The 57,671-nt window shown below is 64.1% G+C and carries 53 protein-coding genes (1 of these 53 running past the window's edge); 35 read left to right on the top strand and 18 right to left on the bottom strand.

Annotated elements, in window-relative coordinates; all coding sequences use genetic code 11:
- The 9 genes from AB6809_RS29015 to AB6809_RS28975 form a co-directional block, all read right to left on the bottom strand.
- Window positions 1-494, bottom strand: partial view of a carbohydrate kinase family protein gene (locus AB6809_RS29015; protein WP_006051855.1) — the 5' portion only. Its footprint begins 445 nt before the window's first position; 494 of the gene's 939 nt are visible here — the first part of the coding sequence; its start codon is at window positions 492-494; the stop codon falls past the left edge of the window.
- Between the two features lie 97 nt (window positions 495-591).
- The gene (gene tpx / locus AB6809_RS29010; RefSeq protein WP_006051856.1) at window positions 592-1,092 is read right to left on the bottom strand and encodes a thiol peroxidase; all 501 of its coding nucleotides are present in this window, start codon (window positions 1,090-1,092) and stop codon (window positions 592-594) included.
- A gap of 73 nt (window positions 1,093-1,165) precedes the next feature.
- Window positions 1,166-2,479: a DUF3426 domain-containing protein gene (locus AB6809_RS29005; protein WP_029971493.1), complete on the bottom strand. Its 1,314-nt coding sequence runs from the start codon at window positions 2,477-2,479 to the stop codon at window positions 1,166-1,168.
- Between the two features lie 48 nt (window positions 2,480-2,527).
- A complete protein-coding gene (prmA, locus tag AB6809_RS29000) occupies window positions 2,528-3,430 on the bottom strand; it encodes a 50S ribosomal protein L11 methyltransferase (protein ID WP_029971492.1) in 903 nt (300 codons plus the stop codon).
- Window positions 3,431-3,433: 3 nt separating this feature from the next.
- On the bottom strand, window positions 3,434-4,801 hold the full coding sequence (gene accC / locus AB6809_RS28995) for an acetyl-CoA carboxylase biotin carboxylase subunit (RefSeq protein ID WP_006051859.1): 1,368 nt from the start codon (window positions 4,799-4,801) through the stop codon (window positions 3,434-3,436).
- A 164-nt stretch (window positions 4,802-4,965) separates the two neighbouring features.
- A complete protein-coding gene (gene accB / locus AB6809_RS28990) occupies window positions 4,966-5,445 on the bottom strand; it encodes an acetyl-CoA carboxylase biotin carboxyl carrier protein (protein WP_006051860.1) in 480 nt (159 codons plus the stop codon).
- A 71-nt stretch (window positions 5,446-5,516) separates the two neighbouring features.
- Window positions 5,517-5,972: a type II 3-dehydroquinate dehydratase gene (gene aroQ / locus AB6809_RS28985; RefSeq protein ID WP_027802281.1), complete on the bottom strand. Its 456-nt coding sequence runs from the start codon at window positions 5,970-5,972 to the stop codon at window positions 5,517-5,519.
- Window positions 5,973-6,166: 194 nt separating this feature from the next.
- Window positions 6,167-6,736, bottom strand: coding sequence for a TlpA family protein disulfide reductase (locus AB6809_RS28980; protein WP_371027739.1), 570 nt, complete (start codon window positions 6,734-6,736; stop codon window positions 6,167-6,169).
- Window positions 6,737-6,745: 9 nt separating this feature from the next.
- Window positions 6,746-7,399 (bottom strand): hypothetical protein, encoded by a 654-nt coding sequence (locus tag AB6809_RS28975; protein ID WP_006051863.1) that lies wholly within the window; start codon window positions 7,397-7,399, stop codon window positions 6,746-6,748.
- A 282-nt stretch (window positions 7,400-7,681) separates the two neighbouring features.
- Between AB6809_RS28975 and mpl the strand changes: the two genes are divergently transcribed.
- From mpl to pyrF, 17 genes are all read left to right on the top strand, one after another.
- Entirely contained in the window at window positions 7,682-9,076 is a 1,395-nt protein-coding gene (gene mpl / locus AB6809_RS28970) for a UDP-N-acetylmuramate:L-alanyl-gamma-D-glutamyl-meso-diaminopimelate ligase (protein WP_006051864.1), read from the top strand.
- Window positions 9,073-9,675 carry a YqiA/YcfP family alpha/beta fold hydrolase gene (locus AB6809_RS28965; RefSeq protein WP_006051865.1) on the top strand — a complete coding sequence of 201 codons (603 nt, stop codon included), beginning with the start codon at window positions 9,073-9,075 and terminating at the stop codon, window positions 9,673-9,675. The genes mpl and AB6809_RS28965 overlap by 4 nt, the downstream gene beginning before the upstream one ends.
- Window positions 9,676-9,914: 239 nt before the next feature.
- On the top strand, window positions 9,915-12,035 hold the full coding sequence (locus AB6809_RS28960; protein ID WP_029971488.1) for a ribonuclease catalytic domain-containing protein: 2,121 nt from the start codon (window positions 9,915-9,917) through the stop codon (window positions 12,033-12,035).
- Window positions 12,032-12,895, top strand: a complete 864-nt coding sequence (gene aroE, locus AB6809_RS28955) for a shikimate dehydrogenase (protein ID WP_029971486.1) — start codon at window positions 12,032-12,034, stop codon at window positions 12,893-12,895. Before AB6809_RS28960 ends, aroE begins: the two co-directional genes overlap by 4 nt.
- Window positions 12,896-12,941: 46 nt before the next feature.
- Entirely contained in the window at window positions 12,942-13,664 is a 723-nt protein-coding gene (gene mtgA / locus AB6809_RS28950; protein ID WP_371027722.1) for a monofunctional biosynthetic peptidoglycan transglycosylase, read from the top strand.
- 1,132 nt (window positions 13,665-14,796) lie between these two features.
- A complete protein-coding gene (locus AB6809_RS28945; protein ID WP_006051869.1) occupies window positions 14,797-15,804 on the top strand; it encodes an IclR family transcriptional regulator in 1,008 nt (335 codons plus the stop codon).
- Window positions 15,801-16,916: a 2-dehydro-3-deoxygalactonokinase gene (locus AB6809_RS28940; protein WP_029971485.1), complete on the top strand. Its 1,116-nt coding sequence runs from the start codon at window positions 15,801-15,803 to the stop codon at window positions 16,914-16,916. Before AB6809_RS28945 ends, AB6809_RS28940 begins: the two co-directional genes overlap by 4 nt.
- 36 nt (window positions 16,917-16,952) lie before the next feature.
- A complete protein-coding gene (locus AB6809_RS28935) occupies window positions 16,953-17,633 on the top strand; it encodes a 2-dehydro-3-deoxy-6-phosphogalactonate aldolase (protein ID WP_006051871.1) in 681 nt (226 codons plus the stop codon).
- The gene (locus AB6809_RS28930) at window positions 17,630-18,406 is read left to right on the top strand and encodes an SDR family oxidoreductase (protein ID WP_006051872.1); all 777 of its coding nucleotides are present in this window, start codon (window positions 17,630-17,632) and stop codon (window positions 18,404-18,406) included. Before AB6809_RS28935 ends, AB6809_RS28930 begins: the two co-directional genes overlap by 4 nt.
- Before the next feature lie 165 nt (window positions 18,407-18,571).
- Entirely contained in the window at window positions 18,572-19,570 is a 999-nt protein-coding gene (locus AB6809_RS28925) for an arabinose ABC transporter substrate-binding protein (RefSeq protein ID WP_006051873.1), read from the top strand.
- 170 nt (window positions 19,571-19,740) lie between these two features.
- The gene (gene araG, locus AB6809_RS28920; protein WP_006051874.1) at window positions 19,741-21,273 is read left to right on the top strand and encodes an L-arabinose ABC transporter ATP-binding protein AraG; all 1,533 of its coding nucleotides are present in this window, start codon (window positions 19,741-19,743) and stop codon (window positions 21,271-21,273) included.
- A gap of 52 nt (window positions 21,274-21,325) precedes the next feature.
- The gene (gene araH, locus AB6809_RS28915; protein ID WP_006051875.1) at window positions 21,326-22,342 is read left to right on the top strand and encodes an L-arabinose ABC transporter permease AraH; all 1,017 of its coding nucleotides are present in this window, start codon (window positions 21,326-21,328) and stop codon (window positions 22,340-22,342) included.
- A 27-nt stretch (window positions 22,343-22,369) separates the two neighbouring features.
- Entirely contained in the window at window positions 22,370-23,170 is an 801-nt protein-coding gene (locus tag AB6809_RS28910; protein ID WP_029971482.1) for an SDR family NAD(P)-dependent oxidoreductase, read from the top strand.
- The gene (locus tag AB6809_RS28905) at window positions 23,167-24,084 is read left to right on the top strand and encodes an SMP-30/gluconolactonase/LRE family protein (protein WP_371027721.1); all 918 of its coding nucleotides are present in this window, start codon (window positions 23,167-23,169) and stop codon (window positions 24,082-24,084) included. The genes AB6809_RS28910 and AB6809_RS28905 overlap by 4 nt, the downstream gene beginning before the upstream one ends.
- A 73-nt stretch (window positions 24,085-24,157) precedes the next feature.
- Window positions 24,158-24,310, top strand: coding sequence for a hypothetical protein (locus tag AB6809_RS28900; RefSeq protein ID WP_307258299.1), 153 nt, complete (start codon window positions 24,158-24,160; stop codon window positions 24,308-24,310).
- A gap of 32 nt (window positions 24,311-24,342) precedes the next feature.
- Complete coding sequence (locus tag AB6809_RS28895; protein WP_371027720.1) at window positions 24,343-25,422, top strand: aldose 1-epimerase; 1,080 nt, start codon at window positions 24,343-24,345, stop codon at window positions 25,420-25,422.
- Window positions 25,423-25,506: 84 nt separating this feature from the next.
- Window positions 25,507-26,322, top strand: a complete 816-nt coding sequence (gene pyrF, locus AB6809_RS28890; protein WP_029971480.1) for an orotidine-5'-phosphate decarboxylase — start codon at window positions 25,507-25,509, stop codon at window positions 26,320-26,322.
- Between the two features lie 190 nt (window positions 26,323-26,512).
- Here the strand turns inward: pyrF and AB6809_RS28885 are convergent, their stop codons facing one another.
- The 4 genes from AB6809_RS28885 to thiL are packed head-to-tail and all read right to left on the bottom strand — an operon-like array spanning window position 26,513 to window position 29,146.
- Window positions 26,513-27,043, bottom strand: coding sequence for a cupin domain-containing protein (locus AB6809_RS28885; RefSeq protein WP_029971479.1), 531 nt, complete (start codon window positions 27,041-27,043; stop codon window positions 26,513-26,515).
- Window positions 27,044-27,071: 28 nt separating this feature from the next.
- Window positions 27,072-27,572 (bottom strand): CinA family protein, encoded by a 501-nt coding sequence (locus AB6809_RS28880; protein ID WP_006051881.1) that lies wholly within the window; start codon window positions 27,570-27,572, stop codon window positions 27,072-27,074.
- Between the two features lie 28 nt (window positions 27,573-27,600).
- A complete protein-coding gene (locus AB6809_RS28875; protein ID WP_006051882.1) occupies window positions 27,601-28,158 on the bottom strand; it encodes a phosphatidylglycerophosphatase A in 558 nt (185 codons plus the stop codon).
- Entirely contained in the window at window positions 28,148-29,146 is a 999-nt protein-coding gene (thiL, locus tag AB6809_RS28870) for a thiamine-phosphate kinase (RefSeq protein ID WP_371027738.1), read from the bottom strand. Before thiL ends, AB6809_RS28875 begins: the two co-directional genes overlap by 11 nt.
- Window positions 29,147-29,242: 96 nt before the next feature.
- Here thiL and AB6809_RS28865 point away from each other — a divergent pair, with 96 nt between their 5' ends.
- From AB6809_RS28865 to AB6809_RS28855, 3 genes are all read left to right on the top strand, one after another.
- Window positions 29,243-31,582 (top strand): NADP-dependent malic enzyme, encoded by a 2,340-nt coding sequence (locus AB6809_RS28865; protein ID WP_371027719.1) that lies wholly within the window; start codon window positions 29,243-29,245, stop codon window positions 31,580-31,582.
- Between the two features lie 420 nt (window positions 31,583-32,002).
- Window positions 32,003-32,419, top strand: a complete 417-nt coding sequence (locus AB6809_RS28860) for a ribonuclease (protein WP_006051886.1) — start codon at window positions 32,003-32,005, stop codon at window positions 32,417-32,419.
- A 7-nt stretch (window positions 32,420-32,426) separates the two neighbouring features.
- Window positions 32,427-32,996 (top strand): barstar family protein, encoded by a 570-nt coding sequence (locus tag AB6809_RS28855; RefSeq protein WP_029971475.1) that lies wholly within the window; start codon window positions 32,427-32,429, stop codon window positions 32,994-32,996.
- 184 nt (window positions 32,997-33,180) lie between these two features.
- Here AB6809_RS28855 and AB6809_RS28850 read toward each other — a convergent pair whose 3' ends face one another.
- The 3 genes from AB6809_RS28850 to speE all read right to left on the bottom strand — a co-directional run bounded on the left by AB6809_RS28850 (window position 33,181) and on the right by speE (window position 35,351).
- Window positions 33,181-33,921, bottom strand: coding sequence for a 16S rRNA (uracil(1498)-N(3))-methyltransferase (locus AB6809_RS28850; protein ID WP_006051888.1), 741 nt, complete (start codon window positions 33,919-33,921; stop codon window positions 33,181-33,183).
- Between the two features lie 19 nt (window positions 33,922-33,940).
- Window positions 33,941-34,354 carry a glyoxalase/bleomycin resistance/extradiol dioxygenase family protein gene (locus tag AB6809_RS28845; protein ID WP_006051889.1) on the bottom strand — a complete coding sequence of 138 codons (414 nt, stop codon included), beginning with the start codon at window positions 34,352-34,354 and terminating at the stop codon, window positions 33,941-33,943.
- 115 nt (window positions 34,355-34,469) lie between these two features.
- On the bottom strand, window positions 34,470-35,351 hold the full coding sequence (speE, locus tag AB6809_RS28840; protein ID WP_307258291.1) for a polyamine aminopropyltransferase: 882 nt from the start codon (window positions 35,349-35,351) through the stop codon (window positions 34,470-34,472).
- Window positions 35,352-35,652: 301 nt separating this feature from the next.
- On the opposite strand from speE, the gene tkt reads away from it, so the two are divergent.
- Window positions 35,653-37,674: a transketolase gene (gene tkt / locus AB6809_RS28835; RefSeq protein WP_006051891.1), complete on the top strand. Its 2,022-nt coding sequence runs from the start codon at window positions 35,653-35,655 to the stop codon at window positions 37,672-37,674.
- Window positions 37,675-37,782: 108 nt separating this feature from the next.
- The gene (gene gap, locus AB6809_RS28830) at window positions 37,783-38,793 is read left to right on the top strand and encodes a type I glyceraldehyde-3-phosphate dehydrogenase (RefSeq protein ID WP_006051892.1); all 1,011 of its coding nucleotides are present in this window, start codon (window positions 37,783-37,785) and stop codon (window positions 38,791-38,793) included.
- Between the two features lie 116 nt (window positions 38,794-38,909).
- On the opposite strand, the gene AB6809_RS28825 is transcribed toward gap, so the two are convergent.
- On the bottom strand, window positions 38,910-39,605 hold the full coding sequence (locus AB6809_RS28825) for a FadR/GntR family transcriptional regulator (RefSeq protein WP_029971470.1): 696 nt from the start codon (window positions 39,603-39,605) through the stop codon (window positions 38,910-38,912).
- Window positions 39,606-39,833: 228 nt separating this feature from the next.
- On the opposite strand from AB6809_RS28825, the gene AB6809_RS28820 reads away from it, so the two are divergent.
- From AB6809_RS28820 to AB6809_RS28810, 3 genes are all read left to right on the top strand, one after another.
- Window positions 39,834-41,165, top strand: a complete 1,332-nt coding sequence (locus AB6809_RS28820) for a C4-dicarboxylate transporter DctA (protein WP_029971469.1) — start codon at window positions 39,834-39,836, stop codon at window positions 41,163-41,165.
- Between the two features lie 262 nt (window positions 41,166-41,427).
- Window positions 41,428-42,438, top strand: a complete 1,011-nt coding sequence (gene alc, locus AB6809_RS28815) for an allantoicase (protein ID WP_006051895.1) — start codon at window positions 41,428-41,430, stop codon at window positions 42,436-42,438.
- Window positions 42,439-42,452: 14 nt separating this feature from the next.
- Window positions 42,453-42,989: an ureidoglycolate lyase gene (locus AB6809_RS28810; RefSeq protein WP_029971468.1), complete on the top strand. Its 537-nt coding sequence runs from the start codon at window positions 42,453-42,455 to the stop codon at window positions 42,987-42,989.
- Between the two features lie 148 nt (window positions 42,990-43,137).
- Here the strand turns inward: AB6809_RS28810 and fur are convergent, their stop codons facing one another.
- The gene (fur, locus tag AB6809_RS28805; RefSeq protein WP_006051897.1) at window positions 43,138-43,566 is read right to left on the bottom strand and encodes a ferric iron uptake transcriptional regulator; all 429 of its coding nucleotides are present in this window, start codon (window positions 43,564-43,566) and stop codon (window positions 43,138-43,140) included.
- 158 nt (window positions 43,567-43,724) lie between these two features.
- Between fur and AB6809_RS28800 the strand changes: the two genes are divergently transcribed.
- The 10 genes from AB6809_RS28800 to AB6809_RS28755 form a co-directional block, all read left to right on the top strand.
- Window positions 43,725-44,555: an outer membrane protein assembly factor BamE gene (locus tag AB6809_RS28800; protein ID WP_006051898.1), complete on the top strand. Its 831-nt coding sequence runs from the start codon at window positions 43,725-43,727 to the stop codon at window positions 44,553-44,555.
- 199 nt (window positions 44,556-44,754) lie between these two features.
- Entirely contained in the window at window positions 44,755-45,552 is a 798-nt protein-coding gene (dapB, locus tag AB6809_RS28795; protein WP_029971467.1) for a 4-hydroxy-tetrahydrodipicolinate reductase, read from the top strand.
- Window positions 45,553-45,585: 33 nt separating this feature from the next.
- Window positions 45,586-46,305: a MotA/TolQ/ExbB proton channel family protein gene (locus AB6809_RS28790; protein WP_006051901.1), complete on the top strand. Its 720-nt coding sequence runs from the start codon at window positions 45,586-45,588 to the stop codon at window positions 46,303-46,305.
- Between the two features lie 20 nt (window positions 46,306-46,325).
- Window positions 46,326-46,799, top strand: a complete 474-nt coding sequence (locus AB6809_RS28785) for a biopolymer transporter ExbD (protein WP_053858734.1) — start codon at window positions 46,326-46,328, stop codon at window positions 46,797-46,799.
- Window positions 46,800-46,953: 154 nt separating this feature from the next.
- Window positions 46,954-49,545, top strand: a complete 2,592-nt coding sequence (gene leuS, locus AB6809_RS28780; protein WP_371027718.1) for a leucine--tRNA ligase — start codon at window positions 46,954-46,956, stop codon at window positions 49,543-49,545.
- A 91-nt stretch (window positions 49,546-49,636) separates the two neighbouring features.
- Window positions 49,637-50,191 (top strand): LPS assembly lipoprotein LptE, encoded by a 555-nt coding sequence (lptE, locus tag AB6809_RS28775; protein WP_029971464.1) that lies wholly within the window; start codon window positions 49,637-49,639, stop codon window positions 50,189-50,191.
- A gap of 39 nt (window positions 50,192-50,230) precedes the next feature.
- Window positions 50,231-51,352 carry a DNA polymerase III subunit delta gene (gene holA / locus AB6809_RS28770; RefSeq protein WP_029971463.1) on the top strand — a complete coding sequence of 374 codons (1,122 nt, stop codon included), beginning with the start codon at window positions 50,231-50,233 and terminating at the stop codon, window positions 51,350-51,352.
- Window positions 51,353-51,620: 268 nt separating this feature from the next.
- Window positions 51,621-52,892, top strand: a complete 1,272-nt coding sequence (locus AB6809_RS28765; protein WP_029971462.1) for a glutamate-5-semialdehyde dehydrogenase — start codon at window positions 51,621-51,623, stop codon at window positions 52,890-52,892.
- Window positions 52,893-53,044: 152 nt separating this feature from the next.
- Window positions 53,045-53,461 (top strand): CopD family protein, encoded by a 417-nt coding sequence (locus AB6809_RS28760; RefSeq protein ID WP_006051907.1) that lies wholly within the window; start codon window positions 53,045-53,047, stop codon window positions 53,459-53,461.
- Window positions 53,462-54,606: 1,145 nt separating this feature from the next.
- Window positions 54,607-57,671: ESPR-type extended signal peptide-containing protein (locus tag AB6809_RS28755; protein ID WP_371027717.1), on the top strand; the 3,065-nt coding region annotated here is incomplete at its 3' end.

Here is a 57,671-nt window from a genome sequence, read left to right as displayed (position 1 = left end):
AAGATAAACGGCACGCCCGCTGCGGCAAGATGCTCGGCGTGCTGGATCATGCCGTCGTAGCCGTCCGGCGCGACGATGCCGAGCGTGATGTCCTTCGCTTCGTCCGCGCGGTTCAGATGCGACTGCATCATCGCGCCCGGATGGAACGCGGTGATCTGGTTGTTCTCGAGGTCGGTGGTGATCATCGCCTGCGCCGAATAGGTGCCCGGCACGACCAGCACGTTTTCCGTCGACAGCCCGAGCTGCCTGAAGCGGTCCATGTAAAGCTGCGCGTCGACCTCGCCGAGCGTGCCCATGATGCGCGCGTCGCCGCCGAGCAGATTCAGCGAATAGGCGATGTTGCCCGCGCAGCCGCCGAACTCGCGGCGCATCGTCGGCACCAGAAAACTCACGTTCAGGATGTGGACCTGCTCCGGCAGGATGTGCTCCCGGAACCGGCCTTCGAAAGTCATGATGTTGTCGTAGGCGAGCGAGCCGCAAATCAGCGTAGCCAAGGCGAGCGTTCCTGTAAAAAAAGAATGAAGAAATCGGGGTGACGATGTGAAAGCGCCGCGCGTGGAGCGCGGCGCCGGAGTCTGCTACGCCGAGGTTTTACTTCAGCGCGGCGAGTGCTGCGTCGTAGTTCGGTTCGTTCTTGATCTCGCTGACCAGTTCCGAGTGAACGACCTTGTCGTTCTCGTCGATCACGACGACGGCGCGCGCGGTGAGGCCCGTCAACGGACCGCTGGTGACGTCGACGCCGTACGCCTGCGCGAAGTCATGGCCGCGGAACGTCGAGGCCGTCACGACGTTCTCGATGCCTTCGGTCGTGCAAAAGCGCGACGCCGCAAACGGCAGATCGCCCGACACGACGATCACGGCCGTGTTGCTGAGCTTCGCGGCGGCTTCGTTGAACTTGCGGGTGGACGTCGCGCAGGTCGGCGTGTCGAGGCTCGGGACGATGTTCAGCACCTTGCGCTTGCCCGCGAAATCGGCGAGCGACAACGGTTTCAAATCCTTGCCGACCAGCGAGAAGGCAGGCGCGGTCTGGCCGGCCGACGGAAAGCTGCCGGCTACTTCGATCGGGTTACCACCCAGCGTGACTTGACTCATGTTGTTGTGCTCCGAAAGTTCGTCTGTGACGACGGTGAGCGCGCCCGAATCGAGCCGGACGCGCGGGGATGCGTTACGGATAGAAAATCTGTACGCGGAAATTCGACGCGACCGCGTTGCCCGTATCGAGGCGCACGATCATGGTTTGCGTCATGTGCGGCGGCAGGCCGGCTGCGATCGGCGTGCCCGGCGCCACGTAGTCTTGCGGAAACAGCACGCGGCGCAGCGCGATGTTGTTCTGGTCGTCGAGCAGCGTGAGTTCGATCGCCGGGTAGGCGAGCGCGACGTTAAAGCGGTTGCGCAGCGGCATGCGCAACTCGAGCTTATGCGGCCCGTCGACTTGCCGCAGATCGGACGGCTCGACCTGCAGACCGTCGATGTCGTGCGGCGCCGTGACCTGGCAACCGAGTTGCGCGCATACCTTCGTGTACAGCGCCTGGCTGCGCGGCATATAGACGAGCACCGTTTCGCGTTGCCACCACGCGAGCTGCGCCAGCAACGCGATGACGAGCAGTCCCGCCGCCACCGATCCGCCGATGATCCACGCGAGGCGGCGCGGCTCGGCAGGGCGCGTTTCGCGCACCACGGGGAACGGATCGGCGTCGTCGTTGACCGGCTGCACGGAGAACGGCTCGCCGTCCGGCGTGGCTGCCGCGCGTGCCGGGCCGCGCAGATCGAGATCGTCGTCGAAATGCGGGTGCGGATGCGTTGTGCCGAGGCCGGCCGCGCCTACGCCGGTCGTGCCGAAATGCGGTTCGTTGTCGGGGAATCCGTGGAAACTTGCCGACTCGTTCAGCACCGGTTCGTCGGGCTCGGAGCCGGGAGCGCGCTCTGTCTTGTGCCAGACGCGCGGTGCTTCGCCGGCGGGCGGCTGCGTTGCTGGTTCGTTTGCCGGTTCGCTTGCCGGTTCCGTGTCATACGCGAACGGTTCGAGCGGTGCGTCCGCGAGCAGCGGTTCGTGATCGGCTGCAGCTGTCGGCGCGCTGCCTGCGGGCAAGCGCGGTTCCTTCGGCGCAGCACCCACTGCATCCGCTGCCGCCGATGGACCTGCGCCCACGTAGCGCGGCTGCGCCGAGACGTTCTCTGCGTTGTGCCTGAGGCGTTCCTCGAAGAGCGGCGTGGGTCTCGGCGCCCACGGGTCCCACGCTGAGGGGCTGAAGTCGGCGCTGCTCGGGCGCGCGCCCGAAAGCGCCTCCATGGCCGCGGCTGCGGAGACCTGTCTTGCAGTGGAGAAGTCGCCGGCTTCGCTGATGTCGTAGAGGCTGCCGGATGCATCGAATACTTCGTGGCACTGCCCACAGCGCACGAGCCCGCGACGCAGCGCGAGCTGCGCCGGTTGCAGGCGGAAAACGGTTTCGCAGAAGGGGCAGCGCGTTGCCAGAAGCATAGTGAGCCGGTTAGCCAGGAGGCCGTTGGTTGGACAATGCGCCTTATTCTAATGGCTTTCGCGACGCGTTCCCGTTAAGCATACCCAGCCTTCGTGTTCGCGCCATACGCCGATGTCGATCCACCGTGCGTACACCTGCGCGACTTCGTCGGCCTGGCGCGCCAGGATGCCGGACAATGCGATCCGTCCACCGGGTTTGACCTTCGACGACAGCATCGACGCCATCAGCTTGAGCGGATTGGACAGGATATTGGCGACCACAATCTCGAATTCACCGGTCGGACATTCGTCGGGTAAGCCGTAGGTAACTTCAGCGCGGTTGCGCTCGCTGTTGTGACGCGCCGACTCGACCGCTTGCGGATCGATGTCGATGCCGTACACCGGATTCGCGCCGCACTTTTTGGCGAGAATCGCGAGGATGCCGGAGCCGCATCCGTAGTCGAGCACGGACTGTCCGGGCTGCACCGATTGCTCCAGCCATTCCATGCACAAACGCGTGGTCGGATGGCTGCCCGTGCCGAACGCAAGGCCCGGATCGAGTTCGAGTATCAGCGCGTTCGGGTCCGGCGCGTCGTGCCACGACGGCACGACCCAGATCCGCTCGCCAATCGGAATCGGATCGAATTGCGACTGCGTGAGCCGAACCCAGTCCTGTTCCTCGACTTCACGCACTGTGAAAGCCGGCGCTTCCGCAAGACCGATTTCATTCGATGCCGCCGCGAGCAGCACCGCGGGATCATGCTCTTGCGCAAGCAGCGCGATCACGCGCGAATGCTGCCATGCGGTGCGATCGGGCGTGAGACCGGGCTCGCCGAAGAGCGGCTGCTCATCGGGCGTGTCGGCGTCCGCATCTTCCACGGACACCGACAGCGCGCCCAACTCGAGCAGCGCGTCGGACAATTCCTCCGCGTGCTCGCGTGCCAGTTCGGCGACCAGTTCCCGGTAACTCATGACTTACGCTTCTTCCGGCGCGGCCTGCTGCTTCGCGGCCAACCGGTTCTCGAGGTAGTGAATGCTCGTGCCGCCTTCGACGAACTTCGCGTCGAGCATCAACTCGCGATGCAACGGGATGTTCGTCTGAATGCCTTCCACGACCATTTCCGACAGCGCAATGCGCATCCGCTTGATCGCCTGCTCGCGCGTCGCGCCGTAAGCGATCAGCTTGCCGATCATCGAATCATAGTTCGGCGGCACGAAATAGCCATTGTAAGCATGCGAATCGACGCGGATGCCGGGACCGCCCGGCATGTGCCACGACGTCAAACGTCCCGGCGACGGAATGAACTTGAACGGGTCTTCGGCGTTGATCCGGCATTCGATCGCATGGCCCTTGAAGACGATGTCGCGCTGACGGAACGCGAGCTTCTCGCCGGCCGCGATGCGGATCTGTTCCTGCACGATGTCGACGCCCGTGATCAGTTCCGTCACCGGGTGTTCGACCTGCACGCGCGTGTTCATTTCGATGAAGTAGAACTCGCCGTTTTCGTACAGGAACTCGAACGTACCCGCGCCAAGATAGCCCATCTTCTTGCAGGCGTCGGCGCAACGATCGCCGATCCGGTCGATCAGACGGCGCGCGATGCCCGGCGCCGGCGCTTCCTCGATCACCTTCTGGTGACGACGCTGCATCGAGCAGTCACGCTCGCCGAGCCAGACCGCGTTCTTGAACGAATCGGACAGCACCTGAATTTCGATGTGCCGCGGGTTCTCCAGGAATTTCTCCATGTAGACCTGCGGGTTGCCGAACGCGCGGCCGGCTTCTTCGCGCGTCATGTTGACCGCGTTGACGAGCGCCGCTTCCGTGTGCACCACGCGCATGCCGCGGCCGCCGCCGCCGCCCGCCGCCTTGATGATGACCGGATAGCCGACCTGGCGCGCAATTTTCACGATCTCTTTCGGATCTTCGGGCAACGCGCCTTCCGAACCCGGCACGCAGGGCACGCCGGTTTTGATCATCGTCTGCTTGGCGGTCACCTTGTCGCCCATCATCCGGATCGTTTCCGGGCGCGGGCCGATGAAGGTGAAGCCGGACTGCTCGACACGCTCGGCGAAGTCGGCGTTCTCCGACAGGAAGCCGTAGCCGGGGTGGATCGCTTCGGCGTCCGTGACTTCCGCCGCGCTGATCAGCGCCGGCATGTTCAGGTAGCTGAGATTCGAGGGCGCCGGGCCGATGCAGACCGCCTCGTCCGCGAGCTTCACGTACTTGGCTTCCTTGTCGGCTTCCGAATAGACGACGACCGTCTTGACGCCGAGTTCGCGGCAGGCGCGCTGGATACGAAGCGCGATCTCGCCGCGATTGGCAATGAGGATTTTTTCAAACATAGCGGGTTTTCGACTCATCAGTGGGCGCCGGGTTGTTCACAACACCGGCTGCCTCAGAAGATCGGATGCGCGCCGTGCCCAACGGGCGCCAGTAACGCAAGGGGCACAGCGAGCGCAACGGCATGCGCGCGGCAAGGCGCGGGTGCGCCGCCGCGGTGCGCCACTTAGCCGACCACGAACAGCGGCTGGCCGTATTCCACCGCCTGACCGTTTTCGACGAGGATTTCCTTCACGACGCCGGACTTGTCCGACTCGATTTCGTTGAGCAGCTTCATCGCTTCGATGATGCAGATCGTCTGGCCTTCCTTGACCGTATCGCCGACCTGGACGAACGGCTCGGCGCCCGGCGACGGCGCACGATAGAACGTGCCGACCATCGGCGACGTCACGACGTGGCCCTGCGGAGCGGCTGCAGCCGGCGTCGCCGGAGCGCCTGCCGCGGCGCCTGCGGCCGGAGCTTCGCCGCCGTTGGCCGGCGCACCCTGCGCGAACTGCTGCGGCGCGTACGAAGGGGACTGTTGCACGTAAACCGGCGGCGCATTCTTGACGATGCGCACCTTGCCTTCGCCCTCGGTCACTTCGAGTTCGGAGATGCCGGACTCCGAGACCAGGTCGATCAGAGTTTTCAGTTTACGTAGATCCATCAGGAAGCCCCTTTCAATGCGTGGAAGTGCCGGCGCGTGGGCGGCCGGCGCAAATTAGACGTGTTGTTGATTCAGCTGCGCGACGAACCGGCCGCCAGCCGGTCGAGCGCGAATTCGAGCGCGTACAGATAGCCCTTCCAGCCGAGACCGCAGATCACCCCTTCGGCCTGGTCGGAAAAATAAGAGTGGTGCCTGAACGGCTCGCGGCGATGCACGTTCGACAGGTGAATCTCGACGAACGGAATACCGACGCCCGCCAGCGCGTCGCGAATCGCCACGCTGGTGTGCGTGTACGCGGCGGGATTGATCAGAATGAAATCGGTCTTTTCGGTGCGCGCGGACTGGATGCGATCCACGAGCGCGCCTTCGTGGTTGCTCTGGAACGACGCCAGTTCAACCCCGGCGTCCGCTGCGCGATCGGCGAGCGCCTGATCGATCTGCGGGAGCGTCACGCGGCCATAAACCTCGGGTTCCCGTGTGCCGAGAAGATTGAGGTTGGGGCCGTGCAGTACCAGCAGTCGCGTCATGGTCGCTTCTTTTTCCGTGGAATTGGGCGCACTTTAGCGCTGATTAGAGAAACTTGTCTAGTTTCCTGCACGGACGGCGCGTTGTGAGCGCTCTTTTGACGGCTGCGCGGCGGTTCAACTTCTCCCAATTCCGCGCGATTTCCGCGTAACTTCGCGCCTTTCCGCCGCAAACGGATGTCAAAAGATTAGGAAATTTACAGCGAGTCGAGCGTCTGTTTCAGCGCTTTTGGATCGATCTGGCCTAATTTTGTCGCGCGAATGTTGCCGTTGGCATCGATGACTACGGTGAATGGCAGCCCGCCCGCCGTATTGCCGAAGGCCCGCGCGAGGTCGGCGCCGCCAAAGCCCGTCACGTAGACTGGATAGGCGACTTGCACCTTTTGCAGGAATGTCTGGACGTTTTTCTCCGAATCCACGCCAAGTCCGACGAACTGGATGCCTTTGCCCGCGTAGTCGCGCTGAAGTTGCGACAGCGCCGGCATTTCCTCGACGCAGGGGCCGCACCATGACGCCCAGAAGTTGACGACAATTGGCCGGCCCTTCAGCGCAGTTAGCGATTCCGGCTTGCCGTCGGCTGTCTTGACCGGCATCGCCCAAAGCTGCGCCACGGCGCTTTCTTTTGACGCGGGCTGCGCTGTCTGCGCCACATCGCTCACGCCATCGCCCTCGTGGTGGCGGCCGTTCAGCCAGTGATTGGCCGCGACGCCGCTCGCGGCCGCGATCACGGCGACGAAAACGCCGAAGAGAATCCGTCTGGTGTTCATCATGCGTGTCTAGTTGGTGGAAGGTGCGACGCCGCCGCCGTCGAGCAGCAATTGAACCGCCTGCAGATTCGCGCGCGCCGTGCGTCCGCGCGCGTCGGCCTTGACCGCGCCGCGCAGGTCGTCTGATTGGTAAAGGGCGACGTGAACCCCGACGGGTTCGGCGTCGCGTCCTTCGCTCGCCGACCGCCACAGGAAGCTCAGCGTCTCGACGTAGCCGCGCCCGGCGAAATGGCGCGTCTCCGAAACGTCGTACTGAATGTTCGCGTTCAGAAAGTAGATGGCGACTTCCTTCGGGTCGTCGCAGAACAACTGAAGGTGAATGTCGGAATGCTCGCCGGCCGTGCCGCCGAGCACGGCGCCCGTCAGGTACGGATTGAACGGCGCGAGCCGCTCCATCCATTCGACCGCGATACGCCGCAGGCGCCGCAACAGCGCCGGCTGACTGTCGCCCTGGAAGAGCGACTGGTATTCGCGGATTTCTTCCTCGATCTGGTCGTTATCCGGCAGCCATTCGCCGGCGACGCGGCTTTCCCCGACCACCTGCCGGGCCGCTTTGCGCTTGGCCGTTGCGTAGTCGAGACCGTCTTCCGCGATCAGGCGCGCGGCCGCGACCGCGATTTCCTCGCGCACGCGCTGCGGATCAAAATGTGATTTGCGAACCATTCGTCCATCATACTAGAGATTGATGACAGCCCTTTCCGGCGGCCCGGACCGCTGTGGGCGCGTGCCAGGGGCGTGCCGGGGCGGGCGAGCGCGCTTAGGTCTTCGGGAGGCGTCGGTTACAATAGCGACCTTTGTGAGCAGCCGTTTCGGCTGCTCCCCATCTCACATCCCTCGCAGCAAAGCGCCGGCCGCCCGGCGTTTTTCTGGCCCCCTCGGGGTCGGGCGCCAAGCGCCGGGTGAGGGGCCTTCCAGGAAAAAACGCCCGCGCGGCACGACAGGCTTATGCACATCCACATCCTCGGTATCTGCGGCACGTTCATGGGCGGTCTCGCGGTCCTCGCGCGCGGCGCGGGCCACACGGTGACGGGCTGCGACGCCGGCGTCTATCCGCCCATGAGCACGCAGCTCGAGGCGCAAGGCATCCGGCTGATCGAGGGCTACGACGCGGAGCAGTTGAACGGCCTGAACGCCGACCTGTTCGTGATCGGCAACGTGGTCACGCGCGGCAATCCGTTGATGGAAGCGATTCTCGACCGCGGTCTGCCCTATGTGTCGGGCCCGCAATGGCTCGGCGAACACGTGCTGAACGGCAAATGGGTGCTCGCCGTGGCCGGCACGCACGGCAAGACGACGACCACGTCCATGCTGACCTGGCTGCTGGAAGACGCCGGTCTTAACCCCGGCTTTCTGATCGGCGGCGTGCCGCTCAATTTCGGCGTGTCCGCGCGGCTCACGGATTCGAGCTTCTTCGTGATCGAGGCGGACGAATACGACACCGCCTTCTTCGACAAGCGCTCGAAGTTCGTCCACTACCGGCCGAAAACGGCCGTGCTGAACAACCTCGAGTTCGATCACGCCGACATCTTCCCGGATCTCGCCGCCATCGAGACGCAGTTCCACCATCTGATCCGCACCGTGCCGCGCATTGGCCGCGTCGTGACGAACGGTCGCGAAGACGCGCTGGAGCGCGTGCTGACGCGCGGCTGCTGGAGCGAAGTGGAGCGCTTCGGCGTGCAGGGCGGCTGGGAAACGCTGCCCGCGGAAGATGGCGTGCCCGTCGACGAACGCTTTGCCGTGTATCACAACGCCGAGCGTGTGGGCGTGGTCGAGTGGCAGGTGCAGGGCGAACATAACCGGATGAACGCGCTCGCCGCGATCGCCGCCGCGCGCCATGTCGGCGTGCCGCCGGCGCAGGCGGCGAAGTCGCTGGCGAGCTTTCGCAACGTGAAGCGGCGCATGGAAGTGCGCGGCAGCGTGGACGGCGTAACCGTCTACGACGACTTCGCTCATCATCCGACCGCAATCGAAACGACCGTGGCGGGCCTGCGCGCACGCGTGGGCCGCGACAACACGCGCATTCTCGCGGTGCTCGAGCCGCGCTCGAACACGATGAAGCTCGGCGTGATGAAAGCGCAATTGCCCGCCAGTCTCGCCGACGCCGATCTCGTGTTCGGCTACGGCGCGCCGAGCGGCCGCGACGCGCTCGGCTGGAACCTGGGCGAAGCACTCGCGCCGCTCGGCGCCAACGCGCAAGCCTTCGACAATCTCGACGCGCTCGTTAAAGCGGTAGTGCATGCGGCGCGCCCCGGCGACCAAATCCTGGTGATGAGCAACGGCGGCTTCGGCGGCGTGCATCAGAAACTGCTCGACGCCCTTTCCGCGCGAGGCGCCACGTGATTCTTTATCTGCACGGCTTCCGCTCCTCGCCGAATTCGTTCAAGGCGCGCCTCCTGGCGGCGCGCCTTGTCGAACTGGGCCGCAGCGACGAATGGTGCTGCCCGATGCTGCCGGTTTCACCCTCCGAGACGATTGCGCTCGCGGAGTCGCTGGTGGCCGCCGCCGGCACGCAGCGCGTGACCGTGATCGGCAGTTCGCTCGGCGGCTACTTCGCCACGTATCTGGCCGAGAAGCACGGCTGGCCGGCCGTGCTGCTGAACCCGGCGGTCGTGCCGCAACGCGACCTGAGCGCCTATCTCGGCGAGCAGCCGTTGTGGCATGGCGGCGGCAGCATCGTCGTCGAGCCACATCATCTTGACGAATTGCGGGCGCTGAGTGTGACGTCTATCACGCGCCCCGAACGTTATTATTTGCTGGCCGCGACCGGCGACGAAGTGCTCGACTACCGCGAAATGCTCGCGCACTATCCGGGCGCGCGCACGACGCTGATCGAGGGCAGCGACCACGCGATCAGCGAGTTCGCCGATTATGTCGACGACGTACTGGCCTTTTGCGACGCCGAAGACGTCGAGCCGCCTGCGCCGCGCGAAGCAGCTTGAGCAATAGCCGGACTTAACCAGAGTTAGCCAGACATAGCGAACGCCTGGCCGGGTCGAAGCCGAACGTAGCCGGCGCGATCCAGAAAGCGGACCGCGCGGCAGCGGAAGCGCTGCCCGCCATCAGATTCATGCCGCACAGATTCATGCCGCATGCGCGCGTCGCGCGCGGCGGACCCACCATCACGAACACGTTGCCGTGCCGCGCACGCCGGCGGATGCAAGTCAGACGAGAGTATTGAGTGAACGTTTTCTTCGAGGAATCGGGCAGTTTCAAGGCCGGCAGCGTGCTGTCGCGCCAGGGCGATGCGTTTCAGGTCGAGTTGCCGGGCGGCCGCCGCGCCAAGGTGCGCGCCAAGGATGTGCTGATCGAGTTCGACAAGCCAGGCGCGGCCGAGTTGATGCAGGAAGCGGACGCCGTCGCGCAGGACATCGATCTCGACTTCCTGTGGGAATGCGCGCCCGACGACGAGTTTCCGTTCGCCACGCTCGGCGCGGAATATTTCGGCGAGCGTTTCGGTCCGACCGAACGCGCGGCGCTGGTGCTGCGCATGCATGGCGCGCCGGTGTATTTCCGTCGCAAGGGCCGCGGCATGTATCAGCGCGCGCCGCAGGAGCAGCTCAAGATGGCGCTCGCCGGTCTCGAACGCAAGCGCCAGCAGGCGCTCGTGCAGCAGGGCTACGAGGAAGAGCTGAAGGCCGGCCGTTTGCCCGAGGCGTTCACCGGCAAGACGGCGCTCGCGTTGCTGACCAAGCCCGACAAGAACACCATCGAGTACAAGGCGCTCGAAGCCGCCGCGGCCGCGCGCGGCATCTCGCAGGCGCGGCTGATGCTGGAATGCGGCGCGATTCCGTCGGCGCGTGCGTTGCACGAGGCCAGATTCCTCGCCGAGTTTTTCCCGCACGGCACCGGTTTTCCGCCGGTCACGCTCGGCAGCTTGCCGGACGATTTGCCGGAAGCCAACGTGCAGGCATTCTCGATCGACGACATCACGACCACTGAAATCGACGACGCGTTCTCCGTCGAGCATCTCGCGGACGGCCGCGTGCGGATCGGCGTGCACATCGCCGCGCCGGCGCTCGGCATTCAGCGCGGCGACGAGGTCGATGCGATTGCTCGCACGCGTCTGTCGACGGTTTATATGCCGGGCGACAAGATCACGATGCTGCCCGACAGCGTCGTCGATGCGTTCACGCTCGCCGAGGGCGGTTTGCGTCCGGCGCTGTCGCTCTATGTGATCGTCAATCGCGAGACGCAGGAAATCGTCGCGAGCGAAACGCGCGCCGAGCGCGTGTTCGTGAAGAACAATCTGCGTCACAACACGCTCGACGAACTCGTCACCGAAGAAGCGCTCGCCGCCGGAACGGGCGAGTATCCGCACAAGGAAGACATCGCGGTGTTGTGGCCGTTCGCGCAGGCGCTGTTCGAAAAGCGTCAGGCCGCGCGCGCGGGCTACGGTCTGCGCCGCGAGGTGCAGCGCAATACCGACTTCAACTTCTACGTCGAAGGCGAACACATCACGATTACGCCGCGCCGGCGCGGTTCGCCGCTCGACACGATCGTCGCCGAACTGGCGATTCTCGCGAACTCGTCGTGGGGTGCGTTCCTGCACGATCACGGCGTGCCGGGCATTTATCGCACGCAGCGCGCGTTCGGCGCGCCGACCGGGCCGAAGCGCACGCGCATGCAGACCAACGCCGCGCCGCACGAAGGGCTCGGCGTCACGCAGTACGCATGGAGCACGTCGCCGCTGCGTCGTTACGTCGACCTGGTGAATCAGTGGCAGTTGCTCGCTTGTGTGCAGCATGGCGTGACCGCGAAGCTGGCCGCGCCGTTCAAGCCGAAAGACGCCGATCTGTTCGCCGTCGTGCAAGGTTTCGACGATACGTATACCGCGTACGCCGATCATCAGCGTCGCATGGAATATTTCTGGTGCCTGCGCTGGTTGAAGCAGGAGAACAGGAAGCAGGTGGTGGCGTCGGTGGTGAAGGGCGATCTCGTGCGGCTCGAAGAGATTCCGTTGCTGCTGCATGTGCCGGGGCTCGGCGTGCACGCACGCGGCACGCGCCTGCAGATGGAAGTGATGTCGATCGACGAATTGACTGTCGAGGCGTCCGTGCGTCTTCTGCATGTGCTCGACGCGCCTACTGTGACGAGCGGCAGCGAAGCGGAAGAGGCGGACGAAGCGGACGAAGGCGAAGAAGAGGAAATCGTCGAAGCATCGGATGAAAGCGCCGAGAGCGAAGCCGAGGCGCAAGCCGAAGCGGATGCCGAAGGCGATTCCAACGCGAACGATGCTTCGGGCAGCGAAGGTTCGTCGAATGCCGACGCCGGGCAGCACATCACGGAACCCGGACGATGAGCGCGGCAGAAACGAAAGACCGTTACGCGGTGATCGGCAATCCGGTCGGCCATAGCAAATCGCCGTTCATTCACGGCCGCTTTGCCGCGCAGACGGGCGAGGCGCTCGAATACGGCGCGTTGCTCGCGCCAGTGGACGCGTTCGTGCCGCACGTGCGCGCCTTTATCGACGCGGGCGGCCGCGGTCTCAACGTGACAGTGCCGTTCAAGCTCGACGCACACGCTTTCGCCGACAGCCTGTCGCCGCGCGCGGCCGCTGCCGGCGCGGTGAATACGTTGCGCGTCGATTCGAGCGGCATCTACGGCGACAACACCGATGGCTTCGGGCTCGTGCGCGACATCGAAGTGAATCTCGGCGTGCCGCTGAAGGGCGCGCGCGTTCTGCTGCTTGGCGCCGGCGGCGCCGCGCGCGGCGTGGTGCTGCCGATGCTCGAGCGCGCGCCGCATACGCTCACCATCGTCAACCGGACGGCCGAGAAGGCTGAGGCGCTGGTCGCGCAGTTCGCGCAAGCCGCGAGCGACGCCGCTTGCCGTCTGAGCGGCGGCAACGCGCGCGCGATCGAGGCGGGTGCTTACGACGTGATCGTCAACGCGACGGCGGGGAGTCTCGAAGCGTCGGTGCCGGAGTGCGACGAGCGCGCGTTCGGCAGCGGCACGCTGGCCTACGACATGATGTACGGCGCGCATCCGACCGTCTTCATGGAGCACGCGGCGAAGCTCGGCGCGCGTGGCGCCGATGGTCTCGGCATGCTGGTCGAGCAGGCAGCCGAATCGTTTTACGTCTGGCGCGGCGTGCGGCCCGACGGCGCGCCTGTGCTCGCCGAACTGCGCGCGTTGTTGACGGCGCCGTCGCACGCCTGACGCGCGCGTCCGTCACACCTGCATTCACACGAGGCCCCTCACTACGATGACAGCAACGCGGCGCGCGAGCCGGGCGAGTCCGGCGCGATGGATCGTTTATCTTGTCGCCGTGCTGGTGTTCGCGTGGCTCGCGACGCAGCTGTTTTACTTCGCGCAGATCGCGGTGTGGAACTATGTGAATCCGCGCTCGACGGCTTATATGCGCTCGGATGCGTGGCGCTTGTCGCAAGAGAGGCCCGATCTTTCGATGCAGCATACGTGGGTGCCGTATGAGCAGATTTCGCGCAATCTGAAGCGGGCGATCATTGCCTCCGAAGACGCGAATTTCGTCACCAACAACGGCTACGAAACGGACGCGATTTTGCAGGCGTGGGAGCGTAACAAGTCGAAGGGCAAGATTGTGCGCGGCGGCTCTACGATCACGCAGCAATTGGCGCGCAACCTGTTTTTATCGCGTGAGAAGAGTTATATCCGCAAGGGGCAGGAGTTGATTGTCACGTGGATGCTGGAGACCTTGATGGACAAGGAGCGCATCTTCGAGATCTATCTGAATTCCGTCGAGTGGGGCAACGGTGTGTATGGCGCCGAGGCGGCGGCGCGTTATTACTATAAGACGTCGGCGAGTGCACTGAGTGCGGCGCAGTCGGCGCGGTTGGCGGTTATGCTGCCGCAGCCCAGGTATTTTGATGAGCATCGGGGGTCCAGGTATCTTTCGCAGAGGTCGCGGGTGATTGGGAGGAGGATGGGGGCGGCTGAGTTGCCCGAGTAGTTTTGCCTGTGGCGCTCTTGTTTACCCTTTGGCCTTTCCTTGATTTCGCGGTGGTCTATTTGCGTTGCCCCTGTGCGGGGCGGCACTCACTTTCTTTGCCGCCGCAAAGAAAGTAAGCAAAGAAAGCGGGCTCAAACCGCCAGCTTGTAGATGGGTCCCCCGGTTCGGAGCGGCCAGTGGTGCGTCTTACATCCGTGCCCTCGCACACTCCGCGCTCGTGACGAGGCCGTCATTCTTCCGGCGACGCTTCGCGCGCCGCAGCGGTCGTTCTTAAAACCGCCCTCCGTTTCCTTCCTTTGGTTTCCTGAGCTTTCGTCTGCCAAGCCGACGCTGCCCGCGCTCGCCGAAAGGTCCGGCGCCATTTGCCGCGCCAAAGCCTTCCTGACCACTCACCGCAATTCCGTTAGCGCGTCGCCGAGGCGAAGCCGATGGCCCGCACCGCGCAAAAACGCAAGCGGGCGGTATAAGCGAACCCTTCCGGCGAGCACGCAGTGCGAGGCGGGAAGCATGACTGCCTTGTCACGAGCGCCGAATGCGCGAGGACACAGATGTCAGGCGCGCCACTACGCCCTGCGAACCGGAGGAGCCATCTACAAGCTGGCGGTGTGAGCCCGCTTTCTTTGCTTACTTTCTTTGCGGCGGCAAAGAAAGTGAGTGCCGCCCCGCACAGGGGCAACGCCAATAGACCACCGCGAAATCAAGGAAAGGCCAAAGCGAGCCAGTGGGACCCACTTATAAGCCACCGGTGTGAGCCCGCTTTCTTTGCTTACTTTCTTTGCGGCGGCAAAGAAAGTGAGTGCCGCCCCGCACAGGGGCAACGCGAATAGACCACCGCGAATTCAAGGAAAGGCCAAGACACGAACCCAACCCAACAACCAAACCAAGCCCACGGCAACCCAAATCCCATTATCTGACCACTCCAATCACATATTGGAGCTTTCTCAAAAACACCCCTACAATCCAGACCAACAAGCAGACACGTCTGCGACAGCAAAAAAAAACCGGAGACAAAGCCCAACCATGCCTAGCCAAATCACCTGGCAGCACCGCCGCGCCCGCAGCGTCGCGCGCACTCAAGGCCCGCTCTCCGGCCCCGCGCTGCAAGCGCAGAAACCACGAAAAGCGAATCGCCATGAACAAAGCGATGCCGAATCACGCCGAGAGCGCTGCCGAAGCCGAACTGACGCCGCGCGCCGACCACGCGTCGAGCCCCGCGCCGCGCGCCTCGGCGACCGCCGCGAAAGCGCCACGCCCCCCGGCCACCGCCGCCAAAGCCCCCCGCGCCGCCGCGCAACCCACCATCGTCAACGAAATCGCGTTGCCGAGCACGCTGCTCGACATCACGCCGCAACAGGCCGGCACGCAGACGCTCCTGCGCGGTCTCGCGATTCTCGAGGCGGCCGCCGCCGGCGTGCGCGATCTGCGCACCTTCGGCGCGGCGCTCGGCACGACGCGCAGCACGACGCATCGGCTGGTGAGCAGCCTCGTGCAGGCGCGCTATCTGCGCCAGGTGCAAGGCGGTTATCTGCTCGGTCCCAAGCTGATCGAACTCGGCACCATCGCGCTCGAGCAGATGCCGCTCACCGCGGTCGCTCGTCCGCATCTGGAATCGCTCGCGGAACAGACGCTCGACACGATTCACCTCGGCGTGCGCGACGGCGACGACGTGCTGTACATCGACAAAATCCCCGGCACGCGCGGCCTCGAAATGCGCTCGCGCGTCGGTCACCGGATGCCGCTCGCGTCGACGGGCATCGGCAAGGCGATGATGCTCGACCTCAAGCCCGAGCTCTGGCAGTCGCTGTTCGACGCGTCGCGCCGCGCGCTCGCCAGCGTCACGTTCAAGCCCGATAACCGTCCGGACGCGCAGACCTTCATGCAGCGCATGACGAACTACGCGGCCGGCGGCTACACGTTCGACCTCGAGGAAAACGAAGCGTCGATTCGCTGCGTCGCGGCTCCCGTGCGCGACGCGTCGGGCGCGATCGTCGCGGCGCTGTCGGTGGCGAGCACGATTCCCTATATGTCGCTCGAACGCATGGACGAACTGATTCCGGTCGTGCAGCGCGAAGCGCGCGCGATCTCCGAAGAACTCGGCTGGCGTGCCCCGCAACCCACCACCCGCAGGATCAAGCGATGAAACAGGCGGGTTCTCCCACACCGTCGGACGCGCAACTCGCAGCCGGCGCCGGAGCCGATGCACGAGTCGAAGCCGGAGCCGACACACAAGCCGGCACACAAGCCGCCAGTCACGCAGCGCTGATCGCGCTCGACTGGGGCACGACGTCGCTGCGCGCGTATCTCTACGACGCGGCCGGCAACGTGCTCGCGACGCGCGCATCGACGGCCGGCATCATGAACCTGCCGCGCAGCGCCGAGCAAGGCGGTTTCGACGCGGCTTTCGAGGACGCCTGCGGCGCCTGGCTCGACGCCGCGCCCGCCACGCCGGTCATCGCGGCGGGCATGGTCGGCAGCGCGCAAGGCTGGGTCGAAGCACCTTACGTCGATGCACCCGCGAACGCGGACGCGCTCGCCGCCGGCATCGTGCGCGTCGAGGCGGCCTGCGGCGCGACGCTGAACATCGTGCCTGGCGTGCTGCAACGCGGCGAACTGCCCAACGTGATGCGCGGCGAGGAAACGCAGATATTCGGCGCGCTAGGCCAGGATCTGGATAACGCCGATAGCGCCGATAGCACCGACACCAGCAAGCGTGCGTTCATCGGCCTGCCCGGCACGCACGCAAAGTGGGCAGTCGTGCAGGCGGGCCGCATCGAACGTTTTCATACGTTCATGACCGGCGAAGTATTCGGCGCGCTGCGCGAACACACCATTCTCGGCCGCACGATGGTCACGCCCGATCGTCCGGATACCGAAGCGTTTTTGCGCGGCGTGAAAATCGCGCGGGACAAGGGCCAGGCGGGCATGCTCGCCACGGTCTTCAGTTCGCGCACGCTCGGTCTCACGGGACAACTTTCGCGCGAGCAGCAGCCGGACTATCTGTCCGGCCTGCTGATCGGGCATGAACTGGCCGGCCTCGAAGCCGTGCTCGCGCAGCAGCAGAGTTCGCTCGCGGGCCAAAGCCTGCGCCTCATCGGTAACGAAGCGCTGTGCGAACGCTATCGCGTCGCGCTCGCGCAGTTCGGCTGCACGCAGGCCGAGCTCGTCAGGCAGGCGACAGAGCGCGGCTTGTGGCGCGTCGCCTCGCAGGCGGGGCTCGTCAAGCCGGCCGCCCACGCGGCGCGGGCCGGTTAAGCGGCCACGCCGTCATCCACGAAACAGGGAAACGACATGCAACCTCACATCAATCTGCCCGCTCCGTACATGCCGCACGCGGGTCTGATCGCGGCGTTCGAGGCATGTCCGCTGATCGCGATCATGCGCGGCGTGACGCCCGCCGATGCGGCCGAACAGGGTCAGGCGCTGTACGAAGCGGGCTTTCGCATCGTCGAAGTGCCTTTGAATTCGCCGCAGCCGTTCGACAGCATCGCCGCGATCCGCAAGGCGCTGCCCGCCGATGCGATCGTCGGTGCGGGCACGGTGCTGCATCCGAGCTTCGTCAAGGACGTGAAGTCCGCCGGCGGCGAACTGATCGTCATGCCGCATAGCGATTCGGAAGTGATCAGCGCCGCGAAAGCGCAAGGCATGGCTTGCTCGCCGGGCGTCGCGACGCCGACCGAGGCGTTCATCGCGCTCAAGCACGGCGCCGACGTGCTGAAGATGTTCCCCGCCGAGCAGCTCGGCTGCCAGGTCGTGAAAGCATGGCGCGCGGTGATCGCGGCGCAGGTGCCGCTGGTGCCCGTCGGCGGCATCACGCCGGACAACATGGGGCCGTTTCTCAGCGCGGGCGCGAATGGCTTCGGGCTCGGTTCGGCGCTGTACAAGCCGGGTCAGAGCGCGGCCGTGACGGCGTCGCACGCGAAGGCGTTCATCAACGGTTTGCGCGTGGCGCGCGCAGGTGCGAAGAAATGACACGGCTCGCCGGCAAAGTCGCTTTGGTGACCGGCGCGGGCCGCGGCATCGGCGCGGCGATCGCGCTTGCGTTTGCACGCGAGGGCGCGGCAGTTGCGCTCGCCGAACTCGACATCGACACGGCGCGGCAGACGGCTTTGCAGATCGCATCTGAAACCGGCGCGCGCGTGCTGGCCGTGCATACCGACGTCACGCAGTCGGCTTCGGTTCAGCACGCCGTGAGCGAGGCGGAACGCGCGCTCGGACCCGTCGACGTGCTGGTGAACAACGCGGGCATCAACGTGTTTTGTGATCCGCTCACCATGACCGACGACGACTGGCGCCGCTGCTTCGCGGTCGATCTCGACGGTGTCTGGAACGGCTGCCGCGCGGTGTTGCCGGGGATGGTCGAGCGCGGCGCGGGCAGCATCGTGAATATCGCGTCGACGCATTCGTTCAAGATCATCGCGGGCTGCTTTCCGTATCCGGTCGCGAAGCATGGCGTGATTGGGCTCACGCGCGCGCTCGGCATCGAATACGCGCCGCGCAACGTGCGTGTGAACGCGATCGCGCCGGGCTACATCGAGACGCAACTGGCGCACGACTGGTGGAACGAACAGCCGGACCCGGCCGCCGCGCGACAGGCGACGATCGATTTGCAGCCGATGAAGCGCATCGGCCGCCCGGAAGAAGTGGCGATGACGGCGGTGTTCCTTGCGTCGGATGAAGCGCCGTTTATCAACGCCACCTGCATCACCGTGGACGGCGGGCGCTCGGTGCTGTATCACGACTGAGCCGTGAAAGAAGGGCGCAACAGAACAACGCAAAAGAACAACGCAGTAAAAAAGAAAAACGCAGCACCGTTTCACCGGACGACGCGCTGGCCGCGTGTGTCACAACCGGTACAAGAAGACGCGGCCGATACCTTCTCGTTATCAATTAGTCAGGAGACACACAACATGAAACGCAGAATATTCCTCACGCTGGCAGCAGCGGCGGCGGGTGTGCTTTTCAACGCAACCGCCGCTCAAGCCGCCGATCCGGTCAAGATCGGTTTTCTCGTGAAGCAGCCGGAAGAACCGTGGTTCCAGGACGAATGGAAGTTCGCCGAAATGGCCGCCAAGGAAAAGGGCTTCACGCTCGTGAAGATCGGCGCGCCGTCGGGCGAGAAAGTGATGAGCGCGATCGACAATCTGTCGGCGCAAAAGGCACAGGGCTTTGTGATCTGCACGCCTGACGTCAAGCTCGGACCGGGCATCGTCGCCAAAGCGAAGGCCGACGGCCTGAAGATGATGACCGTGGACGACCGTCTCGTCGACGGCGCGGGCAAGCCGATCGCGTCGGTGCCGCACATGGGCATCTCGGCGTACAACATCGGCAAGCAGGTCGGCGACGGCCTCGCAGCCGAAATCAAGAAGCGCGGCTGGGACATGAAGGATGTCGGTGCAATCGACGTCACTTACGAACAGCTGCCGACCGCGCATGACCGCACGAGCGGCGCCACCGACGCACTGCTCGCCGCCGGCTTCCCGAAGGCCAACGTGATCGCCGCGCCGCAAGCGAAGACCGACACGGAAAACGCGTTCAACGCCGCCAACATCGCGCTCACGAAGAACCCGCAGTTCAAGCACTGGGTGGCTTACGCGCTGAACGACGAAGGCGTGCTCGGCGCGGTGCGCGCAGCGGAAGGCCGCGGCTTCAAGGCGGACAACATGATCGGCATCGGCATCGGCGGTTCGGATTCGGCATTGAACGAGTTCAAGAAGCCGAACCCGACTGGCTTCTTCGGCACGGTCATCATCAGCCCGAAGCGTCACGGCGAGGAAACCTCCGCGCTGATGTACGACTGGATCACGCAAGGCAAGGCACCGCCGCCGCTCACGCTGACGACCGGCATGCTGGCGACGCGTGAGAACGTCGGCGAAGTGCGCGAGAAGATGGGTCTGGCTTCGAAGTAAGCCGCTTTGAACGCAGTTCGATGAAGTGAATCGCCGGCGCGTCGGTTGAAATACGACGCGCCGGCAATAGCCATAGAACACCAGTAGTCCAGACATGCCGCGCCTTTGCAAAGACTGGAAGGCCGGCAACGCAGGGCAAGGCTGTTCGAATGAAACAGCGAGGAGGCGAAGTGTCAGCGACGCTACGTTTTGACAATATCGGCAAGGTTTTTCCAGGCGTGCGCGCGCTCGACGGTGTGTCCTTCGACGTCAACGTCGGCCAGGTGCACGGCCTGATGGGCGAGAACGGCGCAGGGAAATCGACCCTGCTCAAGATACTCGGCGGTGAATATCAGCCCGACTCGGGCCGCGTGATGATCGACGGCAAGGAAGTGCGCTTTACGAGCGCGGCTTCGTCGATCGCGGCCGGCATAGCGGTGATTCACCAGGAACTGCAATACGTGCCCGACCTCACGGTCGCGGAAAATCTGCTGCTTGGCCAGTTGCCGAATTCGTTCGGCTGGGTCAAGAAGCGCGATGCGAAGCGTTTCGTGCGCGAACGTCTCGAGGCAATGGGCGTCGCGCTCGATCCGGACGCGAAGCTGCGCAAGCTCTCCATCGCGCAACGGCAGATGGTGGAAATCTGCAAGGCGCTGCTGCGCAACGCGCGCGTGATCGCACTCGACGAACCGACGAGTTCACTCTCGCATCGCGAGACGGAAGTGCTGTTCAAGCTGGTGCGCGATCTGCGCGCCGACAACCGCGCAATGATCTACATCTCGCATCGCATGGACGAGATTTACGAGCTGTGCGACGCATGCACGATCTTCCGCGACGGGCGCAAGGTGGCTTCGCATCCGACGCTCGAAGGCGTGTCGCGCGACACCATCGTCAGCGAAATGGTCGGGCGTGAAATTTCGGACATCTACAACTATTCGCCGCGGCCGCTCGGCGAAGTGCGCTTCGCGGCGAAGGCCATTGAAGGTCACGCGCTTTCGCAGCCGACCAGCTTCGAAGTGCGGCGCGGCGAGATTGTCGGCTTCTTCGGACTAGTGGGCGCGGGCCGCAGCGAACTGATGCATCTCGTGTACGGCACCGAGCACAAGAAGGGCGGCGAACTGCTGCTCGACGGCAAGCCGATTCGCGTAAAGAGCGCGGGCGAAGCGATCCGTCACGGCATCGTGCTGTGTCCGGAAGACCGCAAGGAAGAAGGCATTGTCGCGATGGCGACCGTGTCGGAGAACATCAACATCAGTTGCAGGCGGCATTACTTGCGCGCGGGCATGTTCCTCGACCGCAAGAAAGAGGCCGAAACCGCGGACCGTTTCATCAAGCTGCTGAAGATCAAGACGCCGAGCCGTCGACAGAAAATCCGCTTCCTGTCGGGCGGCAATCAGCAGAAGGCGATCCTGTCGCGCTGGTTGGCCGAGCCCGATCTGAAGGTGGTGATTCTCGATGAACCGACGCGCGGCATCGACGTCGGCGCGAAGCACGAGATCTATAACGTGATCTATCAGCTCGCCGAACGCGGCTGCGCGATTGTGATGATCTCGTCGGAATTGCCTGAAGTGCTGGGTGTATCGGACCGCATCGTCGTGATGCGCCAGGGCCGCATTTCCGGCGAGCTCGCGCGCAACGACGCAACGGAACAAGCGGTGTTGAGCCTCGCGTTGCCGCAAAGCTCGACCGCACTGCCAGCAAGCGCCGCTCAACAGGCGGCCTGAACATCATTTGGACGCAAGTCCGCAACCCGTGAGGAACGGGAGGAGTCTTCAAATGCAAGCTAGAGAAAACCTCGCGCAACAGGCCGCCAAGAGCGCCGCCGAAGCGCTGATTCCGCAGACGAGCGACAAGGCGAAGTGGTGGCAGCAGATCACCGAGTACAGCCTGATCCTGATCTTCGTCGTGATGTTCGTGACGATGTCGCTGACCGTCGATCACTTCTTCTCGATCGAGAACATGCTCGGCCTCGCGCTGTCCATTTCGCAGATCGGCATGGTCGCGTGCACGATGATGTTCTGCCTCGCGTCGCGTGACTTCGATCTGTCGATCGGTTCGACGGTCGCGTTCGCGGGCGTGTTGTGCGCGATGGTATTGAACGCCACCGACAACACGTTTATCGCGATCGTCGCGGCAGTCGCGGCGGGCGCGGTGATCGGTTTCGTCAACGGCGCGGTGATCGCTTATCTGCGCATCAATGCGCTGATTACCACGCTCGCGACGATGGAAATCGTGCGCGGCCTCGGCTTCATCGTGTCGCATGGTCAGGCGGTCGGTGTGTCGTCGGATACGTTCATCGCGCTCGGCGGTCTCAGCTTTTTCGGCGTCTCGCTGCCGATCTGGGTCACGCTGCTGTGCTTCATCGTGTTCGGCGTGATGCTCAATCAGACCGTGTATGGACGTAATACGCTTGCCATCGGCGGCAATCCGGAAGCGTCGCGTCTTGCGGGTATCAACGTCGAACGCACGCGCGTCTACATCTTCCTGATCCAGGGCGCCGTGACCGCGCTCGCCGGTGTGATTCTGGCTTCGCGGATCACGTCCGGTCAGCCGAACGCCGCGCAAGGTTTCGAGCTGAACGTGATCTCGGCGTGCGTGCTCGGCGGCGTGTCGCTGCTCGGCGGACGCGCGACGATTTCGGGCGTCGTGATCGGTGTGCTTATCATGGGCACGGTCGAGAACGTGATGAACCTGATGAACATCGACGCGTTCTATCAGTACCTCGTGCGCGGCGCGATCCTGCTCGCCGCCGTGCTGCTCGACCAGTTGAAGAACCGCGGATCGCGGGATTAATCCACTCGCTCTAAAAGGAATCGAACGATGTCGTCTCCGGCCAACGCAAACGAGCGCCTCGCGAACAACGTATTCGCGCGCTACCCGAGTCTTGTCGACCGCACGGTGCTGATCACGGGCGGCGCGACCGGCATCGGCGCATCGTTCGTCGAGCATTTCGCGGCGCAAGGCGCGCGCGTCGCGTTCTTCGATATCGACGCGACGGCGGGCGAAGCGCTCGCCGACGAACTCGGCGACTCGAAGCACAAGCCGCTGTTCCTGCCGTGCGATCTGACGGACATCGACGCGCTGCAAAAAGCCATCGCCGATGTCAAAGCGGCGCTCGGCCCGATTCAGGTGCTCCTGAACAACGCGGCGAACGACAAGCGTCACACGATCGGCGAAGTCACGCGCGAGTCTTTCGACGCGGGCATCGCGGTGAATATCCGTCATCAGTTCTTCGCTGCGCAGGCAGTGATGGAGGACATGAAGGCGGCGCAGAGCGGCTCGATCATCAACCTCGGTTCGATCAGCTGGATGCTGAAGAACGGCGGCTATCCGGTGTACGTGATGTCGAAGTCCGCGGTGCAGGGTTTGACGCGCGGTCTCGCACGCGACCTCGGCCACTTCAACATTCGCGTGAATACGCTCGTGCCGGGCTGGGTGATGACGGAGAAGCAGAAGCGCCTGTGGCTCGACGACGCGGGACGCCGTTCGATCAAGGAAGGCCAGTGCATCGACGCGGAACTCGAGCCCGCCGACCTCGCGCGCATGGCGCTCTTCCTCGCCGCCGACGACAGCCGCATGGTCACCGCGCAGGACATCGTCGTGGATGGAGGCTGGGCGTGACGGCGAGCGTGGACGTGCGTGCCTCACACACGCCGCGCGCGGCGCTTCTCGTCGACAGCAAGTGCGCGCTGGGCGAGGGCGCGACGTGGTGCGTGACAACCGGCCGCTTCTACTGGACCGATATCGAAGGCGGACGCCTGTGGCGCTACGATCCGCGCGACGGCCGCAGCATGTCGTGGACGATGCCTGAGCGCCTCGCCACCTTCGCGCTGTGCGCCGATCCTCATTACCTGCTGCTCGGCCTCGCGTCGCGGCTCGCGTTCTTCGATCTCGCGACCGGCGAGACGCGCCATATCGTCGATGTCGAGCCTGGTCTGAACACGCGCGTGAACGACGGCCGTTGCGATCGGCAGGGGCGTTTTGTGTTCGGCACGAAAGACGAAGGCTCGCCGTTGCGCGCGATCGGCGGGTTTTACCGGCTCGATCGTGATTTGACGCTGGAGCGCTTGCCGTTGCCCGCGCCCGCCATTTCGAACAGCATCGCGTTCAGTCCCGACGGCGCGACGATGTACTACTGCGATTCGCCGACGCGTGAAATTCGCGCCTGCGACTACCTGGCGGACGGCGGCATCGCCAACGACCGCGTGTTCGCGCGCCTCACCGATGCGACCGGCGAGCCGGACGGCTCGACCGTCGATCGCGACGGCGGCTTGTGGAACGCGCACTGGGGCGGCGCGCGCGTCGTGCGCTACGGCGCCGACGGCGTCGAAACGGAGCGCGTCGACGTGCCCACGGTGCAGCCGAGTTGCGTCGCGCTGGGCGGCGCGCAGTTGGGCACGCTGTACATTACGAGCGCGCGCGTCGGTCTGGACGCAGCCGCGCTCGCGGGCGACTCGCGCGCCGGCGGCGTGTTTATCGCGACGCCCGCGCGGCGTGGTTTGCCGGAGCCGGTTTTTGCAGGCGCGCCGGCGTAGGGATGTGCGACGCCGCGTCGCTTGCGACGGGGCGGTGCAGCGGTGCAGAACGTAGACAGCAGCGGCGAGTCCGATGCAAGGTGTCGATGCCGATGTCGATGTCGATGTCGATGCCGATGTCGCGACATCGCGCATGAACGCCGGCAACGAAGCCGCGCAGCAACCAGAGTTCGGACCAGAGGCGACCGGTTCAAGAAAATCGCCCGACAGCATCCGTCAGCCATGACGGCAACGTGCAAGCCTCTCGAAGGAGCAGATATGACTGTTGCGAACCCTGTTTCCGCCTTTTCCCAGAACGCTCAGAACTCGCCAGGCGCGCAGAGCCGGCGCTCGCGGCTCGCGGCCGCCGCCAATCCGGTGCTGGCGAGGCCGAGCACATCGGCGGTGGCAGTCGGTGAGACTTCGGCCGGCGATGTCGCGTGCGTCACGCTCGCCAATGCGCAATTGCGGCTCGACGTCGCGCCGACGCTCGGCGGCGGCATCACGCGCTTTGACTGGCGCGACGACGGCGCGCTCACGCCGATTTTCCGGCGCTGCCGCCACGTCGCCGCCGACACGCAGCCGAACGAACTCGCCTGTTATCCGCTGCTGCCGTACTCGAACCGTATCGGCGGCGGGCATTTCAATGTCGCGGGACGGCGTGTCGACGTGGCGCGCAATTGCGCCGACGAGCCTTTCCCGATTCATGGCGACGGCTGGCAGTCCGCGTGGCAAGTCGCCGATTCGGACCGCGAGTACGTGCGGCTCACGCTCGATCGGCGGGACGGCAAGCCGTACGCGTTTCGTGCGGCGCAGACGTATAAGCTCGACGGGCCGTCGCTCGTCATCACGCTCGAAATCGAAAACGCGGGCCGCGAGGCTTTGCCGTTCGGACTCGGCGTGCATCCGTTTTTCGTGCGCGATGCGGACACCGAGCTGTCGGCGGCGGCGGGCGGTCTGTGGCTCGCCGGCGACGACTGGTTGCCGGTCCGTCACGTGCAGGCGCCGCCGGCGTGGCAGTTCGGCGTCGCGTATCCGTTGCCGGAGACCATCGTCAATCATGCGTTCACGGGCTGGAGCGGGCAGGCGGCTGTGGTCTGGCCGAAGCGCCGGCTGTCGCTGAACATTGCCGCCGACACCGATTACTACGTGCTGTACACGCCGCCAGGCGAAGACTTTTTCTGCTTCGAGCCGGTCGATCATCCGATCAACGCGATGAATCTGGCCGGCGGCGCGTGCGAAAACGGCATGACGCTGCTGGGACGCGGCGAGCGGCTCACGAGGAGCTTCCGGTTTACCGTCGAGCGCACCGGTTTGCGTTCGATGCCGGGCGCGCGCGGAACGCGGCGCCGGCAGTAGGGGCGGGCAACCACCGCCGACCCGCCGCGCCGGGCAGGTAAAATACGCGCCTTCCCCGATTACCGGCTCGCCGCGAGACTCACCATGTCCAACTTCATCCAGACACTCAACGACGCCTGGCAGCGCACCAACTCGCTGCTGTGCGTCGGCCTCGATCCCGAGCCGAGCAAATTTCCCGGCGCGCTCGCCGGCCGGCCCGACGCGATCTTCGACTTCTGCCGCGAGATCGTCGATGCGACCGCGCCTTACGCGTCGTCGTTCAAGCCGCAAATCGCCTACTTCGCGGCGCATCGCGCGGAAGACCAGCTTGAGCAGCTGATCGCGCATATTCACGCGCATCATCCGGGCTTGCCGGTGATTCTGGACGCGAAGCGCGGCGACATCGGCAGCACCGCCGAGCAGTACGCGCGCGAAGCGTTCGAGCGCTATCAGGCCGACGCGGTCACGGTCAATCCGTACATGGGTTTCGATTCGATCGAGCCGTACCTTGAGCACGAAGGCAAGGGCGTGATCGTGCTGTGCCGCACGTCGAATGCGGGCGGTTCGGACCTGCAATTTCTGGAGACGGGCGGGCGTCCGCTCTATCAGGTCGTCGCGCAACTGGCGGCCAAGAAGTGGAATGCGAGCGGCCAGCTCGGGCTCGTCGTCGGCGCGACTTTTCCGAAGGAAATCGAAGTGGTGCGCGGGATTGTCGGCGATATGCCGCTCCTGATTCCGGGCATCGGCGCGCAGGGCGGCGACGTTCAGGCGACCGTCGGCGCGGGCCGCACCGCGAACGGCACGGGCATGCTGATCAACTCGTCGCGCGCGATCATCTATGCGGGCAAGGGCGAGGACTTTGCGCAGGCGGCGGCGAAGGCGGCGATGGAAACGCGGGAGCGGATTAACGCGTTTCGGTGAGGGGTGGTTTGGCGGTTTGGCGGGTGTTTCGGTGGTCGACCAGTTGAGTGCTTCGGTGATTGGCTGGTTGGTCGCCTGGTTTATCGCTTGGGTTTGCCGCGTGGGTTTGTCGCTTCCCTAACGGCCCGACGCTAGCCGCTTCCGGCAATCGCAATTCGCGCCAGCCGCGCCACACAGTAGCCGTTGCGCTTCACGCGCCGGCCGTTGGCCCCAACCGCCCGATAAACGCCGCATGTTGCGGATAGCGCGATTTCAACGCATCGACATCCGCAAGCTCGAACTCGCTGAACTCGAAACCGGGCGCGACGGTGCAACCAACCAGCGCGAAGCTCGCGGGGTCCGCGCATTCGGCGGCGAACCACAAACCGGCCGGCACCACGGCCTGAAACACCGCGTCGCGGTGAATCAGCGCATTACCGAGCTTGTGCGTGACCAGCTTGCCGGCTGCGTCGAGTACGTGAACGTTCAGCGGCTCGCCGGCGTAGAAATGCCAGACCTCGTCGGATTTGATCCGATGCCAGGCCGAATGCGCGCCGTCGCACAGCAGGTAGTAGATGGCCGTCGATGCCGAGCGCGTCTGCGTCGTTCCGTCCGCCGCGCCGTCCGCCCGGCTCACGCGTTCCGCCGACCGATACGTCTCGCTGAAAAATCCGCCTTCCGGATGCGGCTTCAGATCGAAGCGGCGGATCAATTCCTCCCGGGCTGCATCGGAATCCGGCATTCGTTTCGTCTCCACGCAACTGCAACGGTCAATGTTCGCGCTCGTCGAGCAGCGCGAGCACGCCGCGCAGCGCGTGCGCCGCGGCCTGCACGCGAATCTGCTCGCGGTCGCCCTTGAAAACCTTCGTCTCAACGGATGTATGCAGCCGGTTGCTCCAGCCAAACGACACCATGCCGACCGGCTTGGTCTCGGTGCCGCCGCCCGGACCGGCGACGCCCGTGATCGACAGCGACACCTGCGCGCGGCTGTTGCGCAGCGCGCCTTCGGCCATCGCGCGCGCCACCTGCTCGCTGACCGCGCCGAATTTCTCGATCATGTCGGCGGGCACGCCGATCATTTCGCTTTTCGCCTGATTCGAGTACGTGACGAAGCCGCGCTCGAACCAGCCGCTGCTGCCGGAAATGTCGGTGATCGCGGTCGCGACCATGCCGCCCGTGCACGACTCGGCGGTGACGAGCATCAGGCGCTCGTCGCGCAGGCGGTTGCTCACGCGGATCGCGAGCTGGTGAACGACGGAATCGGTAGGCATGGCGTCAATCCGGAACGGGGCGCAACGGTTAAACGGACATGCGCCAAAGCGCAATCACGAGCAGCGTGAAAAACGCGGCGACGAGGTCGTCGAACATGATGCCAAAACCGCCTTTCAGCCGCCGATCAAAGTAGCCGATAGGCGGCGGTTTCACCATGTCGAAGAAGCGGAACAGCACGAACGCCCAGAACTGCCCGGTCAGCGTGACGGGCGTGACCATCAGCAGAACCAGCCAGAACGCGACGATTTCGTCCCATACGACCGGCGACGGGTCGTCGGTGCCGAGCCTCTTCGCGGTAAAACCGCAAATCGCAATGCCGCCGACAAAGCCGACGCCGATCAGCACACCCCATTCGATTACTGTCAGATAGCGGCTGAAGACGGCAAAAGACGCCCACGCGAAGAGCGTGCCGATCGTCCCAGGCGCGAACGGCGACAAGCCGCTGCCGAAACCGAGCGACAGAATATGCAGAGGATGCGACAGCATGAAGCGCGCGGTCGCGCGGCGCGGCTGCGGGCGTTGCGGCTTGGGAGGCTGGCCGCCGACGAACTCGTCGGCGGGCCGAAGCGGGGGATCAGTCTGCATGAAAGTGGTCGAAGCCTTGCAACGTCAGGGTGAGCGGCGCGCCGGCGGCGTCGCGCCAGTCGATCGCGGGGCGATCCGCCGCCGATCGAAGAGCGCTTATTGTACCGATGCGGGTGACCGGCACGCCCGCCTTATGCCCGGCGTTTTCCACCGCGCCGCGCGCGGCGGGCGGCGCGGTGAAGCAGAGTTCGTAGTCGTCGCCGCCTGCCAGCGTGCAGCGCCGCTGCGTATCCAGCGGTAGCTTGCGCAGCGCGGCCGAACGCGGGACGGCGTCGGCGTCGACGGTGGCGCGCAGCTTCGAGCGATCCAGAATGTGCTTGAGGTCGCCCGCGAGTCCGTCCGATACGTCCAACGCGGCGCGCGCGACGCCGCGCAGTGCGAGACCGAGCGCGATGCGCGGCTCCGGGCGTTCGAGCGCGCGGCGGAAGCTTGTGGCGTCGGCCGCATTCGCCTGCCACTCGCCGCGCTGGATGCCGAGGCCGGCGCGCGCATCACCGAGCGTGCCGGACACCCAGATGTCGTCACCGGCTTGTGCGGCGTCGCGCCGCAGCGCCGCTTGCGGCGGCACGCTGCCGAACACGGTGATGCACAGGTTCAGCGGCCCGCCGGTCGTATCTCCGCCGATCAGCGCGCAACCGTGCCGTTCCGCGAGCGCGAACAGGCCCTCGCTGAACGCGGCGAGCCACGCCTCGTCGGCTTTGGGCAGCGAAAAGGCGAGCGTGAACGCCTGCGGCTGCGCGCCCATCGCGGCAAGGTCCGACAGATTCACGGCGAGCGCCTTATGGCCGAGCGCCTCGGGATCGACATCGGCGAAGAAATGGCGGCCTTCCACCAGCATGTCCGTCGATATCGCCAGCATTTCGCCGGCGCGCGGCGCGAGCAGCGCGCAGTCGTCGCCGATGCCGAGCGAGCCGTCCGCGGCAACCGACGGCTGGCCCGCCGCGCGGCGGGCAAAGAAACGTTCGATCAGCGAAAACTCTGAGAGCATTGTGAGGAAAAGTGCAGGCACCACTGGCTTTCGCTACGTTTCGGTCGCGGCAGTTGTACCCGTATTGAAGGAATTGGGCCGGCAATTGGGGCTACAATGCCGTCGAACATCTATTCTAATCCGCACTTCGAAGCCCGCCTTATGTCGACTCCCGTCAATAGCAAACTCCGCGAAGCCGCCCTCGATTACCACGAGTTCCCGACTCCAGGGAAGCTCGCGATCTCCCCGACCAAGCAGATGATCAACCAGCGCGACCTCGCGCTGGCGTACTCGCCGGGCGTCGCGTTCGCGTGCGAGGAAATCGTCGAAAACCCGATGAACGCGGCGCGTTTCACCGCGCGCAGCAACCTCGTCGGCGTCGTCACGAACGGCACGGCGGTGCTCGGCCTCGGCAATATCGGGCCGCTCGCGTCGAAGCCGGTCATGGAAGGCAAGGCCGTGCTGTTCAAGAAGTTCGCCGGCATCGACGTGTTCGATATCGAGCTGAACGAGTCCGATCCGCACAAGCTGGTCGACGTGATCACGGCGCTCGAGCCGACTTTCGGCGGCATCAACCTGGAAGACATCAAGGCGCCGGACTGCTTCATCGTCGAGCGCGAATGCCGCAAGCGCATGAAGATTCCGGTTTTTCACGACGACCAGCACGGCACGGCGATCGTCGTCGCGGCGGCGATCACCAACGGTCTGAAGGTGGTCGGCAAGGACATCAAGGACGTCAAGCTCGTGGCCTCCGGCGCGGGCGCGGCGGCGCTGGCGTGTCTGGACCTGCTGGTGGACATCGGCCTGCCGCTCGAGAACATTCTTGTGACCGACCTCGCGGGCGTGGTGTACAAGGGCCGCGTCGAACTGATGGACCCGGACAAGGAGCGCTTCGCGCGCGAAACCGAAGCCCGCACGCTCGCCGAAGCGATTGGCGGCGCGGACGTTTTCCTCGGGCTGTCGGCGGGCGGCGTGCTCAAGCAGGACATGGTCAAGCAGATGGCCGACAAGCCGCTGATTCTCGCGCTCGCTAACCCGACGCCGGAAATCCTGCCGGAACTGGCGCTGGAAGTGCGTCCGGACGCGGTGCTGTGCACGGGCCGCACCGACTATCCGAACCAGGTGAACAACGTGCTGGTGTTCCCGTTCCTGTTCCGCGGCGCGCTGGACGCGGGCGCGACCACGGTCACGCGGGAAATGGAAATTGCCGCGGTCAACGCGATCGCGGAACTGGCGCGCCAGGAGCAGAGCGACATCGTCGCGACGGCTTATGGCATTCAGGACCTGTCGTTCGGGCCGGAATATCTGATTCCGAAGCCGTTCGATCCGCGTCTGATCGTCAAGGTCGCGCCGGCGGTGGCGAAGGCCGCGATGGATTCCGGCGTCGCCGAGCGTCCGATCGAGGACATGGAAGCGTACGAACAGCACCTGCAGCAGTTCGTGTATCACAGCGGCACGACGATGAAGCCGATCTTCCAGCTCGCGCGCGGCGTCGAGCCGGAGAAGAAGCGCATTGTGTTCGCGGAAGGCGAGGAAGAGCGCGTGCTGCGCGCGATGCAGATCATCGTCGACGAAAAGCTGGCGAAGCCGATCCTGATCGGCCGTCCGGCCGTGATCGAGCAGCGCATTGCGCGCTATGGGCTGCGCCTCGTCGCGGGCCAGGATTACACGGTCGTCAACACCGATCACGACGAGCGCTACCGCGATTTCTGGCAGGAATACTACAAGATGATGTCGCGCAAGGGCATCACGCAGCAGATGGCGAAGCTCGAAATGCGCCGCCGCACCACGCTGATCGGCGCGATGCTGGTGAAAAAGGGCGAAGCCGACGGCATGATCTGCGGCATGGTGAGCACGACGCATCGCCATTTGCACTTCATCGACCAGGTGATCGGCAAGCGCGAAGGCTGCGCTGTCTACGCCGCGATGAACGCGCTGGTGCTGCCGAATCGCCAGATTTTCCTCGTGGATACGCACGTGAACGTGGATCCGACACCGGAACAACTGGCCGAGATCACGATCATGGCCGCCGAGGAAGTGCGCCGTTTCGGTATCGAGCCGAAGGTCGCGCTGGTGTCGCACTCGAACTTCGGATCGAGCCACGCGCCGACCGCGCAGAAAATGCGCGACACGCTGACGATTCTGCGCGAACGCGCGCCGGATCTTCAGGTGGACGGCGAAATGCACGGCGACGTCGCGCTCGACGCGAATCTGCGCCGCGAAATCCTGCCGGACTCGACGCTCGAAGGCGATGCGAACCTGCTGGTGCTGCCGAACATCGACGCGGCCAACATCTCGTACAACCTGCTGAAGACGGCGGCCGGCAACAACATCGCGATTGGCCCGATGCTGCTCGGCGCGGACAAGCCGGTGCATGTGCTGACGGCATCCGCGACGGTTCGACGCATCGTCAACATGACGGCGCTGCTGGTCGCGGATGTGATCGCGGCGCGTTGATCGCACGGCGCTGGCTGGTTGCGTAGTAAGCACCGGCCGGCGCACGCAAACCTGCCGGCTACCTTGGCCGGCATCTCGCCCTGCAAAAAAAGAAGGCGTGTCCGCAATGGACACGCCTTAGGGCGAACAGGGGATAGCCGCCCCAAAACGGCAAACAACAGGCATCGTTACAAGAATCCCGCTTCCGAACTCCGGCGACGGAGGCCCGGCGGGCGGGTGTTTTTGCGTCGTTGGGCTAATACTAGCCCGAGTGAGCAAAATTTTCTGTCAAAAGTCGTCAAAGTGCGGCCAGCAGCGCGTCGCCGTCGATTTGAGCAATTTCGCGCGCCTGGCGAACGTTGATTCCAGGGACCATTAGCGATACCCTTACGACTTTCATGGTCGTCAAACTCGTGATCTAACCGCCGGGAATCTTGGTAAATGGCACGCAGCTGGCAGCGGATCAAGGGCGTGCTGATCGGTGCGGCTGCGCTGTGCGCTTTCTGCGGCCCCGTGCCTTACGCCTTCGCGCGCAACTACACGGCACCCGCCGGCACCGATGCACAGGCACTCGGCACTGTCACGGTGGCGCAACTGCCCCGTCAGGCGGTCGATACATTGAACTTGATTGCCGCAGGCGGGCCTTATCCATATGAAAAGGACGGCGTCGTATTCGGCAACCGCGAACGGTTGCTGCCGCCCAACCGGCGCGGCTACTACCACGAATACACCGTTCCCACGCCTCGCTCACGTAATCGCGGGGCGCGTCGCATCGTCTGCGGAGGTCCGCTGAAGCGAACCGACAATTGTTACTACTCGGACGACCACTACACCAGTTTTAATCGTATTGTTGAATGACATCGGGATGAACGGCATGAGCGACAACGTCTACGCGCACGACACCGGAGTCGCGACGGATCTTTTCGCGGCCGGCGAGGGCAACCTGTTCCAGCGCGTCATGCAGATGCGCGCGGGCGATCAGGGCCGTGAGAACCGGAGCGAGCCTGACAGTGTGGTTTCATCGAACGAGGAGCCCATGAGTCTTTTCAAGACCGTACGACCGAACATCGTACAGTCGATCCGCGCGTTCCGCGTTCAGGATCTCGCGGACGAGGCGAATCAACTAGGTCAGCACTTTCTCTATGCGTATTGCGCCAATGCGCAATCGAAACAGGAAGTGCTCGAGACCATCGCAACCTCGTTCCTGTTTCCGAAACATTTTGGCAAGAATTACGACGCGCTCTACGATTGCCTGACCGATCTCGTCCACAAGGCCGGTGCGCAGCCGGGTTTCGTGATCGTGCTGGAGCAATTGCCCGTCGCACAGAAGTTCGACAAGGAAGGCCGCGAGACGCTGCTGGACGTGTTCCGCGAGGCCGCCGAATTCTGGGCTGAGCGTAAGGTCGCGTTTCGGGTGTTTTATTCGTTTGCCTGAATAAGCTAAAAACCCTGAGGCTTTCGCGTCCTGGCTGGATTGCAGCCGGAGATTGCCGCCAGAACGATAAAGGCCCGCCAATTGGCGGGCCTTTGTTTTGGCTTTTGCGCGGAGGCGTTGCGGCCGCTGCTGATGCCGCGGCCTTAGTCAGTGCCGCTGGCCCGACAAGAGTCCAATCGGCCGCTCACCACCCGCCCCAGCCAGCCGCCAGCGCCGACAGCACGGCCATGCCGGCGGTTTCCGTGCGCAGCACGCGCGGTCCGAGCCCCACAGCCTGGAAGCCATGATCCATCGCGGCGGCTTCTTCGGCGGCGGAAAAACCGCCTTCCGGGCCGACCAGCACGGTGACGGGCCCCTTCGGCGGAGCCGCAGGCAAAGCCGAGAAAGGGATGCTGGCGCGCGGCGACAGCAGGATGCGCAGTTCGTCGCCGGCGGGAACGCGCGGCATCGCGCTGAGCCATGTGGCGATTTCACGCACCGGCATGACTTCGGGCAGACGGTTGCGCCCGCATTGCTCGCAGGACGCTCGCACGATGCCTTCCCAATGCGCATGCCGTCGCGCCGCGCGTTCTCCCGCCAGACGCACCACGCTGCGCGTGGTGGTGAGCGGCACGAAGCTGGATGCGCCGAGTTCCACGGCCTTTTCGATCAGCCAGTCCATCTTGTCGCCGCTCGCAATGCCTTGGGCGAGCGTGAGCCGGTAAGGCGTTTCGACTTCGATATCGCGGAACTCGCGAATTTTTACGGTGACCGCGCGGCGTTCGATGGCGGCGAGTTCGGCGCTGTATTCACCGCCTTCTCCGTTGAAAAGCACGATGGAGTCGCCCACCTGCAAGCGCAGGACAAGGACGTGCCGAACGACGTCATCGGGAAGCTGCACGATGTCGTCGGGCGAAAGGGACGTACCGACGAAGAAGCGAGGCATCAGAAAAATACTCATTAGTTCACGAAAGGTGGCGAGCGAGCGCCCAACGGTAGCCGTCCAGATCCTCAACCTGGGCGAAGCGGTCGCCCCAGAACTGGTCCTGCGGCTCGCTCAGCGATTTTGCCCCGGCGGCGAGCGCCCGGGCGTAAACCGCGTCGACATCGTCGACATAGACATAAAACGATTGCGGCGCAATCGCGCCTGCGCTTCGCGGTGTTTTCGCGGTCGAGCCGAACGCGCCTTCCGGCGCGAACATCACGATCAGCTGGCCCTGATACGTCATCTCGACGTGCATGACGACGCCGTCGTCCTGCACGCTGTCCCTCAACTCGAAGCCGAACGCCGCGGTGTAGAACGCGGTCGTGGCACGCGCGTCGCGCACCGTCAGATAGGGGGTCAACCAGGGCACACCGGCTGGGCGGGAGGCGGTCATGGAGTTCTCCGGATCTATGGGTTGTTGGGCGCGTGCTCGGAAGCCGGCAGCGAGTCCCGTATCGTCTGTCTATGAGATAGCGCGCACGGGCCAAGCCGAGCATTTTGCCCGGTCGTTAGCGTGCTGGCTTTAAGAATTGACCTAGTTTACCGCTGGCTGACGGCGACGCCGCAAAGAGCCCGGCGTGCGTGGCCGCGCTGTAATGCTTCAATGCGTCGATTCGACGCGCGGCGAGGCGCGCGGACACGTCATCGGCGGTTAGTGCGGCGGGATCGAGCGTGTCGCTGGCCGTTGCCATCATCCATAGCGAGCCGTGTAGCGGGATGAAGGTGCTCATGATGCGTACGACGGCGAACGCGCGGCGCAGGTCGTCGAGCAGACCGGCAATTCTGCCGGCGTGGAAATACGGCGAGCCCAGATGGATCGACAACGCGGCAGTCGGGCTCATCACCCGCTTCAGTTGGCGGTAGAAGGCTGTCGTGTACAGGCCGGCGGCGGGCGAGTCCGGCGGCGTCAGGTCGAACACGATCAGATCGAACTGCATGGATTGCGCGTCGGCTGCTGCGGCCACGTAGTGCGCGGCGTCGCCGATTAGCAGTTCGACGCGCGGGTCGTCGAAGGCGCCGTCGTGCACGTCCGGCAAATACTCGCGCGTCAGGCGAACCACCTGTTCGTCGAGCTCGGCGACGACGATTCTTTCGATTCCGGGATGCGCGAGCAGTTGCCGCGCGGCGCCGCCATCGCCGCCGCCCAGCACGAGCGCCGCCTTCGGCGCCGGATGCGCGAGCGCCGCCGGATGCACCATGCACTCGTGATAGATGAACTCGTCGCCGGTGGACGTCATCGGGCGGCCGTCGAGCGTGAAAAGCCGGCCGAGCTGGCGCGTCTCCCACACCTCGATGCGTTGATACGGCGAGTCGACGCGCGCAAGCAGCGAAGCGTGCGGAAATCCGTAGACGACGTCGGGTGTGGGGTGGAACAGCAAAGAGTCGCTCAAGGGTCGGCCTGCATGAAAACGCGTTGAGTTACGCCGCTCAATTCTAACGACCCACGGCGTTCCTGGCCCGCCGCCACGCCCGGATCAACAGAGCTTCGACTTGGCAATGCGCACGCCGCCATGCGGCTTGGCGCACTGGGGCCGGTGCGGCCTTCTGTTAGAATGTCACGCTTTCAGCCTTGTCCGTTTGCTCTGCCCGTTTCGCGTCTTGAGGCGCCGCACCGTGCGCCGAAGCGGACTGGCCGCCGAGCTTCCGGGCCTCAAGCGCGCACCGCTTTTTGACTCTGTCTCCGGACTCGACATGACGACCCCGTCTCCCGCACCCACTTCCCTGATGGCCAACGCGATCCGCGCGCTGTCCATGGACGCCGTTCAACAAGCGAATTCCGGCCATCCCGGCATGCCGATGGGCATGGCCGAAATCGGCGTGGCCCTGTGGTCGCGCCATCTGCGCCACAATCCGAAGAATCCGCAATGGGCAGACCGCGACCGTTTCGTGCTGTCGAACGGCCACGGCTCGATGCTGCTGTACTCGCTGCTGCACCTCACCGGCTACGACCTGCCGATCAGCGAGCTCAAGAATTTTCGCCAGATGCATTCGAAGACGCCGGGCCACCCGGAATACGGCATCACGCCGGGCGTCGAAACGACCACCGGCCCGCTCGGCCAAGGTCTCGCGAATGCGGTCGGCATGGCGCTCGCGGAATCGCTGCTCGCCACCGAATTCAACAAGCCTGACGCGAAGATCGTCGACCACCATACGTACGTGTTCGTCGGCGACGGCTGCCTGATGGAAGGCATCTCGCACGAAGCCTGCTCGCTTGCCGGCGTGCTCAAGCTGAACAAGCTTATCGCGTTCTACGACGACAACGGCATCTCGATCGACGGCGAAGTGGTGCACTGGTTCCACGACGACACGCCGAAGCGCTTCGAAGCCTACGGCTGGAACGTGATCCCCAACGTGGTCGGCCACGACGTCGACGCAGTCGACGCGGCCATCAAGCAGGCCAAGCAGTCCGACAAGCCGACGCTGATCTGCTGCAAGACCGTGATCGGTGAAGGTGCGCCGACCAAGGCCGGCAGCCACGACTCGCACGGCGCGCCGCTCGGCGAGAAGGAAATCGCGGCGACGCGCGAAGCCATCGGCTGGAAGTGGGAGCCGTTCGTGATTCCGCAGGAAGTCTATGCGGCATGGGACGCGAAAGAAGCCGGCGCGCGCTTCGAGTCCGACTGGAACAAGGCATTCGCCGCCTACGCTGCGAAATATCCGCAAGAAGCGGCTGAATTCACGCGTCGCAGCGGGAAGCAACTCCCCGCGGACTGGAAGGAAAAAGCGAAGGCGATCATCGCCGGCGCTAACGAGCGCGCGGAAACCATCGCGACTCGCAAGGCGTCGCAGCAGGCTATCGAAGGTTTGTCGGCGGTGCTGCCGGAACTGCTGGGCGGCTCGGCCGACCTGACCGGTTCGAATCTGACCAACTGGAAGGCCGCAAAGCCGGTCCGTGTGAACGAGGAAGGCCGCGCGGCGGGCAACTACGTCAACTACGGCGTGCGCGAATTCGGCATGAGCGCGGCGATCAACGGCCTCGCGCTGCACGGCGGCTTCAAGGCGTTCGGCGGCACGTTCCTGACGTTCTCCGACTACAGCCGCAACGCGCTGCGCGTCGCCGCGCTGATGAAGGCGCCGTCCATCTTCGTGTTCACGCACGATTCGATCGGTCTCGGCGAAGACGGCCCGACGCACCAGTCGGTCGAACACGTCGCGAGCCTGCGCCTGATTCCGCATTTGCAGGTGTGGCGTCCGTCGGATACGGTGGAAACGGCGGTGGCATGGACGCAGGCCGTCGAACACAACGGCCCGTCGTGCCTGATCTTCAGCCGTCAGAACCTGCCGTTCTCGGAGCGCACCGACGCGCAAATCGCCAACATCGAGAAGGGCGGTTATGTGCTGCGCGACTGGAACGACGAGATCGTCGCGCGCAAAATCATCCTGATCGCGACGGGTTCGGAAGTGGAACTGGCGCTGAACGCGGTCGAGCCGCTGGCGCGCGAAGGCATCGCGGCGCGGGTCGTGTCGATGCCGGCGACCACAGTGTTCGACAGGCAGGACGCCGAGTACCGCGAACGCGTGCTGCCGCAAGGCGTCCGCCGCGTCGCGATCGAAGCGGGCGTGACGGATTTCTGGCGCAAGTACGTGGGCCTGGAAGGCGGCGTGGTCGGCATCGACACGTTCGGCGAATCGGCCCCGGCTGGCGTGCTGTTCAAGCATTTCGGCTTCACCGTCGAGCACGTGGTGGAGACGGCTAAAGCCGCACTCGGCTGATTCAGGACAAAGCGTTGCCGCGCGCGTGGAAGCACAACATGAACGCGTGGCGACGCGGCCGGTCAGACGAAACATCGACGTATTTTTTCAGCCATCAGGAGATAGACCATGACGATTCGCGTCGCAATCAACGGCTACGGCCGGATCGGCCGCAACACGCTGCGCGCCTTCTATGAAAACGGCAAGAAGCACGATATCGAAATCGTCGCCATCAACGATCTCGGCGATGCCAAGACCAACGCCCACCTCACGCAATACGACACCGCGCACGGCAAGTTCCCGGGCGAAGTGTCGGTGGACGGCGACTACCTGGTTGTGAACGGCGACAAGATCCGCGTGCTGGCCAACCGCAACCCGGCTGAGCTGCCGTGGGGCGAGCTGAACGTCGACGTCGTGATGGAATGCACGGGCTTTTTCACGACCAAGGAAAAGGCAAGCGCGCACATCAAGGGCGGCGCGAAGAAAGTCATCATCTCGGCGCCGGGCGGCAAGGACGTCGATGCAACGATCGTCTACGGCGTGAACCACAACGTGCTGAAGGCATCGGACACGGTCATCTCGAACGCTTCGTGCACGACGAACTGCCTCGCGCCGCTCGTCAAGCCGCTGAACGACAAGATCGGCCTCGTGAACGGCCTGATGACGACGATCCACGCGTACACGAACGACCAGGTTCTGACGGACGTCTATCACGAAGACCTGCGCCGCGCGCGCTCGGCCACGCATAGCCAGATCCCGACCAAGACGGGTGCGGCTTCGGCGGTCGGCCTCGTGTTGCCGGAACTGAACGGCAAGCTCGACGGCTACGCGATTCGCGTGCCGACGATCAACGTGTCGGTGGTCGATCTGTCGTTCATCGCCGCGCGCGACACGACGGTCGAAGAAGTCAACGCGATCATGAAGGAAGCGTCGCAAGGCGCGCTGAAGGGCATCCTCGGCTATAACGACGCGCCGCTGGTGTCCATCGACTTCAACCACAACCCGGCTTCGTCGACGTTTGACGCTACGCTGACCAAGGTGTCGGGCCGTCTCGTGAAGGTGTCGAGCTGGTACGACAACGAGTGGGGCTTCTCGAACCGCATGCTGGATACGGCGGTTGCGCTCGCGAACGCGAAGTAAGGTTCGAGGCTTCGCTCGGGCCGCCGGAGTTGCGCCGGCGGTTCGTCCCGCGGCGCAAGATGCCGACGCAGAAAGAAGCCACTGCCGCTCCAAAGCCGCTCCACGGAGCGGCTTTTTTACGCCTGCGGAGTCGGGAAATAGACGCCGGCGCGCTGCGCGGCGTTCGAAATATGCGTCTCGATGGCTTTGCCCGCCGCGGCTGAATCGCGTGCCTTGAGCGCGTCCAGAATCGCGCGGTGCTCGGTGTAGGTCGACAGCACCAGTTCGCGCCGGTAAAACGGCATGCGCTGGCTTTCCTTCATGACGTCCGCGCTGCTGCTCAGAATCGACTCAATCGCGGCGTTGCCCGCAATGCTCACAATGCGCATGTGGAAGTCGTAGTCGAGGCGCGCGGCCTCGTCGAGTTCGTCGCACGCGAGCGCCGTCTGCATGGCGGTGATGTTTTCCTCGAACCAGGCGAGGTCGGAATCGCTGACGGCGAGCGCCGCCATGCGCGCGATAAACCCTTCCAGCGCGTAGCGCATCTGATAGGTGTCGGGCAGCGAAGACTGCGCGGCAAAGCGCCAGGACTGCGCCGCCGCCGACGCCTGCGCGCGCTCCACGTACACGCCTTTGCCGGGCCTGATCACGAGCAGCCCGAGCGCCTCGAGCGTGGACAGCGCCTCGCGCAGCGACGCGCGGCTGATCGCCAGTTCTTCCGAAAGCTGGCGCTGCGCCGGCAGCAGGCTGCCCACCGGATAAACGCCCGCTTCGATGCGCTCGCGAATGGTCGCGATGGCGGCATCGGTGACGGTGTGCGGGACATTTTTCATCGGAATTCACCTCGAAGCGCGGTCTGACCGGCATTGTAGTACGCGGCCCGAAGAACGTGGAATTAACGGCGAACAGGCTGCGTCGCGAACCGCACAAGCGAGCGACACAGCGCGGGTAAACACCGTTTCAAGACGCCTTGACGTCAGTATATCGGCTTCCTACTATCCACCATAACAGGTCTGGTCGGACCAGTCTGAACAGATGGACATCCACCTCAGGAGGAAGCCGTGCTGAAGTTTCTCAATTCGCTGTTTGGCCGGGTCGTCATAGCGCTTCTGATCGGCGTCGCGATCGGCGCGCTCTACCCGCAGTTCGCGCAATCGCTGCGTCCGCTCGGCGACGGTTTCCTCAAGCTGATCAAGATGGTGATCGGTCCGATCGTGTTTTGCGTCGTGGTGAGCGGGATGGCGCACGCGGGCGATCTGCGCAAGGTCGGCCGCGTCGGCCTGAAGGCGGTGATCTACTTCGAGGTGATGACGACGATCGCGCTCGTGATCGGCGCGGTGCTGGCCTACGCAACGCGTCCTGGCGCCGGCATGAACATCGACCTGCACTCGCTCGATCCGGCGTCGCTCTCCACCTACACGGAGCACGCGAAGAGCCTCAAGGACACGGCTGGTTTTCTGCTGAAGATCATTCCGGACACTGCGTTCAACGCGTTCGCCACCGGCGACATTCTGCAGATTCTGGTCTTTTCGGTGCTGTTCGGTTCGGCGCTTTCGTTGCTCGGCAGCAAAGGGCAGCGCGTGGGCAGCATGATCGACGAACTCGCGCAGGTGTTCTTCCGCGTGATGGGTTTCATCATCAAGCTGGCGCCGCTCGGCGTGCTCGGCGCGATTGCCTTTACGACCGGCAAGTACGGCGTCGAGTCGCTCAAGCAGCTCGGCATGCTGGTGCTCGTGTTTTACGCGAGCTGCGTCGTGTTCGTGGTGGTCGTGCTGGGCGTCGTCATGCGGCTCGCGGGCTTCAGCATTTTCAAGCTGATCCGTTATCTGCGCGAAGAGTTGTCGATCGTGCTCGGCACCGCTTCTTCCGATGCCGTGCTGCCGCAAGTCATGCGCAAGCTCGAATGGATGGGCGTCAAGGATTCGACGGTCGGTCTCGTGATTCCGACCGGCTACTCGTTCAATCTCGACGGCTTTTCGATCTATCTGACGCTCGCGGTGCTGTTCATCGCGCAGGCGACCAACACGCCGCTTTCCACGCACGATCTGATCGTGGTCGTGCTGGTGTCGCTCGTGACGTCGAAGGGCGCGCACGGCATTCCCGGCTCCGCGATCGTCATTCTGGCGGCGACGCTGTCCGCGATTCCGGCGATTCCCGTGCTTGGCCTCGTGCTGATCCTTCCCGTCGACTGGTTCGTCGGCATTGCCCGCGCGCTGACCAACCTGATCGGCAACTGCGTGGCGACGGTGGTCGTCGCCGTGTGGGAGAAGGACATCGACCGGGTGCGCGCGCATCGTGTGCTGAATGGCGATGCGGATTTCCGCTATGTCGCCGGCGGCGAGGAAGCTGCTGTCGAACCCGTCAGCGGTCATAGCGGCGCGCCCGCTGTTTGAGGGAGGCTTTAAGGGCAGCACGAAGGGCAGCACGAAGGGCGGCGCGTGGCGAGACCTCGAAGCGAGCCACGCCGCCTCGCGCGGGCCGGTTTGCCCAGGCCGCGGGCAGAGCCACCGCTCGCTACCGTTGCTGTCCGCGAAGCCCGCTCGCACGTTTGCCTGACGCTTCCCGATTCCACGCCCCACGCCGCACGTTTTCTCCGCCGACAAACCCGCTGGACCGCCGGCGCATCTCCAACTTCACGTCGCTTGACTGAAAACCATGGCTAATCCGATCCTCGACCCGAACGCTCCCGCTTTCACCCGCCGCTACATGAATCTCGCCGACCCGCGGCTCGGCGCAAAGGCGCTCTTCGCCAGCGACGAATTCTTCGCGCCGAAAGAACGCATGCTCGATCCGCAGCCGGCGGTATTCATCCCCGGAAAATACGACGACCACGGCAAGTGGATGGACGGCTGGGAAACCCGCCGCAAGCGCACGAGCGGCCACGATTTTTGCGTGATCCGCCTCGCGCGGCCGGGCGTCGTGCACGGCGTCGATCTGGACACGAGCCACTTCACCGGCAATTTTCCGCCGGCGGCGTCGATCGACGCCTGTCACGCGGACGGCGACGTGCCGCCCGACAATGCCGACTGGCAAACGCTGGTTCCCGCGACGACGCTCCAGGGCAATCAGCACCATTACGTCGAAGTGAACGACGCGCGTGCCTTCACTCACTTGCGCGTGAACCTGTACCCGGACGGCGGCCTCGCGCGTTTGCGCGTGTACGGCCACCCCAGGCGTGACTGGGAACGCGTGGAGCGCGGCGCGCTGCTGGACCTCGCGGCGATTGAAAACGGCGCGTATCTGGTCGCCGCCAACAACCAGCATTTCGGCCCCGCCTCGCAGATGCTGATGCCCGGCCGCGGCGTCAACATGGGTGACGGCTGGGAGACGCGGCGCCGCCGCGAGCCGGGCAACGACTGGGCGATCGTCGCGCTGGCGCGGCCGGGCGTGATCCGCAAAATCGAAGTGGATACCGCGCATTTCAAGGGCAATTTCCCGGACCGCTGCTCGTTGCAGGCCGCGCGCGTCATCGGCGGGACCGACGATTCGCTCGTTACGCAAGCGATGTTCTGGCCCGTGCTGCTCGATGAGCAGAAGCTGCAGATGGATCACGTACACACGTTCGCGGACGGCCTCGCGTCGCTCGGGCCGGTCACGCACGTGCGTTTCAATATCTTCCCCGACGGCGGCGTGTCGCGGCTGCGCCTGTGGGGCGAGATCGCGTAAATGGAGCGTCACGCATGAAGACCCCGGAAGCGGTTTTGAAACCCACATTGCAACTGCAGCGTCTGACGCGCGAGGCGTTCGCGCCGTTTGGCGACGTGATCGAACTCGAAGGCGCGCGTCATTTTCCGATCAACGGCGGCACGACCGAGCGCTATCACGACCTCGCGCGCGTCGACGTGGCGGACGAGGGCGGGCGGCCGCTCGTCAACCTGTTCCGGGCGCAGCCGCATGCGTTGCCGCTCGACATCGCAATGATGGAGCGGCACCCGCTCGGCAGTCAGGCTTTCATTCCGTTGACGCCGTGCCGCTATCTGATCGTCGTCGCGCCGGCCGGCGAGCTCGATTGCACGCAGATGCGCGGCTTCTGGACCGACGCCTGGCAGGGCGTCAATTATGCGAAGGGCGTCTGGCATCATCCGCTTCTCGCGCTTGATCGCGTGAGCGATTTTCTCGTCGTCGATCGCGGCGGTGACGGGCGCAATTGCGACGAGCAGACATTGCCGCAGCCGTGGCGGCTAGTGTTCGCGGAGAGCGTCGAAATACCGGCGTAAGCGCTGAAGTAAGCAAGTGAAATGCAATAGCGCAACGCACCGCTTTTCATTCGACGAAAAAATGGCCCGGCCGATTCACCACCGGCCGGGCCATTCTGTGCTTATCGCTCAATTTCCGACCGCGCCCCCCGACACGGCCGATGCCACGTCAATGCTTGCGATGCGGGCAATTTTCCTTCGTGCAGGCACCGTACAGCGCCAACGCGTGTTCCTGCAGCTTGAAGCCGCGTTCCTTCGCAATGGACTGCTGACGATTCTCGATTTCCGAGTCGAAAAACTCTTCCACGAGGCCGCAATCGAGGCACACCAGATGGTCGTGGTGCGACCCTTCGTTCAGTTCGAACACCGCCTTGCCCGATTCGAAATTGCTGCGCGACAGCAGGCCGGCCTGCTCGAATTGCGTCAGCACGCGATAAACGGTGGCAAGACCGATATCGAGCTCTTCGTGCAGGAGATTGCGGTACACGTCTTCGGCCGTCAGGTGACGGACGGGGCTGTGCTGAAAAATCTCAAGGATTTTGAGGCGCGGAAGGGTCGCCTTGAGCCCGATATTCTTGAGATCGGTTGGATTGGTCATGACAAGGGATCCCTAGAGTACAATGCTGGGCTCTCATAGTAATGTGTTTTTGCCGTTCTGGTCATCTTCGATGGAATGAAACTCGCGCGGCTCGTCAGCGGGCCCGCACGGTGAGTGAAATGATTTCAAAATCTCAATTGATCTACCGGGGGAGCCGCATGCGGGGTACCTTGATCGCTGTTGCGGCTGTCGCGATTCTCGCAGGATGTTCCACGTACGACAGCCTCACGCAGCGGATTGCTCAAAGCATCACGCCGTACCGGATTACCGTTGTGCAAGGCAACTTCGTCTCGAAAGAAGCTGCCTCGCAAATGCAGGTGGGCATGTCGCGCGCGCAGGTGCGTCAGTTGCTCGGCACGCCGCTTCTGGCCGACATGTTCCACGCTGACCGCTGGGACTACGTGTTCTATTTCAAGCGCGGCTCGACCAACGTCGTGCAGCAGCGCGACTTCATCGTCCTGTTCGCCGGCGACCGCGTCGCGAGCTGGAGTGGCGGCGAAGATCTGCCGTCGAACCTCGAACTGCTCGCCGAAATCGACGGCGACAAGCGCGGCAAGAAGGCAGCGGTGCCTAACGTAGCAAGCAGCGCTGCGGGCGCAAGTGCGCCGGTCGCCGCTGCGGCCCCGGTCACCGTGGACACCACGCGCTCGCCGTCCGTCGAGGGTGCAGCGGCCGCCGCCGCGCCGTCCACGGATGCGAACGCCGAAGCCGCACAAGCCGCCAATCGTGCGACGAATGCCGTGCAGGCGCCGTCGCGCAATACGCGCTCGTCGGTGCGCTCAACGGCGCCGACCGCGAATGCCGGCGGCGTGCCGCCGCAAGGCGCCACGTCCGCTGGTCAGCCGCAGTTCCAGTTCCATCGTCCGCCGCCTCCCGCGCCGTCGTCGCAGGACAATCCGGTCGGGCCGAGCGGTTCGTCGCAAAGCGGCAGCAGCCCGACGTACAACGCACCGTTGACCGCGCCGTCCACTTCGGGAACGAGCCAGTAATATCGTTGTCCTTGTTTTAAGACGGTAGCCGCGCAAGCGCCCGCTGCAACGTGACTTTTTGCGTTGCGTCGCGCATGAAGCCAGGTTGCGCGGCGCCGTCCGGTTCTCTGCTGTTCCAGTCATGCGCGGCGCGAGGGCGTGCTGCCCGCCGCCGCTTTTGCCCGCGCTTGCCGGGCCGTTCTTTCGAACCCTCGTAGCCATGAAAATTGCGATTGCTGGCGCATCGGGCCGTATGGGCCGCATGCTCATCGAAACGGTTCTTAACGATTCCGACGCCACGCTGTCCGGCGCGCTCGACCGTCCAGGTTCGCCGCAACTCGGTCAGGACGCCGGCGCTTTTGTCGGCAAACAGACGGGCGTCGCGCTGACGGACGACATCGAGCGCGTGTTCGCCGAGTCCGACTATCTCATCGACTTCACGCGCCCGGAAGGCACGCTCGTGCATCTCGAAGCGGCGCAGCGCCACAACGTGAAAATGGTGATCGGCACGACCGGCTTCGACAACGCGCAGAAGGCGCAATTGCGCGCCGGGGCGGACAACGTCGCGATCATGTTCGCGTCGAATATGAGCGTGGGCGTGAACGTCACGCTGAAGCTGCTCGAATTCGCGGCGAAGCATTTCGCAACCGGCTACGACATCGAGATCATCGAGGCGCATCACCGTCACAAGGTCGACGCGCCGTCGGGCACCGCGCTCACCATGGGCGAGGTGATCGCGAATGCGCTAGGCCGCAATCTCGACGACTGCGCCGTCTACGGCCGCGAGGGCGTGACGGGCGAACGTGATCCGTCCACCATCGGCTTTTCGGCGATTCGCGGCGGCGACATCGTCGGCGATCATACGGTGCTGTTCGCGGGCATCGGCGAGCGCATTGAAATCACGCACAAGTCGGCGAGCCGTCTCTCGTACGCGCAGGGCGCGCTTCGCGCCGTGCGTTTCCTCGAGGGCCATCAGACCGGCTTCTTCGACATGCAGGACGTGCTCGGCTTGCGCTAGGCACAGTCCGGCACATTCTTTCGGCGAGGCCAGATGGCAGGCGGCAGCGGCATCATCCATTACCTTCAAACGAGCGACGCGATCACGCATGGCGTCGCCTATGTGCTGTTGGCGATGTCGGTGGCGAGCTGGTGCTTTCTGATCGTCAAGAGCTGGGTGCTCGTGCGCGCGAAACGCCAGGCGACGCGCGCGATCGCGCGCTTCTGGCAGGCGCCTACGCTCGCTGAAGGCGTCGCCGCACTGAAGCGCGCCGACCGCGAGCGCGTCTTCTCGCCGCTCGCCGAAGCGGCGCTCCATGCCGCCGAGGTCGATATTCCCGGCGCGTTGCTTGCGCGCGTCGAGCGCGGCGAGCGGGTGCTGAGAGCGCTGCGCCAGGCGCTCAGTGCGTCGCAACGGCGGCTGGAATTCGGGCAAGTGCTGCTCGCTTCGGTCGGCAGCACGGCGCCTTTCGTCGGGCTGCTCGGCACCGTGTGGGGCATTTATCACGCGCTCGGCAGTATCGCGGCGAGCGGGCAGGCACAGATCGAAAACGTCGCGGGCCCGGTCGGCGAGGCGCTCATCATGACTGCCTTTGGCCTCGTGGTCGCGATTCCTGCGGTGCTCGCCTACAACGTGCTCGGGCGTCTCGTGCGGCAGTTGTCGGAGGAACTCGACGGCTTCGCGCACGATCTGCACGCGTACGTCTGCGCGCCCGCCGGCCAGCCGCAAGCGCCGCTGCGCGGGCAGCAGGCCGCCGCTCAGCAAGCTCACTGAGCGCAGCGCGGGGAGGCGACATGGCATTCGGCGGACTCGAGAAAAAGCAGACGGCCGCGCCGATGGCCGAGATCAACATGACGCCGTTGATCGACGTGATGCTCGTGCTGCTCGTGATCTTCATCATTACCGCGCCTTTGTTCACGCACGCTATCCGGCTCGATCTGCCGAAGGTCGCCGCGGCGCCGGCGCGCGAAACGCCGCAAACCATTTCGCTTTCAATCGACGCCGCGGGCAAGCTCTACTGGAACGGCAGCCTCATCACGCTCGAACAGATGCGCAGCCGCTTCGCGCAGGCGGCGAAAGCGGCGGAAGCGAGTGAAGCAGTGCAAGACGGCGAAACCGGCAAAGCCACTGGCCAGCCCGAAATCCACCTGCACGCCGAGCGCAACACGCGCTACGAGGTGATCGCGCAGGTGATGGGCGCCGCGCAGCAGGCCGGTCTCGAGCGGATCGGTTTCGTGACGGACCCGCCGCCGGCCGCGCGGCAGTAAGCGCGCGGCTTCAGAGCGCGGCGCAGCCGTCCGCGAACGGTATAATCAGCCCTTTCCCCCGCAGAAGGGGAAACGACGCCATTTCATCCAGCAAAAGCACCAAAGCAGCATAGCGGCCGGTGCGGAAGCACCGAACCCAGCGACCCATCACACCATGCACGAAAAATACGTTCCCTCCGACGTCGAATCCGCCGCGCAAGGGCAATGGCGCGCCATCGACGCGTACAAGACGACGGAAACCACCGACAAGCCCAAGTTCTATTGCGTCTCGATGCTGCCGTATCCGTCGGGCAAGCTGCACATGGGGCACGTGCGCAACTACACGATCAACGACGTGATGTACCGCTATCTGCGGATGAACGGCTACAACGTGCTGATGCCGATGGGCTGGGACGCGTTCGGCATGCCTGCGGAAAATGCCGCGATGGCCAACAATGTGCCGCCGGCCAAGTGGACCTACGACAACATCGCTTACATGAAGAAGCAGATGCAGTCGATGGGCCTCGCGATCGACTGGTCGCGCGAAGTCGCCACCTGCAGCCCCGACTACTACAAGTGGAACCAGTGGCTGTTCCTGAAGATGCTGGAAAAGCGCATCGCGTACAAGAAAACCGGCACCGTCAACTGGGACCCGGTCGATCAAACCGTGCTCGCGAACGAGCAGGTGATCGACGGCCGCGGCTGGCGCTCGGGCGCGCTCGTCGAAAAGCGCGAAATCCCGATGTACTACATGCGCATCACGCAGTACGCGGACGAACTGCTGAACGATCTCGAAGGTCTCGGCTGGCCCGAGCGCGTGAAGATCATGCAGCAGAACTGGATCGGCAAGAGCTTCGGCGTGAACTTCGGCTTTCCGTATGAAATCGACGGCGAACAGAAGCTGCTGCGTGTGTTCACCACGCGCGCCGACACGATCATGGGCGTGACGTTCTGCGCGATCGCCGCCGAGCATCCGCTCGCCACGCGCCTCCTGAAAGACAAGCCGGAGTTGCAGGCTTTCATCGACGAATGCAAGCGCGGCGGCGTCGCCGAAGCCGACGTCGCGACGATGGAAAAGAAGGGCATGGCCACCGGCTTCTACGTCACGCATCCGCTGACGCAGGAACAGGTCGAAGTGTGGATCGGCAATTACGTGCTGATGAGCTACGGCGAAGGCGCGGTGATGGGTGTGCCGGCGCACGACGAGCGCGACTTCGCGTTTGCGAAGAAGTACGGTCTGCCGATCAAGCAGGTGGTGGCGGTCGAAGGCAAGGAATTTTCGACAGACGCGTGGGAAGAATGGTACGGCGAGAAGACGGGCACGCTCGTCAACAGCGGCAAGTACGACGGCCTCGATTACGAACATGCGGTGGACGCGATCGCCGCTGATCTGAAAGCGCTCGGCCTCGGCGACAAGCAGATCACGTGGCGTCTGCGTGACTGGGGCGTGTCGCGCCAGCGCTATTGGGGCACGCCGATTCCGATTATCCATTGTCCGAAGTGCGGCGACGTGCCGGTGCCGGAAAAAGATCTGCCGGTGGTGCTGCCTGAAGACCTCGTGCCGGACGGCACGGGCAATCCGCTCGCGAAGTCCGAAGCGTTCGTGAACTGCGCCTGCCCGACTTGCGGCGGCGCGGCCAAGCGCGAAACCGACACGATGGACACGTTCGTCGATTCGTCGTGGTACTTCTACCGCTACGCGTCGCCGGATGCGAAGACGATGGTCGACGAGCGCACCGATTACTGGGCGCCGATGGACCAGTACATCGGCGGTATCGAGCACGCGATTTTGCACCTGTTGTACTCGCGCTTCTGGGCCAAGGTGATGCGCGACCTGGGTCTCGTCAAGTTCGGCGAGCCGGCCAGGAACCTGCTCACACAGGGCATGGTGCTCAACGAAACCTACTATCGCGAAGACGCGACGGGCAAGAAGACCTGGTACAACCCGGCAGACGTGACCGTCTCGTTCGACGACAAGGGCCGCCCGGTCGGCGCCGTGCTGAACTCGGACGGCGAGCCGGTCGTGCTCGGCGGCGTCGAGAAAATGTCGAAGTCGAAGAACAACGGCGTCGATCCGCAATCGCTGATCGATCAGCACGGCGCGGACACCGCGCGTCTGTTCGTCATGTTCGCCGCGCCGCCCGAGCAGCAGCTCGAATGGTCGGGCTCGGGCGTGGAAGGCGCGAGCCGCTTCCTGCGCCGCGTCTGGAATTTCGCTCAGGCGAACGAAGCCGCGTTGCGCGCGGGCGGGCAGTTCGACGCCGCGCAACTCGGCGACGCCGACAAACTGCTGCGCCGCGAAGTCTATAGCGTGCTGAAGCAGGCCGACTTCGACTACCAGCGTCTGCAGTACAACACGGTCGTGTCGGCCGCGATGAAGATGCTCAACGCGCTCGACGGCGCGAAGGGCGCGCTGCCGGGCGTACTGCGCGAAACGTACAGCGTGATGCTGCGCGTGCTGTATCCGGTCGTGCCGCACCTGACGTTCCAGCTCTGGCAGGAACTCGGTTATGCCGACGAATTCGGTTCGCTGCTCGACGCGCCGTGGCCGAAGGTCGACGAAAAAGCGCTCGAGCAATCGGAGATCGAACTCGTGCTGCAGGTGAACGGCAAGGTGCGCGGCGCGCTGACGGTGGCGAAAGACGCGTCGCGTGAATCGATCGAACAGCTCGCGGCCGCGCATGAAATGGTCGCGAAGTTCAGCGAAGGCAAGGCGCCGAAGAAGATCGTCGTCGTGCCGGGCCGTCTCGTGAACGTGGTCGTTTGACGACACAGCAACACCTGCCGGCCGGCAACGCGCCGCCTCGCGCGGCGTCGCTTGCCGCCCGTGGGGAATCCACTGCGAACCAGGAGCCAATGTGACTCGCAGATCGCTTTTTGTAACGCTGGCTTGCAGCGTATTGATGTTGTCCGCATGCGGCTTCCAGTTGCGCGGTCAGCAGGACTATGCGTTCAAACGCCTCTTCATCGCGGGCGGCTCGCCGGCCGCGGGCGCGCGGCTCACGCGCATGGTGCAGGGCGGCAGCGACACGGTCGTGGTGAAGTCCGTGGCCAACGCGGACGCGACGTTGCAAATCACCGAAAGCCGCGGCACGAGCACGCTGACGCTGAATTCGCTGGGCGTCGTCTCCGAGTATCAATTGAACCTTGCGATGAACTACACGCTGATCGGCAAGGACGGCACCGTGCTGATTCCGCCGAGCGTGATCGCGCTAAACCGCGCGATGACCTATAGCGACAAGTACTCGCAGGCGAAGACCGCCGAGTCGGAAATCCTCTTTGCCGACATGGAAAACGACGCGATCGACCAGCTCACGCGGCGTCTGTCGAGCGTGCGTTCGATGCATCCGGCGCCGGGCGAGCAGGTGCCGGGCGTCGTGCCGCGCGCGCCGTTGCCGCCGCCGCCGCTGTGAGCGGCGGGCACGTCGACCTGACCGGACATCAGCATAGCCATGCAACTGCGACTTGACGCGCTCGAAGCGCATCTCGGCAAGGGACTCGCCGGACTGTACGTCGTCTACGGCGACGAGCATCTGCTCGCGCAGGAAGCGTGCGACCGGATTCGCGCGGCGGCTCGCGCGGCCGGCTTTACCGACCGCTCGGTGTTCACCGTCGAGCGCAGTTTCGACTGGAGCTCGTTGCTCGGCGCGAGCCAGTCGATGTCGCTGTTCGGCGACCGTCAACTGGTCGAATTGCGCATTCCGTCGGGCAAGCCCGGCAAGGAAGGCGCCGAAGCGCTGAAGGCGCTCGCGGGCTCCGTCAACGACGACGTGCTGACCATGATCACGCTGCCGCGGCTCGACGCGGCCACGCAAAAATCGGCGTGGTTCACGGCGCTCGCCGACGCGGGCGTCGCGTTGAAAATCGATCCGGTCGAGCGCGCGCAATTGCCGAACTGGGTCGGCCAGCGGCTCGCGGCGCAGGGTCAGCGGGTGGCCGCGGGCGAGGAAGGGCGGCGCGCGTTGGCGTTTATCGCAGAGCGTGTCGAAGGCAATCTGCTCGCCGCTCATCAGGAAATCCAGAAGCTCGGGCTGCTGTATCCGGCGGGTTCGTTGAGCTTCGAACAGATACACGACGCGGTGCTGAACGTCGCGCGTTACGACGTCTTCAAGCTGAACGAGGCGATGCTTGCCGGCGACGTCGGCCGCTTGTCGCGCATGCTCGACGGGCTGCGCGGCGAAGGCGAGGCGGCGGTGCTGGTGTTGTGGGCCGTCGTCGAGGAATTGCGCACGCTGCTGCGGATCAAGCGCGGCGTCGCGGCCGGTAAGCCGCTTGCCATGCTCGTGCGCGAAAACCGCGTGTGGGGTCCGCGCGAACGCTTGATCGGGCCGGCATTGTCGCGTGTCACCGAGGCGGCGCTGGAAAAGGCGTTGGCGCTGGCGGCGCGGCTGGATCGGCAGGTGAAGGGATTGTCGGGCGGGACGCCGGGTAATCATCGCAACGATCCGCCGCCCGATCCGTGGGACGGGCTGTTCGAGCTTGCGATGGTGGTGGCGTCGCCGAGAACGTCTGCTGCGCCGCCGCCGCGACCTCCTCGGGGTGCGGCTGCGGCCGCGGTGCGCAGGCCGGCGTGAGGTTCGCTGGTGCTGTAGGCGGCGGGGTTTGAGGTGTCGCGGTGCTGAGCTAGCCAGCCGTACAGCCAGGCCGGACCGGCTCGGCTTGCCGAGCGTAGCGCGGCCCGCCGTGCACCAGCAGTCTTGCGGATCTCAGCGGCGCTAACCGTGCCCTCGCAAGCAAAGCGCCCTGGCCCGACTTACAATCGCTGGATCTTTCGCTAATCAGCTAATCAGCTAATCAGCCTGCTCGCCGCGCGTCGGCGTGCCCGGCAATACGAGAATCACCATGGATATCGACCAGTACATGACCGACCTCGGCCGGCGCGCGCGCCGGGCATCGCGTGCGATGGCGCGGGCGTCGACGGCTGCGAAGAACGCCGCCCTCGCGGCGGTGGCGGCGGGTATCGAGCGCGATGCCGCGTTGCTCAAGGAAGCCAACGCGCGCGACGTCGCACGCGCACGCGATAAAGGTCACGACGCGGCTTTCATCGACCGTCTCACGCTGTCGGACAAGGCGCTCAGGACGATGGTCGAAGGTCTGCGCCAGGTCGCGGCGCTCGCCGATCCGATCGGCGAGATCAGTAACCTCAAGTACCGGCCGAGCGGCATCCAGGTCGGGCAGATGCGCGTGCCGCTCGGCGTGATCGGCATCATCTACGAATCGCGTCCTAACGTCACGATCGACGCCGCCGCGCTCTGCCTCAAATCGGGCAACGCGACGATTCTGCGCGGTGGTTCGGAAGCGCTCGAATGCAATACCGCGCTCGCGAAGCTGATCGGCGAGGCGCTCGAAGCGGCCGGTTTGCCGCAAGACGCCGTGCAGGTTGTTGCGACGTCGGACCGCGCCGCGGTCGGCAAACTGATCACGATGACCGAATACGTCGACGTGATCGTGCCGCGCGGCGGCAAGAGCCTGATCGAGCGGCTCATGAGCGAAGCGCGGGTGCCGATGATCAAGCATCTGGACGGCATCTGCCACGTATACGTGGACGACCGCGCCGATCTTAAGAAGGCGCTGACCGTTTGCGATAACGCCAAGACGCACCGCTACGGCACCTGCAATACGATGGAGACGTTGCTGGTCGCGCGCGGCATTGCGTCCGACGTGCTGCCGCCGCTCGGCAAGCTGTATCGCGAGAAAAATGTCGAATTGCGCGTGGATGCGGCGGCGCATGCTGTGCTGGCAGACGCGGGCGTGGGTCCGCTCGTCGTCGCAACCGAAGAAGACTGGCGCACCGAATATCTTGCGCCGGTGCTCGCGATCAAGGTGGTCGACGATCTTGACGCCGCCATTGAGCACATCAACACGTACAGTTCGCAACATACCGACGCGATCGTCACGGAAGACCATGATCGCGCGATGCGCTTCCTGCGCGAAGTGGATTCGGCGAGCGTGATGGTGAACGCCTCGACGCGTTTCGCCGACGGCTTCGAATTCGGTCTCGGCGCGGAAATCGGCATTTCCAACGACAAGCTCCACGCGCGCGGCCCGGTGGGGCTGGAAGGGTTGACGTCGCTGAAGTATGTCGTGCTTGGGCATGGCGAAGGGCGTCATTAGGCGCCGACGCGATGGAAAGCGTGGCCGTGCAACGCGGCCACGCATGATTGTTTCAAATCCCGCGACCGCCGATCACTTTGCGTCGCGGCACAGGCCCGGCATGATCGGCGGCGCTCTCCACAATAAATCACACACCACCAAGGACTCCCACGATGCTCTGGATCAAGACGTTTCACATCGTTCTGATCGCTTCCTGGTTCGCCGGCCTGTTCTATTTGCCGCGCATTTTCGTCAATCTGGCGATGGAAACCGAACCCGCCGCGGTGAAGCGTCTGCTGATCATGGCGCGCAAACTGTTCCGCTTCATGTCGTTTATCGCGGTGCCGGCGCTCGCTTGCGGGCTGTGGTTGTGGCTTGTCGTCGGCATCGGACGAGGGCAGGGATGGCTTCACGCGAAGGTTGGCGTGGTCGTGCTGCTGGTGATTTACCACGCTTACTGCGGGGTTCTGCTGCGGACCTTCGAGCGCGGGGAAAACCGTCGCTCGGACAAGTGGTATCGAATGTTCAATGAACTGCCGGTGCTGGGGATGCTGGCTGCGGTCGCGTTGGTGGTGATCAAGCCGTTTTGAGAGGTGCGCGGCTGTGAGACTTGCACAGGCTGTGCGGATGGTTGAAACGCCGGTCTGCTGATGCCGCTATGTGCGCGCTCCTGACCGTCGTGCAGAGCAGGCGCCGGACGGGCCGGCAAGCCTTGGCCAAATCGGGGCATGAGCAGGCCCATCACAGGCCAAACGGCCTGACGCTCACCGATCGGTGCGTTGCGGCATGAACAGCTCGGCTTTCCCGAGTTCCGTCACTGTCAACGGGAATCGACTGGACGTAACCGGCTTGCAGCACTCCGGCGTGATATAGGCCGGAGCGGGCGTTTAGCGCGGATGGCTGGGAAGCGCAAGTCCGCGTAGAGGACGGCCGATGCGGCCGTGATTGTCACCGCAATTCAACGCTCCAGCTGCCATGGAAGCGTCGATCTTTAAAGTTAAATCAAACCGCCTCCGGTCAACTAACCACCGCCTCGCCGCGGTTTTTTTTCGCGCTCATCTGCGAATTCCGCCGCCTTTTATGTGGAGGGAAATTTGGCGGTTTAAAACTCGTGTTGGCCTGATGCAATCGGGGGCAAGCTCGTCATTGTTCTAGTGACGGCCGGAGTTATCAAATAAAGAAATAATAGAAATAAGACAAATCCTAAAAAGCGCTATTGCCGTGATTTTTCGAATCTTAGGAATTTTCTGAATTTTAGTCCGTATATTTCCTGGTCGGGCCATCGCATAATCGCGCAATCGTCGGTCTGCCTCGTTCGTATTTCAAATTTGCGCGATGGGACAAGCGCTGCGGTCGCACGGGCAAAGCCCCGCCCACAGGCCGTGTTCCTCCAGATCGAACTGCATCGAATAAGAATAATCCTAAATAAACTTCGATGCTTGCCTGCCTTAAAGCCACTTCTTTACAGAATTTCAAGGATCCGTGAGGTTCTGGCGCGAGTCGCGTTTCCTAGTATGTGACAGTCGATTGAGACCAATTAAGCATAGTCTGATTATCTCCAGAGTCGCTCAGTTTTATATTGAGATCTTCGCTGGAAGGATATTAAGACAGTCTCAAGTGCATAAGTGCGACGGTCAGATTGAATCCTTTTGGCAGCTCGTTGGCAGCGACGCACCACGTTAATCAGCACGGTGCCGCGCAGATCCCAGTCATCACGCCTTTACAGGATGAAATCGTGAACAAGTCGTACAAAACAGTTTGGAATGAGACTACCGGTACATATGTTGCAGCGCCGGAAGTGGCGAAGGGACGCGGGAAGAGCGGCCGCAAGGCACGTAGCATCAAGGCGCTAGGCGCAAGCGGAGTGCTGGTTGCTGCCGGGGTGGGATTGTCGGCGTTCGCACCATCCGCGATGGCGGGCTCGATCATCAATTGCGGGAATGCAATAAACTCTTATGCCAGCTTTAGCGCGGCCCAAGCTGGTGCATGGACGAACACGCAGCAGGCTGCGACATGCTTCAGCGGTAGCTCGAGCCTCGGCACTGGAGTAGTCCTTTCCGAAAACGGCAACTACTTCAGTCCTGACGGCACGAACGCCGCGATTCTCGTGGGCGCTTCCGGGAGCAACGCGACGGGAAAGGTCACGATCTACGGCCCGAGCGGCATTGCAATGATGAACCAGGTCGACATGACCAGTCACAAGATCGTGAACGTTGCAGCCGGTACCGTCAGCAGCATTAGCGGCGACGCGATCAACGGCAGCCAGCTCTACGCGGTGAGCGCTTCGGCGGCCAGCGCCATTGGCGGCGGTTCCACGGTTAGCTCGACGGGCGCGATTAGCGCACCTAGCTACGCGCTGACGAACGCAAATTCGATCGACGGTACGACGGGCGCGAAGACGGACATCGGCACGGCGTTCGGCACGGTGGATACGGCACTGGGCAAGCTGAACACCTCGATCACCAACATCAACAACGGCCAGGGCTCGCGCTATTTCAAGACTTCCGGTAATAACGACGGTACTGACGACGCGACTCTTCTTGGTTACGGTTCTGTCACAATCGGACCTGGCAGCTACGCAGCGGGTGGCGCGTCGCCGTACGAATCGGCTGGTCTGGGCGGCGGTTCGGTCGCCTTGGGCTACGCCGCCACTGCAACGGGAGGCGGTAGCGTCTCGATCGGCGCCAACGCGATTTCGGACTTCACGAACGTGGCGATTGGCGCAGGTGCCAACGCAATGGGTGGACGCCAATCCATCGCTATCGGCATGTCCAGTCAGGTAACCGGCACCGCTGCCGAGGCGTTTGGCTTCCAGTCGACGGCCAGCGGTACTAGCGCAGTCGCGCTCGGTGCGAACACCACTGCCTCAGCAGGCAATTCCGTCGCCTTGGGCACGAGTTCCACCACGACTGCAAACCTGAGCGCAGCGGGGTACAACCCGGGCAGTGGCACGCTTTCGGGCACCGCATCGGTAGCCAATGGCGAAGTGTCGGTGGGCAAGGCTGGCGCGGAGCGCCGTGTGACCAACGTTGCGGCAGGCTCAGCAGCCACGGACGCCGTCAACGTGAGCCAGTTGCAGTCGGAAGACGCGAAGGTGAACAACGTCTCGAACAACGTTTCGAACGTCGCGAACAACCTGGCGAACACCAACAACAACGTTGCAAACCTGAGCGGCAACGTCACCAACATCAACAACACGGTGAACAACATCGTGAACGGTGGCGGCATCAAGTACTTCCACACGAACTCGACGCTGGCTGATTCGTCGGCTGCGGGCGTCGACAGCGTGGCGGTCGGACCGAATGCAGTTGCTCGCGGTGCAGGCAGCATTGCCATCGGCCGTAACGCATCGATGCCGCTCGGCACAGTGTTGGATGGAGCAATCGCGATTGGCGATGGCAGCTATACCGGTTACGCGCAGGATGTGGCGCTCGGTCAGAACGCTACGGCAGGCGGTGGCGCCTCGATCGCGATAGGCGCGCAGGCATCTACCGTTGTGGGTGTCGCTATAAACAACCAGATTGCTCTCGGGACCGGCGCCACCACTGCTGCCAACAATGCCACGGCGTTGGGTGGCCTTGCCACTGCTTCAACAGTCAACTCGGTGGCATTGGGTGCTAACTCGGTGGCGAACTCGAGCACGCTGACGACGGCAGGCTTCACGCCGGTTGGGGGCACGGCGATTTCGGCAGCCACGGCTGTGGGCGGTGAAGTGTCGGTGGGCTCGGCAGGTAAAGAGCGTCGCATCACGAACGTCGCAGCCGGTCTGAACGCTACGGATGCAGTGAACGTAAGCCAGCTGCAGTCGGAAGACGCAAAGGTGAACAACGTCTCGAACAACGTTTCGAACGTCGCGAACAACCTCGCGAACACCAACAACAACGTTGCAAACCTGAGCGGCAACGTCACCAACATCAACAACACGGTGAACAACATCGTGAACGGTGGCGGCATCAAGTACTTCCACACGAATTCGACGCTGGCCGACTCATCGGCAACGGGCGTCGATAGCGTGGCGGTCGGACCGAATGCAGTTGCTCGCGGTGCAGGCAGCATTGCGATTGGCCGTAATGCATCGATGCAGAGCGGGATGCTCATGGATGGAGCGATCGCGATTGGCGATGGCAGCTATACCGGCTACTCGCAGGATATGGCGATCGGTCAGAACGCTACAGCAGGCGGTGGTCTGTCGATCGCGATAGGCACGCAGGCGTCTACTGCTGGCGGCACCGGTGTAAACAACCAGCTTGCTGTGGGCACGGGGGCCACCAGTGGTGCGGCCAACGGCACGGCGTTGGGTGGCTCTTCCACTGCTGCAACGGTGAACTCGGTAGCGCTCGGTTATAGCTCGGTCGCAAACTCGGCCACGCTGACGACGGCGGGTTTCCAGCCGGTTGGCGGCACGGCGATTTCGGCAGCCACGGCTGTGGGCGGTGAAGTGTCGGTGGGCTCGGCAGGTAAAGAGCGTCGCATCACGAACGTCGCAGCCGGTCTGAACGCTACGGATGCAGTGAACGTAAGCCAGCTGCAGTCGGAAGACGCAAAGGTGAACAACGTCTCGAACAACGTTTCGAACGTCGCGAACAACCTGTCGAACACCAACAACAACGTCGCGAACCTGAGCGGCAACGTCACCAACATCAACAACACGGTGAACAACATCGTGAACGGTGGCGGCATCAAGTATTTCCACGCTAACTCGACGCTGGCTGATTCGTCGGCGACGGGCACGAACGCGGTGGCAATCGGCGGTGCAGCGTCGGCGACGACGGCGAACTCGGTAGCACTGGGCTCGAACTC

It is taken from the genome of Paraburkholderia sp. RCC_158 (assembly GCF_041355255.1).
GTDB lineage: Bacteria > Pseudomonadota > Gammaproteobacteria > Burkholderiales > Burkholderiaceae > Paraburkholderia > Paraburkholderia graminis.
The sequence above is the reverse complement of the archived record's forward strand: the minus strand, read 5'-3'. Positions and strand labels throughout refer to the sequence as shown.

Bases quoted from the DNA above. Each gene is read 5' to 3' on its own strand.
- tpx (WP_006051856.1), bottom strand. From the start codon at position 1,092: ATGAGTCAAGTCACGCTGGGTGGTAACCCGATCGAAGTAGCCGGCAGC.
- AB6809_RS29005 (WP_029971493.1), bottom strand. From the start codon at position 2,479: ATGCTTCTGGCAACGCGCTGCCCCTTCTGCGAAACCGTTTTCCGCCTG.
- prmA (WP_029971492.1), bottom strand. From the start codon at position 3,430: ATGAGTTACCGGGAACTGGTCGCCGAACTGGCACGCGAGCACGCGGAG.
- accC (WP_006051859.1), bottom strand. From the start codon at position 4,801: ATGTTTGAAAAAATCCTCATTGCCAATCGCGGCGAGATCGCGCTTCGT.
- accB (WP_006051860.1), bottom strand. From the start codon at position 5,445: ATGGATCTACGTAAACTGAAAACTCTGATCGACCTGGTCTCGGAGTCC.
- aroQ (WP_027802281.1), bottom strand. From the start codon at position 5,972: ATGACGCGACTGCTGGTACTGCACGGCCCCAACCTCAATCTTCTCGGC.
- AB6809_RS28980 (WP_371027739.1), bottom strand. From the start codon at position 6,736: ATGAACACCAGACGGATTCTCTTCGGCGTTTTCGTCGCCGTGATCGCG.
- AB6809_RS28975 (WP_006051863.1), bottom strand. From the start codon at position 7,399: ATGGTTCGCAAATCACATTTTGATCCGCAGCGCGTGCGCGAGGAAATC.
- mpl (WP_006051864.1), top strand. From the start codon at position 7,682: ATGCACATCCACATCCTCGGTATCTGCGGCACGTTCATGGGCGGTCTC.
- aroE (WP_029971486.1), top strand. From the start codon at position 12,032: ATGAGCGCGGCAGAAACGAAAGACCGTTACGCGGTGATCGGCAATCCG.
- mtgA (WP_371027722.1), top strand. From the start codon at position 12,942: ATGACAGCAACGCGGCGCGCGAGCCGGGCGAGTCCGGCGCGATGGATC.
- AB6809_RS28945 (WP_006051869.1), top strand. From the start codon at position 14,797: ATGAACAAAGCGATGCCGAATCACGCCGAGAGCGCTGCCGAAGCCGAA.
- AB6809_RS28940 (WP_029971485.1), top strand. From the start codon at position 15,801: ATGAAACAGGCGGGTTCTCCCACACCGTCGGACGCGCAACTCGCAGCC.
- AB6809_RS28935 (WP_006051871.1), top strand. From the start codon at position 16,953: ATGCAACCTCACATCAATCTGCCCGCTCCGTACATGCCGCACGCGGGT.
- AB6809_RS28930 (WP_006051872.1), top strand. From the start codon at position 17,630: ATGACACGGCTCGCCGGCAAAGTCGCTTTGGTGACCGGCGCGGGCCGC.
- AB6809_RS28925 (WP_006051873.1), top strand. From the start codon at position 18,572: ATGAAACGCAGAATATTCCTCACGCTGGCAGCAGCGGCGGCGGGTGTG.
- araH (WP_006051875.1), top strand. From the start codon at position 21,326: ATGCAAGCTAGAGAAAACCTCGCGCAACAGGCCGCCAAGAGCGCCGCC.
- AB6809_RS28910 (WP_029971482.1), top strand. From the start codon at position 22,370: ATGTCGTCTCCGGCCAACGCAAACGAGCGCCTCGCGAACAACGTATTC.
- AB6809_RS28900 (WP_307258299.1), top strand. From the start codon at position 24,158: ATGCAAGGTGTCGATGCCGATGTCGATGTCGATGTCGATGCCGATGTC.
- AB6809_RS28895 (WP_371027720.1), top strand. From the start codon at position 24,343: ATGACTGTTGCGAACCCTGTTTCCGCCTTTTCCCAGAACGCTCAGAAC.
- pyrF (WP_029971480.1), top strand. From the start codon at position 25,507: ATGTCCAACTTCATCCAGACACTCAACGACGCCTGGCAGCGCACCAAC.
- AB6809_RS28885 (WP_029971479.1), bottom strand. From the start codon at position 27,043: ATGCCGGATTCCGATGCAGCCCGGGAGGAATTGATCCGCCGCTTCGAT.
- AB6809_RS28880 (WP_006051881.1), bottom strand. From the start codon at position 27,572: ATGCCTACCGATTCCGTCGTTCACCAGCTCGCGATCCGCGTGAGCAAC.
- AB6809_RS28875 (WP_006051882.1), bottom strand. From the start codon at position 28,158: ATGCAGACTGATCCCCCGCTTCGGCCCGCCGACGAGTTCGTCGGCGGC.
- thiL (WP_371027738.1), bottom strand. From the start codon at position 29,146: ATGCTCTCAGAGTTTTCGCTGATCGAACGTTTCTTTGCCCGCCGCGCG.
- AB6809_RS28865 (WP_371027719.1), top strand. From the start codon at position 29,243: ATGCCGTCGAACATCTATTCTAATCCGCACTTCGAAGCCCGCCTTATG.
- AB6809_RS28860 (WP_006051886.1), top strand. From the start codon at position 32,003: ATGGCACGCAGCTGGCAGCGGATCAAGGGCGTGCTGATCGGTGCGGCT.
- AB6809_RS28855 (WP_029971475.1), top strand. From the start codon at position 32,427: ATGAACGGCATGAGCGACAACGTCTACGCGCACGACACCGGAGTCGCG.
- AB6809_RS28850 (WP_006051888.1), bottom strand. From the start codon at position 33,921: ATGCCTCGCTTCTTCGTCGGTACGTCCCTTTCGCCCGACGACATCGTG.
- AB6809_RS28845 (WP_006051889.1), bottom strand. From the start codon at position 34,354: ATGACCGCCTCCCGCCCAGCCGGTGTGCCCTGGTTGACCCCCTATCTG.
- tkt (WP_006051891.1), top strand. From the start codon at position 35,653: ATGACGACCCCGTCTCCCGCACCCACTTCCCTGATGGCCAACGCGATC.
- gap (WP_006051892.1), top strand. From the start codon at position 37,783: ATGACGATTCGCGTCGCAATCAACGGCTACGGCCGGATCGGCCGCAAC.
- AB6809_RS28825 (WP_029971470.1), bottom strand. From the start codon at position 39,605: ATGAAAAATGTCCCGCACACCGTCACCGATGCCGCCATCGCGACCATT.
- alc (WP_006051895.1), top strand. From the start codon at position 41,428: ATGGCTAATCCGATCCTCGACCCGAACGCTCCCGCTTTCACCCGCCGC.
- AB6809_RS28810 (WP_029971468.1), top strand. From the start codon at position 42,453: ATGAAGACCCCGGAAGCGGTTTTGAAACCCACATTGCAACTGCAGCGT.
- fur (WP_006051897.1), bottom strand. From the start codon at position 43,566: ATGACCAATCCAACCGATCTCAAGAATATCGGGCTCAAGGCGACCCTT.
- AB6809_RS28800 (WP_006051898.1), top strand. From the start codon at position 43,725: ATGCGGGGTACCTTGATCGCTGTTGCGGCTGTCGCGATTCTCGCAGGA.
- dapB (WP_029971467.1), top strand. From the start codon at position 44,755: ATGAAAATTGCGATTGCTGGCGCATCGGGCCGTATGGGCCGCATGCTC.
- AB6809_RS28790 (WP_006051901.1), top strand. From the start codon at position 45,586: ATGGCAGGCGGCAGCGGCATCATCCATTACCTTCAAACGAGCGACGCG.
- AB6809_RS28785 (WP_053858734.1), top strand. From the start codon at position 46,326: ATGGCATTCGGCGGACTCGAGAAAAAGCAGACGGCCGCGCCGATGGCC.
- leuS (WP_371027718.1), top strand. From the start codon at position 46,954: ATGCACGAAAAATACGTTCCCTCCGACGTCGAATCCGCCGCGCAAGGG.
- holA (WP_029971463.1), top strand. From the start codon at position 50,231: ATGCAACTGCGACTTGACGCGCTCGAAGCGCATCTCGGCAAGGGACTC.
- AB6809_RS28765 (WP_029971462.1), top strand. From the start codon at position 51,621: ATGGATATCGACCAGTACATGACCGACCTCGGCCGGCGCGCGCGCCGG.
- AB6809_RS28760 (WP_006051907.1), top strand. From the start codon at position 53,045: ATGCTCTGGATCAAGACGTTTCACATCGTTCTGATCGCTTCCTGGTTC.